Here is a 53,107-nt window from a genome sequence, read left to right as displayed (position 1 = left end):
GACCACCGCGCTCGCCGAATGCGAAGCCGCCATCGCCCGCATCGAAGCGGGCGATGCCGAGATCAACGCCGTCGTCGTCCGGGATTTCGACCGTGCGCGCGAGGCCGCCCGTGCGATCGACGCCGGGCCGAAGGACAGCCGCCCGCTGCTCGGCGTGCCCATGACGGTCAAAGAAAGCTTCGATGTCGCGGGTCTCGTCACTTGCTGGGGTTTCGCCGAACATGCCGATTTCATCGCCACCGAAGACGCCGTCCAGGTCACGCGCCTCAAACGCGCAGGCGCAGTCATCCTCGGCAAGACCAACATCCCGGTCGCGCTCGCCGATCTCCAGACCAACAACCCGGTCTATGGCCGTACCCGCAATCCGCACGATCCGTCGCGCGTCTCCGGCGGTTCCTCGGGCGGCGCGGCGGCGGCGCTGGCGGCCGGTTTCGTGCCCGTGGAAATCGGCTCCGACATTGGCGGCTCGATCCGCTTGCCCGCCGCATTCTGCGGCGTCTGGGGTCACAAGCCGACCTACAACGCGCTCTCCTCTTTCGGCCATAACTTCCCGAGAACACAGAGTTGTGGTGTCGCGCTCAACGTCGTCGGCCCGCTCGCGCGCGATCCCGATGATCTGGAAACGCTGTTCGGCGTCATGGGCGGCGACGCGCTGGTGCGGCCTGCGCCACGCGGCCCTGGCGACTGGAAGATCCTGCTGCTGCCCCAACACCCGCTCGCCCGCTCGCAAGCCGCGATCCAAGGCGCGATCACCACGCTCGGCGCCGCCTTCGCCGCCGCGGGCGCGCAGGTCGACGACAGCAGCGCGCTGCTACCCGATCTCGTCGCGCAGCATGGTGCCTATATCCACATGCTGCTGGTGGCGATGGCCCGCGGCGCTCCGTTGGAGGGCGGCACACCGCTCGCGCTGCCCGACTGGTTCACGCTGATCGACGCGCAAGCCAAATGCCGTCGCGACTGGGCACGGTTGTTCGCCAGCTATGACGCGGTCATCGCCCCGATCTGGGGCACCACCGCCTACCGCCACGACGATACCCCGCTCGCAACGCGGATGATCGACATCGATGGCACGCAGACGCCGATGGCGCTGCAAATGGCCTATCCCGGCCTCGCCACCTTCCCGATGCTGCCCGCGACCAGCGTGCCGATCGGCACCGACCCGGACGGACTGCCGATCGGGGTGCAGGTGATCGCCGATTATAACCGCGATTTCACCGCGATCGCCATCGCGCGCACGGCGCATGACTTGATGAGGAGCTGATCCGATGACCGACACGCTCGACACCTTCCGCCACGAAACCCGTGCCTGGCTGGAGGCGCACTGCCCGCCCGAAATGCGCCAACCCGTCCGCTCCGAAAAGGACGCCTGCTGGGGCGGTCGCAACCCGGATTTCCAGCCGGGCCAGAAGGAATGGATGGACGCCATGGCGTCGCGCGGCTGGACCGTGCCCGATTGGCCCACGGCCTATGGCGGCGGTGGCCTGTCGCCCGCCGAAACCAAGATCCTGCGCGAAGAAATGGCGGCAATAAAGGCGCGCAATCCGCTCAATTCCTTCGGCATTTCCATGCTCGGACCGGCACTGCTGAAATATGGCACCGAAGAGCAGAAGCTGGACTATCTGCCCAAGATCGCGCGCGGTGAAATCCGCTGGTGCCAGGGCTATAGCGAGCCCAATGCCGGTTCAGACCTCGCCAGCCTCGCCACCTCCGCCGAGGATGCCGGCGACCATTATATCGTCAGCGGCCAGAAGGTGTGGACCTCTTATGCCGACAAGGCCGACTGGATCTTCTGCCTCGTCCGCACCTCGAAGGAATCGAAGCAGGGCGGCATCAGCTTTCTGCTGTTCGACATGGCAAGCGAAGGTGTGTCCACCCGCCCGATCCTGCTGATCTCGGGCTATTCGCCGTTTTGCGAAACCTTCTTCGACAACGTGAAGGTGCCCAAATCGCAGCGCGTGCATGAGGAGAATAAGGGCTGGGACGTCGCCAAATATCTGCTCGGCCACGAACGCGAGATGATCTCCGGCATGGGGCTGGCAAGTACCGGCGGCAACCCATTGATTGAAGGCGCGATTGCGACCATCGGCCTCGACCATGACGGGCGCTTGGCCGACCCGCTGCTGCGCGCCGCAATCGCCGCATTCGAGGTGCGTTCACAAGCCTTTGGCGCGATGTCCGAACGCTTTATCGACGAGTTGAAAGCAGGGCGTGCCCACCCCGCCCAGCCGTCGATGATGAAATATTACGGCACCGAACTGAACAAGACCCGCCACGAACTGCAGATGGCGGCGGGCGGCTCCGATGCGCTCGAATGGGAAAGCGCGGCGTCGGGCGGTGGCCGCGAGGCGCGCGCCTGGCTTCGCACCAAGGCCAATTCGATCGAGGGCGGGACAAGCGAGGTCCAGCTCAACATTATCGCCAAGCGGATTTTGGAATTGCCCGCGTAATATCGAGCGAACCGTCACCCCGGCCTTGTGCCGGGGTCCACTTCTCCCACCAGCGGCTCGGCCCGAGGCGCGGTGGACCCCGGCACAAGGCCGGGGTGACGCATTGTTAGGACTGATACATGCCACTCTATCTGAGCGATGACCAAACGGCCCTGCAGGACACAATCCGCGATTTCGTCGCCGAGCAAGCGCCGGTCAGCCACATGCGCGCGCTCCGCGACGCCAACGACGCCACCGGCTTCAGCCGCGCGCTGTGGAAGAGCTTCGCCGAAATGGGCTTTACCGGCCTGTTGATCGAGGAAGCCGCAGGCGGCCTGGGCCTCGGCCATGTCGAAGCGGGTGTCGTGCTCGAAGAAATCGGCCGCAACCTTTCGCCCTCGCCCTTCCTCACCACCGCAGTGGCAGCCGTCGCAGCCCTCAAAGGCACAGCCCATGCCGATCGCTGGTTTCCCGGCATCCTCGCGGGCGATACCGTCGCCGCGCTCGCGATCGATGAAGCCGCCAAGCATCGCGATACGATCGCGCTGAAGGCCGAGCGCTCGGGCAATGGCTTCAAGCTGTCGGGCAAGAAGCAGTTCGTCACCCACGGCCATGTCGCGGACCTGCTGATCGTCGCCGCGCGCACCGCGGGCAATGCCGAAGATGCCGATGGCGTCACGCTCTTCGCCATCCCCAAGGGTGCCGCCGGGCTGACCGCAGCGCCAGAACGGCTCGCCGATGCCAGCCTTGCCGCGCGGCTTGAGTTCGACGGGGTCGAGGTCGATGCCGATGCGGTGATTGGCGAGGTCGATCATGGCCGTTCCCCGCTCGACCGCTTGCTCCGCGCCGGGCGCACCGGGGCGGCGGCCGAATTGCTCGGCGTGGGCGGCGGCGCAATGGATATGACGGTGGACTATCTCAAGCAACGCAAGCAATTCGGCACGCTGATCGGCAGCTTTCAGGCGCTGCAACACCGCGCCGCGCATCTCTATTCCGAAATGGAGGTGGCGCGCGCCGCCGTGCTCAAGGCGCAGCAACTGCTCGATGCCGGGTCGGAGGCAGCCGATAGCGCAGTCTCGGTCGCGAAGGCGATGACCGCAATGGCAACCACTTTGTCGGTGCAGGAAGGCGTGCAGATGCATGGCGGCATCGGCATGACCGATGCCTATGACATCGGCTTCTACATGAAGCGCGCGCGCGTGCTGGCCGAGATGTTCGGCGACGCCAATTTTCACGCGGACAAGGTCGCGCGGGCGGCGGGGTATTAACCCTTCACCCTCTCCCGCTTGCGGGAGAGGGTGGCCGAGCGTAGCGAAGGTCGGGAGAGGGCAGTCACGCGAACGGCCGATGTTTTAGGACAGCCCCTCTCCCCGCCCTCTCCCCGGAGGGGAGAGGGAGAAGAAGGAACGCATGACCGACCCCACCCCAGCCCAGCTCGCGCAGAACCTCGTCGATCTCCTGAATATCGAGGAAATCGATACCGATCTGTATCGCGGCATCCGCGGGCAAGACGGCTTCGGCCGGGTATTCGGCGGCCAGGTGATCGCCCAGGCGCTGCAAGCCGCGCAGCGCTCGACCGAGGCCCCGCGCGCCGCGCATTCGCTCCACGCCTATTTCATGCGCCCGGGTGCCGAAGATCATCCGATTCTCTACCGCGTCGTGCGCGATTTCGACGGTAAGAGCTTCTCGACCCGGCGCGTAATCGCAACGCAGCGCGGCGTGCCGATCCTCAATCTGGCATGCTCGCTGCAAATCCCCGAGGGCGGCCTGATGCACCAGGATCCGATGCCGGAGGTGCCTCCGCCCGAAGGCCTGACCAACGATCGCGATTTGCGCCTGGCGATGATCGATCGCATCCCGGAACGGTTCCGCGCCAACTTCCTGCGCCCGCGCATGGTCGAGATCCGGCCGGTGTCGCCGCGCAGCTGGCTCGATCCGGTCAAGCAAGCCCCCTTCCAAAACAGCTGGTTCCGCGTCGTCGCCCCCATCCCGGACGATCCCGCGCTGCACCGCGCCGTGCTGGCCTATGCGTCGGACATGTCGTTGCTCGGCACGGCGACCTTGCCGCATGGCGTCAATTGGCTGACGCACAAGCTGCAAAGCGCCAGTCTCGACCATGCGCTATGGCTGCATGAGGATTTTCGCGCCGACGACTGGTTGCTCTATGCCTGCGACAGCCCATGGGCCGGGCACGCCCGCGGCTTCAACCGCGGCAAAATCTTCACCCGCGAGGGGCGCCTGGTCGCCAGCGTCACGCAGGAAGGGCTGATCCGCCTACGCGAATGAATGGGCTGCCGTTCGCCCTGAGCTTGTCGAAGGGCTCTCCCCTGCGCTAGGGCGGTGCCTGGGTGAGGAGGGCTTCGACAAGCTCAGCCCGAACGGGGTTTTCGAGCGACGTTCTTCCTAAAAAAGAATGGGTTACACCGCCGTCTTGCCATAGTCCTGCCGGGTCACGGGATGGCTGCTCGACAGCCCCCCATCGACCGCAATCGCCTGCCCGTTGACATAGCTCGCCGCGTCCGATGCCAGGAACGCCGCAACCTCGGCCAGTTCCTCGGGCTGCGCGCCACGCCGCAACGGGTTCAGGCGGCCAAGCCGGTCCATCTTGCCCGCATCGCGTGCGTAATCGAAGGTCGGCTTTGTCATGCCGGTTTCGGTGAGGCCGGGACAGATCGCGTTGACGCGGACATTCGAGCCCGCAAGCTGCTGCGCGGACACCATCGCCAGATTGATCACCCCGGCCTTGGAGGCGGAATAGGCCGGCGAGCCAGCCCCCGAGCGGATGCCGGCGACGCTCGCGGTCAGCACGATCGCCCCGCCGCCGCGCTCGGCGATCTTCGGTGCAGCGTGCTTGATCGCCAGGAACGGCCCGATCAGGTTGACGCGCAGCACCTCGGTGATCAGCGCGACATCGGTATCGAAGATGTTCGCCATCCCACCGGAAATCCCGGCATTGGCGAACATGACGTCAAGACCGCCATAATATTCGCACGCCACGGTCACCGCGCGGACCACATCATCCTCGCTCCCTGCGTCGATCCGGATCGCATGCGCGGTGCCGCCCGCGCGATCGATCAGATCCGCGGTTTCCTCGACCGTTTCGGCCTGGTCGGCCACGATCACCGATCCGCCCTCGCGGGCGAACAGCAAGGCTGTCGCCCGCCCGATGCCCGATCCTGCGCCGGTGACGATGATCGATTTGCCCGTAAAACGCGCCATAGCTGCTTCTCCTAGATCGTCACGCCGCCATCGAGCACGATCGTCTGGCCGGTCATGAAGCTGCTCGCTGGCGCGGCGAGGAACACGACGGCTCCGGCGATTTCCTCGGGCTCGCCGATCCGGCGCAGCGGCACGGTCTTGTTGGCGGCCTCGATCCGCTCGGGATCTTCCCACAGCGCGCGCGCGAAATCGGTCTTGATCAGGCCGGGCGCGATGCAATTGACCCGCACATTGTCGGGCCCGAACTCATGCGCCAGGTTGCGCGCCAATTGCATGTCGGCGGCCTTGGAAATGCAATAAGCGCCGATCAGCGTCGAGCCGCGCAAGCCCCCGATCGAGGAGATGATGATGATGCTCCCGGACTTGCGGGCGCGCATTTCGGGCGCGACCATCGCGATCAACCAGTGGTTGGAGACGATATTGTTGTCGAGGATCTTGCGGAACTGCTCGTCGGCAATGCCGTCCTGCGGGCCGTAATAAGGGTTGGAGGCGGCGTTGCACACCAGCACGTCGATCTGCCCGAAGGCAGCGCGCGTCGCATCGACCAGATGCTGCAGCCCGGCCTTGTCGGAAATGTTCGCCGCAACCGCGATCGAGCTGCCTTCGCCATAGCGCGCGTTGATCTCGGCGGCGACGGCATCGCACGCCTCTTGCTTGCGGCTGGAGATCACCACCTTGGCGCCATGCTCCGCCAGTTCGAACGCGCTCGCTTTGCCAATCCCGCGCGAGGAGCCGGTGATGATGGCGACCATATTGGTCAGATCGAATTGGCTCATGCTGTTCCTCTCCCCTCACCCGTACACACGCGTGAACCGTGCGGCTTATGCGCCCGCCTTCTTTGCGAAATCCCACGCCGCCGCCGCCAGCGGCCCAACCCGCTCCGCCGTCCGCGCCGCTTGCGCGCTGGAGGCAGTGCCATCGACGATGCGTTTCTTGATCCCCTGGACGATGCCGGTCAGGCGGAACAGGCTATAGGCGAAATACCAATTGAGGTTGGGCAGCCCATCGCGCCCGGTCGCCGCGCAATAGCGCGCGACCACCTCGTCCACGGTCGGGATGCCGGTGTCGGGCCCGTCCAGTCCCTTCACGCCAGAGCGCCCCTCGGGCTCGGTCACCCAATTCATCAGGAAATAGGCGATGTCGGCCAGCGGATCGCCCAGCGTCGACAATTCCCAGTCGAGCACCGCCGCAACGCGCGGCGCATCGGGTGCAAAGATCATATTGTCGATGCGGAAATCGCCATGGACGATCGACGTGCGCGTCTGCTCGGGCAGGGTCGCGGGGAGCCAAGCGATCAGCGCCTCGACCGCTGGCATATGTTCGGTTTCGGACGCGCGATATTGCTTGGTCCAGCGCGCGACCTGGCGCTCGAAATAATTGCCGGGGCGACCATAATCGCCAAGTCCTGCAGCGACATAGTCGGTGTTGTGCAGAGCCGCCAGCGTATCGACCATCGCATCGTAATGCGCGCGCCGCTCGACCGGGGTCATGCCCGGCAGCGCGCCGTCCCACAGGCTGCGCCCCTCGACCAGTTCCATCACATAGAACATCGATCCGATAACGCTCGGATCCTCGCACAACCCGAACGGTGTCGGCACCGGGAAACCCGTCGGATGGAGCCCCGCGATCAGCCGATATTCGCGGTCCACGGCATGCGCGGAGGGCAATAGCTTGCCGAACGGCTGGCGCCGCAGGACATAGCTTTTCCCAGACACATCAACGCAGTATGTCGGGTTTGATTGACCACCTTTGAACTTCGACAGCCTGACCGGACCATCGATTTCGGGCATATGCCCCTTCATCCACGCCGCCACCGCGCCCGCATCGATCGTGTCGTCCGCAGGCACCGGGATCGTGCCAACCATCGTGAGATCCGCGCTATCGACCATCACGCAAACTCGATGACCGAGCGTACCGTGTCCCCGGTGCGCAACTTCGCCAGCGCCTGATTGACATCACCGAGCACGATCCGCTCGGCCACCATGGTGTCGAGATCCAGCTTGCCGTCGAGGTACAGTTGCACCAGCCGCGGCATATCGATCGGGAAACGGGTCGACCCCAGCAGCGACCCTTGCAATTTCTTGCCCGTCAGGAAGGTCGGCCCGGCGATCTTCACTTCGCCGCCCGGCGCGATCATGCCGAGGATCGTCGCGGTGCCGCCGCGCCGCAGGATCGTCCAGGCGAGTTCGGCAGTGTTGGGCCGCCCGACCGCCTCGATCGCATAATCCACCCCGCCCCCGGTCATCCCGGCGACCCTCTTCGCCAGATCAGGATCGTTCGAATCGAGCGTGTGCGTAGCACCCAGCTTCTCCGCCAGAGCGCGCTTATCGGCCACGGGGTCGATCGCGATGACCTGCCCCGCGCCCGCAATTTTGGCGGCGTTGATGGCGGCAAGGCCGATCCCGCCACAGCCGATCACCGCCACGCTTTCGCCAGGCCGCACCCGACTGTCATTGAAGATCGCCCCCGCCCCGGTAATCACCGCGCAACCGAGCAAGGCCGCGCGATCCAGCGGCATCTCCTTGCTGATCGCGACACAGGCATTTTCATGCACCAGCATCATCTCGGCAAAGGCCGAGAGATTTAGGAACGGTGCCAAAGGCGTGCCGTCCTGCAGGCTCAACCGTGGCGGTGCGCCCTTCGCGCGTCGGGTCGAAGGGTCGATGCACAACGACGGTCGCCCGCTGACGCAAAATTCGCAGGCACCGCAGAAGACGGTGAAGAAGGTGATGACATGATCGCCGACCTTCAGATGCGCAACGTCGGAGCCAACCGCCTCGACGATCCCGGCCGCTTCATGCCCCGGCACCGTCGGCATCGGGTGCGGAAACGCCCCGTCGACGAAATGCAGGTCGGACCGACAGACGCCGCAGGCAACGGTGCGGATCAGCACTTCGCGTGGGCCCGGATCGGAGACGGCAATGTCCTCGATCACCAAGTCCGCCTTGGGCGTGTAAAGGACGGCGGCTTTCACCGGGAAACCGCCAGATCGCCGCTCGATGGCCGATCCGCCTTGAATTCAGCGTATTTGCCGAACTCGTTGCGCGCGATCGCGCGGTTGTGGACTTCATCCGGGCCATCCGCGAAGCGCAGCGTGCGCATCGCGGCCCAATCGTGCGCCAAGTGGAAATCGCTGGAAACACCGGCACCGCCATGCGCCTGAATGGCGTCGTCGAGGATCTGCAGCGCCATATTGGGGGCCTGCACCTTGATCATCGCGATTTCGAGCTGGGCGGATTTGTTGCCCGCTTTGTCCATCATGTCGGCAGCCTTCAGGCAGAGCAGCCGCGTCATCTCAATGTCGATGCGCGCGCGCGCGATGCGTTCCTCCCACACGCTATGGTCGGCGATCCGCTTGCCGAAGGCGACGCGCGACAACAGGCGCTTGGCCATCGCCTCGATCGCGGTTTCCGCCGTCCCGATCGTGCGCATGCAATGGTGAATGCGCCCGGGCCCGAGCCGCCCCTGCGCAATCTCGAAGCCGCGCCCCTCGCCCAGCAGCACGTTCTCCACCGGCACGCGCACATCTTTCAACACCACTTCGCCATGGCCATGCGGCGCGTGGTCATAGCCGTAGACCGACAGCATCCGCTTGATCGTCACGCCCGGCGCATCCATCGGGACCAGCACCTGGCTCTGCTGGCTGTGGCGCGATGCGTCGGGGTTGGTCTTGCCCATGGTGATGGCGATCTTGCAGCGCGGATCGCCCACGCCGGACGACCACCATTTGGTGCCGTTGATGACATATTCGTCGCCATCGCGCACGATCGAGGTCTCGATATTGGTCGCGTCCGAAGAGGCAACCGCCGGCTCGGTCATCAGGAACGCAGAGCGGATCTCGCCGTTCATCAGCGGCCGCAACCACCGCTCCTTTTGTTCGCGCGTGCCGTAGCGATGCAGCACCTCCATATTGCCGGTATCGGGGGCCGAGCAGTTGAAACATTCGCTCGCCCAGCCGACCTTGCCCATCTCCTCGGCGCATAACGCATATTCGAGATTGGTCAGTTGGGTGCCTTCGAACACGAAGCTGTCATCGACATGGCTTTGCCCCGAATGCGGTGGCATGAAGAAATTCCACAGGCCCGCCGCCTTGGCCTTTTCCTTCATCTCTTCGATCACGGGAATGACCTTCCAGCGCTCGCCCGCGTCGTGTTGCGCGTCAAATTCGGCTTGGCGCGGGCGGATTTGCTGGTCGATGAACCCCTTCACGCGGTCCCGAAAATAGGTTTCGCGTTCGCTGAAGCTGAAGTCCATCTGCGCTCTCCGATCTTGCTATCGGATCGTTGGTTAGACCGTACCGCGTATTCGGTAAAGCGTCTTTGGCGCTCAAAATGCGGGGAATGCCGCAGCCAACAAAAATGACTGTTTCTTCTAAAAGATGATGTTACAGTTTCCGGCATGGAGGCCCCCGACACGATTCCGCCCGAGGAAGACACCAGCACCAAGCGCTTTCGCGCCAAGCGCGACGCGATTCTGGCGGCCGCGGCCGAAGCGATCAACGAACAGAGCGCGAAGGGCATGACCTTCGCCGATGTCGCGCGCCGCGTCGGCCTCAATACCACCAGCGTCACCTATTATTTCAAGCGCAAGGAAGATCTGGCGGCGGCGTGTTTCGAGCATACACTCGACCGCCTGCTGGGCATGCTTGAGGAGTCGCTCGCCGAGCCGACGCCCCGCGCCCGAGTCGCGAAATATCTGTCGCTCAATATGGCGCGGCTGGCCCGGATTCAGCGGGGCGAGGAGACATCCTTCGCGATTCTGTCGGATCTGCGCGCGATGGAGGAGCCCGTGCTCGGTCGGCTGATGGCGGGCTGGCGCGAAGTGTTCCGCAAGACCCGCAGCCTGTGGGGCCCGACTACCAATCGCGCGCAGACCGATCTGCACGGCGGGCGGGCGCATGTGCTGCTGGAAAACACCTTCTGGCTGCCGGTGTGGCTCAACCGCTATGACCTGGATCAATATCCGCGCGTCGAGGAGCGTCTGATGGACGTGTTCGCGCACGGCATTGCCGGCCCGAACGAACGATGGTCGCCCGAATTGATCGACCTAGCCCATGACGAGCCAGAGCCAGGCCGCGAGGCCTTCCTGCTCGCGGCGACGCGGCTGATCAATCAGCTGGGTTATCGCGGTGCCTCGGTCCAGAAAATCGCGTCCGAACTGAACGTGACCAAGGGCAGTTTCTATCACCATCTCGATGCCAAGGACGATCTGGTACTGGCCTGCTATAAGCGCAGCCTCGACACCGTCGCCGATGCGCAGCGCCTCGCCGATGAGCGCGGCGGCAGCCATTGGGATCGCCTTTCCGGCACGATCGCAACCTTGCTCGACGTCCAGTTCTCCGAACGTGGCCCCTTGCTTCGCACCACCGCGCTCTCCGGCCTGCCCTCGCAGGCGCGACTTGCGATGGTCGATCGTTCGAACCGGATCGCGCGCCGCTTCGCCGGCACGATGAGCGATGGCATTGCGGAGGGTTCGATCCGTCCGGTCGACCCGCTGATCGCCGCGCAAGCGCTGATGGCGATGCAGAACGCCGCCTTCGATATGCGCAAATGGGCACACACGATGTCCCGCGAGCGCGCGATCGGCTATTATGCCTCGACGCTGGCGTTCGGCTTGTTCGACGACCGGATTTTGGACACGTAAGTTCCTTCTACCCTTCCCCGGCACACGCCGGGGCCCAGTTGAAATGGCGGAGGTAGCGGCATTGCCCTCGCTCCCGGTCGTTTCGATACCGGGCCCCGGCCCTCGCCGGGGAAGCACTCAGATTGATCAATGCTGGAGCATCACATGGCCGAAATGGCGCGTTTTGATTGGGCCGACCCCTTCTTCCTCGACGACCAGCTTGAGGACGATGAACGCATGATCCGCGACTCCGCGCGCGCTTATGCGCAGGACAAGCTCGCACCCCGCATCATCGACGCTTTTCAGCACGAAATCACCGATCCCGACATCTTCCGCGAGATGGGCGCGCTTGGCCTGCTCGGGCCGACGGTGCCCGAGGAATATGGCGGTGTGGGTGCCTCCTATGTCGCTTACGGTCTCGTCGCGCGCGAGGTCGAACGCGTCGATTCGGGCTACCGCTCGATGATGTCGGTCCAGTCGAGCCTCGTCATGTACCCGATCCTCGCCTACGGATCGGAAGAACAGAAGCGCACATATCTACCCAAGCTCGCCACCGGCGAGTGGATCGGCTGCTTTGGCCTGACCGAGCCCGATGCAGGCTCCGACCCCGGCAGCATGACGACGCGCGCGAAGAAGGTCGATGGCGGTTATCTGCTGTCGGGCGCGAAAACGTGGATCTCCAATTCGCCCATCGCCGACGTGTTCGTCATCTGGGCCAAGTCGGAAGCGCATGGCGATGGCATTCGCGGCTTCATCGTCGAAAAGGGTGCCAAGGGCCTCGCCACGCCGAAGATCGAGGGCAAATTGTCGCTCCGCGCCTCGATCACCGGCATGATCCTGATGGACGAAATCGAACTCAGCGACGATGCTTTGCTGCCCAATGTGCAGGGTCTTAAGGGCCCGTTCGGCTGCCTCAACCGCGCGCGTTATGGCATAAGTTGGGGCGCACTGGGTGCGGCAGAATTCTGCTTCCACGCCGCCCGCCAATATGGGCTCGATCGAAACCAGTTCGGCACCCCGCTCGCCGGGCGTCAGTTGTACCAGAAGAAGCTGGCCGACATGGAGACCGAAATCGCGCTCGGCTTGCAGGCTTCCCTGCGCGTTGGTCGCCTGATGGATGCGGGCAAGTTTGCGCCGGAAATGATCTCGATCGTAAAGCGCAACAATGTCGGCAAGGCGCTCGATATCGCCCGCAACGCCCGCGACATGCACGGCGGCAATGGCATTTCCGGCGAATATCAAGTGATGCGCCACCTGATGAACCTGGAAACGGTCAACACCTATGAGGGCGCACACGACGTCCACGCGCTGATCCTTGGCCGCGCGATCACCGGGATCGCCGCGTTCTAAGGTCATACAGGAGAGACTCTATGGCATCCCCGCCCCTCGCCGGACTTCGCATCCTCGAAATGGCGGGGATCGGGCCGGGGCCGTTCTGCGGGATGATGCTCGCCGATCATGGCGCGGAGGTGATCCGCGTCGAGCGCCCTGGTGCCAGTGGTCTGACCGAGGCTGCACGCGACCCATTGTTACGCTCGCGCCGGACGATCACGCTCGATCTGAAGAAGCCCGAGGCGATCGCCGCCGTCCGGCGCATCGCCGCAACCTGCGACGGACTGATCGAGGGCTTTCGGCCGGGTGTGATGGAGCGGCTTGGCCTAGGGCCGGAGGCGCTGCTCGCCGATAATCCCAAACTCGTTTATGGCCGCATGACCGGCTGGGGCCAGACCGGACCGCTAGCCAACGAGCCGGGCCACGACATCGACTACATCGCGATTTCGGGCACGCTGCACGCGCTGGGCGAAGCCGGGCGTAAGCCAGTCGCGCCGATGAATTTGGTCGGCGATTTCGGCGGAGGCGGGATGATGCTGGCCTTCGGCATGCTCGCCGCCATCCTGAGCGCGCAAGCGACGGGCCTGGGACAAGTCGTCGATTGCGCGATGACCGAGGGCTCGGCCGTGTTGACCAGCATGATCTGGGGGTTCCGCGCCATGGGCCGCTGGAGCGGAGAGCGCGGCACCAACCTGCTCGATGGCGGCGCGCATTTCTACGACACCTATGAAACCGCCGATGGCAAATGGATCGCGGTCGGGGCGATCGAACCGCAATTTTACGCGGCGTTGCGCCGGGTTATGGGACTGGACGGGGCCGAGTGGGATGCGCAATTCGCGCCCGCCCTGTGGCCGAAATTGAAGGCAGACCTCGCCGAACGCTTCAAACACCGCACCCGCGATGCCTGGATCGCCGCGTTCGCGGGGCACGAAGCCTGTATCGCCCCGGTGCTCGGCTTCGACGAGGCGGTGGCGCATCCGCACAACGTCGCGCGCGGCGCGTTTGTCACTACCGACGGCGTGACTCAGCCCGCTCCAGCGCCGCGTTATTCGGTCAGCGCGACAGTGCCCCCGCGCATGGCGGGCGCACCCGACGGGGCCGCGATCCTGGCCGAGGCAGGCTTCACCCCAGCCGAGATCGCAGCGCTGCGCTTTTGAACTCAGGCGTCGGCATATTGGGGTGCGGGCCGCGCGGCGTAAACGCCGAACGCGCAGATCACCACATAGCACGCCACCGGAATAAGCAGCGCAAGCGTCAGGCTTCCGCTCGCGTCCGCCAACGTTCCGGTCGCCAGGGGCAGCACGGCACCCCCGAAGATCGCAACGTTGATGATTCCCGATCCATCTGCCGCACGTGCGCCGAGCCCTTCACAGGCAAGACTGAAGATCGTCGGGAACATGATGGCGTTCATCAGCCCGACCGCCAGCAGGCTGTACCCCGCGACCGCCCCCGTTGTGTAGCTCGAGATCAGGATGAGCGCGACCGCACCGACGGCGACGCCCGCCAGGACCTTGCCCGGGTTAACGACACGCAACACCGCAGACCCGACAAACCGGCCGATCATCGCCCCGCCCCAGTAAAACGGGATCATCTTGCCAGCGCTGGTGATGTCGAGGTTCATGACGCCAGGCTGTTTGAGGTAGTTCACGATCAGCGAGCCGATCGACACTTCCGCACCGACATAAAGGAAGATACAAAGCGCGCCGAGCGCGAAGCGCGGACGTTGCATCAGGTCGTTACCGTACAACCAGATTACCGGTGCCAGCAAGATGAGGACCAACCCGATCCAAGCCTGCACCTCCACGGCGACGACCGCACCGAGCGCGGCCAGAGCCAGGCCCGCGCCGTAGCGCGTGGCACCGACAAGGGGCTTGTCTTTCGCAGCATGGGCATCGTGCGGCAGCCGATTGCGAAACAGCCAGACTGCGGCCGCGACGACAGCCAGCGCAACCGCCAGACCGAGATAGCCACGAACGATCGCGCCGCTTTCCGCCGTGCGATACGCATCCAGCGCCGCGCCGGTCAGGTCCGACGCCGAAATCTTGGAAAGGCTCCCCAAAATGATGATGGCGCCTGCATACGGAAAGATCGTCGTGCCGAGCGAATTGAACGCCTGGGCGAAGGTCAGACGGCTGGATGCGGTTTCGGCTTTGCCGAGCAGGCTGATCAGCGGATTGGCCACGATCTGGACCAGCACCACGCCCGCCGCCAGGATGAAGAGGGCGAACAGGAAAAGCGCATACGTCGCTGTGCTAGACGCCGGAATGAACAGCAGGCAGCCAACCAACATCGTCACCAGCCCGGCGACCGCGCCGCGCATATAGCCGATCCGCTTGACCAGCGCCGCCCCCGGAATGCCGATCAAAAGATAAGCGGTGAAGAAGCAGAACTGAACGAGCATCGCCTGCGTGTAGGTGAGCGTGAACAACTCCTTCAGCTTGGGGATGATGACATCGTTCAAGCTGGTGATGCCGCCGAAGATGAAGAACAAGGCGAACACGAACACCTGCAGATCGGGCGCATTCACGCCCTTGTTGGCGATGTTGTCGGCATCCTGCGGTGTGTTGGCGGCGTTGATGTGCATGCGATCCTCTCCCGGCCGCTAACGCGCCGTTTCCTGCTCGCCGCCCCCATGCCCGGACCAAGCCGGGTCTGGCAATCCCCCGGGCTCTGGCAATCCGGTAAATCTCATGCGATACCGACCCTAGAAAAAAAAGACCCGGATTAGGAGAGTCCGCCATGGCCACCGCAATCCTTCGTACCGCGAAGATGTCCGAAGCCGAATGGGCGACGCGACAGGAACTCGCCGCCTGCTATCGCGTGTTCGCGATGCTCGGCTGGTCGGAAATGATCTACAACCACATCACGCTGAAAGTGCCCGAGGAAGAGGGTGCCTTCCTGATCAACCCATTCGGCCTGCATTTCAGCGAGGTCACCGCCTCCAGCCTGGTCAAGATCGATATTGACGGCAACAAGCTCGACGACAGCCCCTATCCGGTCAATCGCGCTGGCTTTGTGCAGCACGCGCTGTTCCATCGCCATTTGCCCGATGCGCATTGCATCATGCACACCCACACCACGGCGGGCATGGCAGTGAGCTCGCTTGAGGGGGGCTTGCGCGCCACCAACTTCTACGCCTGCAATTTTGCCGGGCAAATCGCCTATCACGATTTCGAAGGCGTGACGGTCCGCGACGAGGAAGGCTCCCGCCTGCTTGAACATCTCGGCGACAAGCGCGTCATGCTGCTCAAGAACCACGGGATCCTCGTCATGGGCCGGACCCTGCCCGAGGCGTTCATCAAACATTGGTCGCTGCAGCGCGCCTGCGAAATTCAGATCGCGACGATGTCGATGGGCACGCCGATCGAGGTGTCGCCAGAGGTGATCGCAGTGCATCAGCGCGATTTGCACATGGCGCAGGTACCAGGCGGGCCTGGCAAGGCCGATTTCGACGCGATGGTGCGCCTGGTCGACAAGATCGATACCGGCTGGCGCGCCTGAGGCGTCAGCCGAAGCGATAGCCCGAGACCGCCCAGCCGAGCACATGATCGGCATAATCGCGCACGGCCGGGCCATCGCCGCCCGCGCCGAGCGCGACCATCAGCGGCAGCAGATGCTCGGCCTCTGGATGCGCAAAGCGGGCGTGGGGCAGCGCCTCCCACGCCGCTACTTTGGCCGCCCGCGAGGCTGGATCGGGATCGGTCACCGCCGCCGTAAGAGCAGCATCCCATGCGTCCGCGACCGCCGTCACTTGCGGGCCGCGCGCACGCAAATTGTGGAAGCTCATGCCAGAGCCGACGATCAGCACGCCTTCGTCGCGCAGCGGTGCCAGCGCACGGCCGATCGCAATGTGAACGGCAGGGTCCAGATCGGCGCGCAGCGAAAGCTGCACCAGCGGGATATCCGCATCCGGCACCGCCACCATCATCGGGATGAACACACCGTGATCCCAGCCGCGCGTCGAATCTTCCTTTGTCGCAAACCCAGCGTCCTCAAGCAGCGCCACCGCGCGCCGCGCCACGGCGGGGCTGCCGTGCGATGGCCAGTCGAGCCGATATGTATGCTCTGGAAAGCCGTAATAATCGAACAGCATGGGATGCCCGTCGCCGCCATTGACGGTCAGTTCCGGCTCTTCCCAATGCCCCGATACCATCAGGATGGCGCGCGGTCGCTCGGGTAGCGATGCGATCACCCCGGCCAGATAGGCCTGCATCGGCCGCCACATCGGGTCGGGTGGTCCGCCCGCCGGATCCATGAAGAAACAGGGGCCGCCGCCATGCGGGATGAACAGGGTGGGAAGCGTCATGAGGGTTATATCGCCCGCCCCTCCCCGCCCGACAATCGCAGGACGGGAAACGACCCGTTTCGTACCGACACATCTTGGCCTATCGTACCGACATGACCCGCTTCACCGTCAACAATCAGCCCGTTCAATATAAGATGGACCCGAACACGCCGTTATTATGGGCGCTGCGCGATGCCTCCAACCTTACCGGCACGAAATATGGCTGTGGCAATGGCGAGTGCGGGGCGTGCACCGTCGACATCGATGGCGAAGCCGTGCGAGCGTGCCAACGCACGATCGGCGCGATCGAGGGGAGTTTTGTCACCACGATCGAGGGCCTGTCGCGCGATCGCACGCATCCGGCGCAAATGGCGTTCCTCGCCAAGAACGTGCCGCAATGCGGCTTTTGCATTCCGGGCATGATCATGGCGACGGCGGCGCTGCTCAAGAAAAACCGCAACCCAAGCGAGGATGACATCCGCGCCAGCATCACCAACCTGTGCCGCTGCGGCATCTATCCGCGCCTGGTCGAAACGGTGCTGCTGGCGGCAAGCGTGCAGCGCGGCGACGAGACGATCGACGCCCCGCCATCCCCCGGCATTTCCCCAACCGACGCGGCGCGCGAAGTTCCGGCGCTGATCCCGCGAAGTAAATAATACCTTTCGCAAAGCTGTCAGCCCAATTCAGCGACGGCTCATCGACACTGGACCATATAGGGTTCAACGACCGGACATGGCGTCTGGACGAAGAGAAGGATGTTTTGATGCGCAAGTCTTTGCTCGCCGCAATCATGGCGGCCTCGGCGCTGATCCCGGCGGCGGCGATGGCGCAGGAAGGTGCCGACCGGCCGCATCGCGGCGAGGGTCAGGGCCAACGCGAAGGTCGCCCGCAACGCCCGGCGATGATCGGAGACGAAGGTCGCCCGCAATGGCGGCGTCCGGAGGGCCAGCCGGCCGGGCAAGCGCCGGTTGCCCGTCCGCCTGCACCCCAGCCGCAAGCGCAACCGCAACCGCAAGCACAACCGCAACCGTCTCAGCCCCCACGGTGGGATGGCCGCGGCGATCGGGGTGGACGTCCCGATGGCCAATTTGGTCGACCCGGTTTCCGTCCGGGCTTTGGCAATGATCGCGGCGACCGGCCTCAGGGCCAGCCGCCACGGCAACCCGATCGCCCGCCGTTTGACGGTCGCCCTGGCTTCAATGGGGGACCAAATGGTGGTCGACCGGCCTTTGACGGACCGCAGCCTGGCCGCGACCCACGCGACGGTGGCGGCTTGCAACCCGGGCGGTGGGACCATCGCGGCAATGATGGTCGCGGCGGCGATTGGCGCGGTGACCGGCACGATGGCGGTCCTGGCTACAATAACGGCTGGAACAACAACGGTAATCGCGGCTGGAATCGCGACTGGCGGCGGGACAACCGGTATAATTACAACTATTACCGGATCCAGAACCGCAACATTTACCACCTGCCCCGTTATTACGCTCCCCCGGGCTGGGGCTATGGCTATCGCCGTTTCTCGATCGGCTTTACGTTAAACTCGTTCCTGTACGACCAGGATTATTGGATCGACGACGCCGATTATTATCGGCTGCCGCCGGCCTACGGGCCCTATCGCTGGGTGCGCTATTATAATGACGCGCTGCTCGTCGATATCCGCACCGGCTATGTCGTCGATACGGTGTACGACATTTTCTGGTAACCACACGATCAGGGGCCGCAAACCAGGGTTTGCGGCCCCTCTTTTTTCGAGTTGTTTTTTCGAGCGCGCACGGCAAAGTCCCGCGCCATGGCTCTGTTTGCAAAGAAACCCGGCGGCCCCTCGCCTGTGCGCCGCCTGGTCGGCGAATCCGTTTCCCGTCGGCTCGATGCCAATCCGGCCGTGAAGCGCGCCAAGGTCGACGAAGCGCAGATTTTCTATCACCCCGATTTCCTCGATGCCGCGACCTGTGACCGGCTGGTGGCGCTAATCGACGCCAATCGCCGCCGCTCGACCGTCTTGGCCGAGGAATCGGTGCAGGATTTTCGCACCAGCGACAGTTGCGACATGGATCGCTGGTCGCCCGACGTCCGCCCGACCGATGAGGCGATTGCCGATCTGCTTGGCATCGATCCCGTCCACGGCGAAACGATGCAAGGGCAGCGTTATGCGGTCGGCCAGCATTTCCGCGCACATTTCGACTATTTCAACGAAGCCCAGGCCTATTGGCCCAAGATGGTGGAAACCGGCGGCCAGCGCACCTGGACGGCGATGATCTACCTCAACGATGTCGAGGAAGGGGGCGCGACATGGTTCCCCACCATCGGCATCCGCGTCGCCCCGAAAAAGGGCTTGCTGCTCACCTGGAACAACATGAAGCCCGATGGCGACCGCAACACCGCCACGCTGCACGAAGGCATGCCGGTGGTTCAGGGGACCAAATACATCGTCACCAAATGGTTTCGCGAGGGCAATTGGATCAAGGCGTGATCGATCCGCTTATTCGCTGATCCGCACGCTCCTGTGCCCCCCGTCTGCCAGGATCTGCGCCTCGGTAAAGGGCAAATGGTGGAACCGCTTCGCCGAAAATTCGCGGGTCTGGTCGCCGAAATGGGGCGATGCCGGATCGGTCGACTGCGAATAGCTGAGCAGCGCGTCCGCCACCGGCCCTACCGTGTCGAAGGTGACAATCTGAACGTAGCTTGACCCATGCTTCGGCACGATCCCGCCCGGAACGGGGTCCGATTGCTGGACGTTGAGCACGCCCAATTGCCCGGACGCGCCGTGGATCGGGATATGGTCCTGCCCGCGCACCGCGAACTGGACGTCGCCCCAGCGCGCGTCGAGCGCGATGCCCTGCTTTGCCAGCGTAGCCGCCGCCGCCTTCAGCGCGGCGAGCAGTTTCGCCCCTTTCGCCCCGCTCGTCACGAAATCGCGCGGCGTGTGGACGGGATCAGCCTTGTCGAACGGCACCGCCCACAGCCCCGGCAGGGACCGCACGCCCTCCCAGAAGGTCGCGAACAGATACGCGCCGCGGCTATCGAGATTGAAGCGCCGGTCCCACCCGCCCAGCGCCGCGCACGCCGCCGCCACATCCTCCTGCCCGCGACACAAAGCCAGCAGCGGGTCCACCGCGAGTTCAGCCGCCAGACTCTTATTGGCAAAGGCCATCGCTTCGGCGGCGGCGGGATCAACCTTGGTGCCCGGCAATCCATCGCTGCCGCTCAGCCGCCGATCGATCTCGATCAGGCCTGAACGCGTCCGCAGCGTCCGCTCGCTCTCGGTCGTGCCGAGGATGGGCGAGCGGATCAAGGCAGGCACCTTGGGGTTGCTCAGCCAATAACTGTCGTTGCTGTTGGCGACATAGTCCTGGCGTTCCAGCACTGCCTGGTCGCGCGCGGGCATTAGCCCGGCGACCGGCGTGCCCGTAGCGCGATCCCAATCGCAGGCCGAGCGACTGCCATCCAGCAAAATGAGCTTGCCCTTCAGCACTGCCGATAGCGGCATCCCGCACGCGCGCACTTTGTCTGCCGATACGTTGGGCACGGCCGTCACATCGGCATGGAGGGCATTTCCGGCGCGGTCGGCGGCGATGGTGTTGACCCACGGAATGCCCAGCGTCCGCTCGACCGCCGCGCGCACCTCGCCCACGCTGCGCGCTTGCCCGATCGCCACCCACGTTTCCAGCGCGCGCTGGTTGTTGTGGTTGGCATCGCGCAGCGCATACGCCTGCGTCTTGGTCCAGCCGAACCCGGCCAGCGGATTGTAGACAATCGGCCCGTAACGCGTCGCATAGGTGGTGCGTTCTACCGGCGGAGCGCCATCCGGCATGGGCACCGAGATCACCTGTCGCCGCATCGCCTCGCTCTTGCCATCGACCAGATATTTGGTCGGGTCAGCGGGATCGAGCTTGAGCTGGAACACCGTGAAATGCTGCGCCGCCGTAACCGTATGCGTCCAGGCGACATCCTTGTTGAAGCCAAGCGTGACCACCGGCGCGCCGGCGATCCCTACCCCCATCGCATCATACTGGCCGGGCAAGGTCAGGTGCATTTCATAGAAGCGCGACGGCCCGTTCCACGGAAAATGCGGGTTTCCGACAACAAGGCCGCGACCGTTGGCGGTGACGTCCTTGCCGAAGGCCCAGCCGTTGCTGCCAAAACCAATGTCGCGTTGCCGCAGCGGGTCTTCACCGGGAACCAGCGCAGCCTGCGCCGCGCCGGGCGGCACCGCGTGGACAACCAGTGGTGCCAACGCCAGCGAGCTCGCCAGCAACATCTGCTTTTCGTTCAGCCGCAGCATGTCATCAAGCGTGATCGGGCGCACCCAGCCCTTGCCCCGGCAGGCGCTCGGCACACCCGCTGGACCGATGTCGCGCAACAGCTTGTTATATCCGGCAACATAGCCGCGCACGAGCGCACGCGTGGTGGGATTGCCGCGCGCCATGCCCGCCCGGAGCGTCGGCACATCGATCACCGAACGGAAGAAGACATCCGACGACAGATTGTCGATCTTGTCGAAGCCGAGCACTGCGCTCTCCTTCGGCCCGAACCAGCGGGATCGCTCGCCCGCGACAGTGGCGAACTCCTCGGCGAGCATGCACAGATTGTCCTGCGCATAAGCATAAGCGACGCCGTAGCCGAGGCCACCCCAGGTGGTCGCGCGGATATGCGGAATGCCGAAGGTCGTGCGGGTAATCGTCGCGGCGTAATGCGCCGGGGCCGGGGCCGCCGAGACGGGCGTCGTCGCCAACAGCGCCACTCCCAATGCCGTGCTCGCCAGATACCGCATCGTCCGTCCTCCCCCTATTTTCAGATAGTCGTCGCACAGCGCGTTCGCCCGGTCCAGCGGCCCGATGATTTGCGCGAAGGCGACATCGGCGTAGGAGGGCGGCAATGAACACCGTCCTCAACATCACCCGTTCGATTCTTGGCCAGCCGTGGCGCTGGCGCATGCTGGAGACCGACGCACGCGACCCCGGCTTCGCGCCCGACGATCTCGTCACGCAATTGCTGCTGGCGCGCGGCTGCCCGCGCGAGGCGCTGGCGGCGCACAAGGCCCCCAGCATCCGCGCCTTCATGCCCGATCCGTCGATCTTCCGCGACATGGACCGCGCCGCCCACCGCCTTGCCGACGCGGTGCAAGCAGGCGAGCAGGTCGCGGTGTTCGGCGATTATGACGTCGATGGTGCCACCTCGGCGGCGCTGATGATCCTGCTGTTGCGCGAGCTCGGCCTGGAGGCGCGGCCTTATATCCCGGATCGGTTGATGGAGGGCTATGGCCCGTCCGGCCCGGCGCTGGTGCGCCTGAAGGACGAGGGCGCGAGCCTCATCATCACCGTTGATTGCGGCGCGCAGGCGTTCGAAGCGCTGGAGATGGCGCGCGTCGCGGGTGTCGACGTGGTGGTGGTCGATCATCACAAATGCGCGAGCGCCCTGCCCCATGCGCTTGCCTTGGTGAACCCCAATCGGCTCGACGAGACCGAGGGGTCGGCGCATGGCCATCTCGCTGCGGTCGGCGTCGCCTTTCTGCTCGGTGCCGCGCTGATCCGCACACTGCGCACGCGCGGTTTTTTCACCGATCGTCCTGAGCCGAAATTGCTCGATCTGCTCGATCTGGTGGCCCTCGGCACCGTCGCCGATGTCGCCTCGCTCAAAGGCCTCAACCGCGCCTTCGTCGCACAAGGGCTGAAGGTGATGGCCAAGCGCGGCAATATCGGGATCGACGCGCTGCTCACCGCCTCGCGGCTCACCCGCGCGCCGACCAGCACCGACCTTGGCTTCGCGCTCGGGCCGCGCATCAATGCCGGCGGGCGCGTCGGCAAGTCCGATCTCGGCGTCCGCTTGCTCACCACGCGCGACCCCGGCGAAGCCGAGCGAATTGCGACCGAGCTGGACCAGCTCAACGAAGAACGTCGCGCGATAGAGGGCATCGTGCAGGAAGCCGCCGAAACGCTCGCCGCGCACAAGAGCAACCGCGCGGTGATCGTCGTTGCCGGGCATGGCTGGCACCCCGGCGTGATCGGCATCGTGGCTGGACGCCTGAAGGAGAAGTTCGGCCGCCCTGCGCTCGTCATCGCGCTTGACGATGCGGGCGTCGGCAAGGGCTCGGGGCGGTCGATCCCCGGCGTCGATCTGGGGGCCGCCGTGCTCGCGGCGAAAGAGGCCGATTTGCTGGTGGCAGGCGGCGGCCATGCGATGGCCGCGGGCCTGACGATTGCCGAGGACCGCATCGACGCCTTTGGCGACTTTCTGAGCGAGCGCCTCGACGCCGCCGTCACCCGCGCGATGGGCGACCGCGCCTTGCTGCTCGACGCCGTGCTGAGCGCGCGCGGCGTGACGCCCGATCTGGTGACGACGATGGAGGCCGGCGGCCCCTATGGCATGGGCTGGCCGCAACCGCGCGTGGTTGCAGGGCCGGTCCGCATCCTCAAAGCCGATGTGGTCGGCAACGGCCATGTCCGCGCGATCGTCAGCGGCGATTGCCCGGGCGGCGGCGGCGGCACGCTGAAGGCGGTCGCCTTCCGCCAGGCCGAGACCGCGCTTGGCCAGGCCTTGCTGGGGGCCGCCCCGCACCGCCGCCTGTGGCTGGCGGGCCGCGCACGGATCGACGATTGGGGCACCCGCCCCGCCGCCGAACTGCACATTGATGACGCCGCCTGGGCCGATTGATTTCAACAAATGCGACACAATGGGTTGACCAACCCGTCCGCTTTGCCTAACCGGCCCTTCGCTCCCGAGCATTCGGGCACGGCCCCTTCGTCTAGCGGTTAGGACGCGGCCCTTTCACGGCTGAAGCACGGGTTCGATTCCCGTAGGGGTCACCAGATACGCCAAAACTGGCGGAACCGGCGGTTTTCCTGTCATTAAGGTCTCGGCGAGTACACCAAACGGGTACACCGGAGATAGGGAATGACGAGGATCAAGGGACTGTGGGAAGATCCGCGCAGCGGTATCTTTTATCTCCGCCGCAAGGTGCCGGAGGCGCTGCGTCCGCTGTTCAACTGCGGCGAACTCTACAAGGTGACGCTCCGAACGTCGGACCGGCGCGAGGCCGAGAAACGACTGGCGATCGAGAACGGCGAGTTCGAGAAAAAGATCGCCGCGTTTCGGGAGACGCTCAAGAATCAGGGCAGCGGTGCACTGACGGCCGATGAAGCACAGGCATTGGTCGAGCGCCACCTCACGCGGCGGTCTGGTACAGGCTTTGCGTCAGGCGGTCTCGACGTGGCATTCATTTTGCGCGAGCTCGACGACGCGGTCGCCGATATGGCCGGTGAACGGCTGCCGACCGCACAGTCGATGACCGCTGACGATTGGATCGCGTACCGCAAGCGTGTGGCGGGCAGCGACACCGACGACGAGCTGTCGGACGAGACGATCGCGCGGCTGGAGGCGGAAATCGCAATCAGCCATCGGGCCGTTGGCGATCGCTGGTTCGACTATCAGCGCCGCACGCCGCGTCGGCGATGGCGTCCCCTGCTCGCCGAGCAAGTGACGGCGCTCAAGCGACAGATCAGCCTCGCCGAAGGCAACGTGCCCGGCATCGACGAACCGCTTGCCGACGCGATCGCCGCAGCGTTGGCGTCGCCTGAAGTGCGTGATCAAACTCCGCGCGCAGAATCGTTGCGGCGCCGACCGAACGCTTCGCGCGCTCGACCCGACATGAAACTTCGCGACCTGGCGGTCGAGTGGAAGGCGAAGCGCAAGCCCACGCTCAAGATGCAAGCGGCCGCCGACAAGGCGGTCGCCGACTTTACCAGCTATCTTGGCGACATTGGGATCGGCGAGATCACGGCCGACGATTGTTTCGAATATCGCGACGCGGTCGCGCTGATGCCCAAGAGCATGCCACGGGCGCACCGCAAGCTGGCATTCGTCGATCAGCATGCGCTCTACGCGCGGCGTGGCGATCTCGATCGCGTCATGCCGGCGTCGATCAAGAAGTATCTGGGTGCGATCCAGGCGCTGCTCGGGTTCGCGTTCCAGGAACGCTATATCCCAGCCAACGTGGCCGCCGGCATCAAGGTCGAGGGCTATTCTAAGAAGGGCGACCGGCGCCCCTTCACCAAGGACGAGTTGGCCAAGCTGTTCAAAGACCCGCTGTTCACGCAGCCGTGGTCGGTTGCCCACAGCAAATCAGCAGTCTCCGACATCACCCTTCGTTGGCTGTTTCTGCTCGGTCTGATGACCGGCGGTCGCATCGAAGAGCTGGGACAGGTCCTGCTGACGGACGTGAAAACCGAGCTGCGCGTCCATTATATCGACGTCACCGACTATGTTGATCCCGATGTTGAGACTGAGCAGAACCGCGTAAAGACGGAAGGGTCGCGCCGGGTCCTGCCGCTCCATTCCAAGCTCATCGAACTCGGCTTCATGGATTATGTCGAGCGGCAGCGTGCGACCGGCGGATTACGACTGTTCCCCGATCTCAGGGCCGACAAGCTCGGGGTCAAGACCAAGGAAGCGAGCCGCCGCGCCGCCCGCGTAATCGATCAGGCGGTCAGCAAGGATCCGCGGATCGTGTTCTACAGCTTCCGGCATACGTTCAAGGATCTGTGCCGCGACGCTGACATTCCCAAGGACGTACACGACCAATTGACCGGCCATGCGCCGGCCGACGTGGGTGGCGGCTACGGGTTCGGGCGCGCGGTTGCCAACCTTCACCATCACATCAAGCGGCTCAAACTCGGGTTCATCGATTGGACTGCAATTGAGAGCGCCGCGCGCACTTGAGGAAGTACTTGTAATCAGTCTTTTAGTACGAGACACGAATGACGCGGATGTTTTTCCGCTGAGTCGAGACGCCTGTCGATCCAGCAGCGCCTGGTTTGGCCGAGTCGATGATAACCGCGCCTGACGCGACGCGTTTACGTTTGCCGAGATCGACATCGGCAAACGCCCTTTCAAATAGCTGAGTGAGGGTCATCGGCCATGCGCCGTAGGCTCGCGATACTCTGCGATCCGTAGTCTGCGGGGTCGTCGTTGCCGTGTCGGCAGGTGGCCTCGCCATGAAGAGGTAAGCAATGATGGACGATTATGTACAAGTGCCGTTTGGCGACGATCTCGCCCCCGGGGGATTCGATCTGGTCGAGTTCGCCGACAACCCGGAGCCGAGGTGCGCTTGCGTGTTGCTGCTGGACATCTCTGGTTCGATGGACGGCGAGCCCATCGCGGCGCTGAACGCGGGCATGCTGCAGTTCGCGAACGACGTTCGCGAGGACAGCCTCGCGGCCAAGCGCCTCGAAATCGCCGTCGTGACGTTTGGCGGCACCGTCGAGGTCGTCGCCGAGTTCGGGTCGGCTAAAGACTTCTACCCGCAGCCGCTCAAGGCCAAGGGCAGCACGCCGATGGGTCAGGCGATCAACACCGCGATCGATCTGGTGGCGGCGCGCCAGCAGCAGTATCGCAGCGCCGGTATCACGCCGTACCGGCCGTGGATCTTTATGATCACCGACGGCGCGCCGACCGACAGCTGGGATCGTGCCGCGCGCCGCGTCGAGGAGGGGGAGCGGCGCAAGAGCTTCTCGTTCTTCGCGGTCGGCGTGGCTGGCGCGGATACGGCCACGCTCGCCAATATCTCGGTCAGCGCGCCGGTGATGCTGCGCGGGCTCGCCTTCGGCACCATGTTCCGGTGGCTGTCGAGCTCGCTCTCGGCGGTGTCTCGCTCGACCACCGGCCAGGCGGTGACGCTGACCAACCCGGCTGGCCCCGCCGGCTGGGCGTCGATCGTCTAAGCACGTGTCCGACTGGACCTGGGCAGCCGCGTCACGACGCGGCACCGCCCACGCACAGGCAGGTGAGCGCCGTCAGGATGCATGCCGCGTCCTGACGGCGCCGCCCGGATTCCTGATCGCCGCCGCGTGTGACGGCGCTGGTAGCGCGGTGCTCGGCGGATACGGCGCCGCAATCACAGCGCGCGTCATGACCAGCCGGGCCAAGGACTGGATGTCGAACGCGGGCGTCATTCCGAACCCGGCGATGATCGAGCTCTGGGTCGCCGAGGTCAGGCTGATGATAATTGTGGCGGCTGATCGCCGTAGTTGCTCGCCAGCCAATTTCGCGACAACACTGGTGCTGGCGATCAGCGATGGGGCGAACACGATTACGGCGCACATCGGCGACGGAGCCATCACTGCCAGAGCTATCGACGACGCGGCACTCATCGAGCTGAGCTGGCCCAGTAACGGTGAATATGCTTCGACCACCTATTTCATCACCGACACCAATCCGCGCCTGCGCATCGGCGTTGCCGGCGACCTTCACATCGATCGCCTCGCGTTGCTGACCGACGGGCTCGAGCAGCTGGCGCTGGATTTCGTCAATCGTACCGCCCACCCGCCCTTCTTCGGCGGGCTGTTCAAAACGGTCACGGCAGGTGAGATCAGCGATCATAACCAGTCGCTGTCAAGCAGGCTAGCAGCATTCCTCGACTCTGACAGCGTGAATGCCCGCACCGACGACGACAAGACCCTTATCCTGGCAGCATTCGGATAACAGCCGGATGACGACGCCGATCGTACTGTGCGGCAGCGTCCCCTTTCCCATTGCGGGCCGCATCGGGCGTGGCGGCGAAGGCGAGATCTACGCGGCCGCCGATGGTTCGGGACGCGCAGTCAAAGTCTACATGGCGCCCGATGCCGCGCGCGAGGCCAAGGTCCGCGATATCATCGCCCGCGGTCTCGGTGCAACGTGCTCGAACGTGACGTTCCCGCTAGAGATCGTCCGCACCGCCGACGGACATTTTGCCGGTTTTACGATGCGGCGGGTGATCAGTCATCAGCCGATCCACGAACTGATCACCACCGCGTCTCGCCGCGAGCATTTCCCGAAAGCCGATTACAGATTTTTGGTGCACGTCGCGCTCAACGTTGCGCGAATCGTGGCAAACGTGCACGCAGCGGGCGTCGTGATCGGCGACATCAATAGCGCCGGCTTTCTCGTCGCGCAGAACGGTACCGTCGTGCTGATCGACGCCGACAGCTTTCAGATCGGTAAGCACCGCTGCCGCGTCGGCATGCCCGACTTCACGCCGCCCGAACTCCAGGGCATGCCATTCGGCGCGATGGATCGCACAGCCGATCACGACGCGTTCGGCCTTGCCGTTATCCTGTTCCAGCTTCTTGCCCTGGGTCGCCATCCCTACGCTGGTGTAGTGCGCGGCCGGCCGGTTCCGCTCGAGCAAGCGATCGTCCAGGGCCGGTTCGCCTATTCGCTGCTGCGGACCGTTGGTGCGACGCCACCCCCTGGCGCACTCAGGCTGGATGATCTGCCACGCTCGATTCGGCTCCTTTTCGAGGGGGCATTTGCCGGTCGCAGGCGCTCGAGACCCAGCGCCGCCGCATGGATCAACGCGCTTGGTGGCCTCGCGACGAGCCTGACGCCCTGCCCGCGCATCTCGAATCACTACGTGCCACAAGAATATGCGTCGTGCCCGTGGTGCCGTATCGAGCGTGAGACCGGGCGGCCAATTTTTCCGGGTGGGGTGACGACGACCAACCCTGGTCGACCGGTGCAGTCATCAAAGGTAGGCGACGCTGTCGCCGAGGCGATCAAATATGCCAAGCGTCACGCCGGCGAAGCAGTGATGCCTATATGGTCGCGACAGGACATGCCGCCGAGCAAAGGGGCTAGAAAGGCGCTGGCCGCGGTGGCGGGCAGAACCGATCTACTGCTGTCGGGAGTCACGCAAAAGTTCATCGAGCGCAACGATTCCGCGCAACTGGCGGCAACCCGAGCGCTGGACGAGTGGCGCTCGCGGCTCGGCATTTGGGATATCGCCAAGCTGATTGACCAGGTGCGCAGATATGGCGCTCAGATTGGTCGTATCCGCACTGCCAGATCAGCGGTCGTCGCACGGACGGCCGCACGGATGACGGGCCGGATGGCGACAGACATCATGGCGCGCGAAACGATCCATCAGGCAAAGGTCCCCAGTATCGGTTCGGCTCTTCGCACCCACCTCGCCACCCATGGGATTACGAGCGCGGCGGATGTATCCCGCCCTGCCCTCACCGCTATCGGCGGCATTGGCGAAGCACGAATCGTATCACTGCTGTTCTGGCGCGAAGAAATCGCGGTGCGGGCGGAGCAGGCCGCACGTTCGGCAGACCGAGATAAAGTGTTTGCCAGCGCTGAAGCGGCGGTCGGGCAGCATGAGCGGCAACTCGAACTTCGAGCGCAGGCCCTGCTTACCGACCTTGAGACCAAGGTTGCGCGTGTTCGAAAATCAGTGTGGCTCCTCGACCGGGACGTTGAAGCGGCCCTGGCGGCGCGCGATCAGGCCGCGGCCGACATGACGCAACTCGGGATCGCCGGCCACGTCCGGCGGAACATCTTCATCGGCACATTGCCCGCGCCGAGGCCCGCGAAAGTCAAAAAAAGGAAGGCTGGAAAGAAGCGAGCGGCCAGGACGTGTCCGCGTTGCGGGTCGTCGATGGTTAAGCGCTGGGGACCGGCCGTCAACGGAAAGCCCGTGCCGTTCCTGGGCTGCAGCGCCTACCCCAATTGCCATGGCACGAGCACCATCCGGAGGAAGGGCACGCCATGAGCGGCGATGCAGGCCCCGACTCGCCCTCGCCCGGTGACACTCGGCGGATGCAATTGGCACGCAGCAAGGCGCGGCGCGAGATTGGAGTAGCCGAGAAGCGCTATGCCGACCGTGCGCGCGAAATTTTCCGGCAGGAGATCGGCGCGACGGTTCGGTCGGTATCTCCGTTTCTGATCGCACTGCTGGCGAGCGATGGCCTCGAGTTCGACGATGTGATCGAAACGATCGAGCCAGGTTATGGGTGGCCACGTCGACCCCGGCTGTCGTCGCGATGTAACAGGTCGTCGTGGGGGAAGCATATTCTTCGCCATATCGTCGCAGGTTTGCGACCAGCGTGGCCAGACACGCAGTTGATGCACGGGACCAGCGTCGACCTGTCGAATTACGGGTCCGCCAAAATACGTATCGATGCCCATTCGATCGAGGTCCGCGTCCGTCTGAAGACGGTCACATTTGATACCTGCTTCGGGTTGCTGCGGATCGAGCTGGGCCGTCCAATCCCAGAAACGATGGCGATTGGCTTTATCGGTCGGCTGGTGGAGGAAGTCGTGGACCACGCCTCGGTTCGAGGATCGGGCTGGCGTGTGGCGGCGGTCGACCAGACCAGTGGCGGCTCCGTGTTGATCGTCGAAACCGGGTCGACCGCATACCGGCTACCGTGGGCGCGATGACACCCTTGGCAGCATGTTGGTTGGGTCAGCGAGCCGAACTGTCCCAACGTCCCGCGCTTGCCATCGTCGATGGAAACAAGCTTCTGAGTTCGGTCTGTTGGAGCGCAACCCGCAGGCTCGCGCGTATCAGGCGTCGCTGCGCGCGGGTGGGCTTGCGATCATAGTCGAGATCGCAGGGCCGACCTGCGAGCATCGCACGGGTCAAACGCTGTGCCTTCCTAGCTAGCATGACGGCGATGAACGTGGCGGTCACGGCGACAAGCATGGGCGGGAGCCATCGTGCGAGGCCATAAATCAGACCGATCGAGAGCGCAGCGACAATCATCTTTTTTCCTTTCAATACCGAGTTCTGCCCTCACTGCCGTTTCAACCTTCACTTCGTGGTCGCGCGATCAGAACGGTATGGCCTCCCCGATCTCGCCCGATGCTAAATCGATGTCGTGAAACACGTCGTGCAACCGCAGGACAAGGGTTCCTTCGGAACGACGCTCGACCCAGCGAACCCTGGCGGCGCATGGCATCGACATGTCGATGATCTCGTCCAGCCGGCGACCTACGAGGCCATCTGCAATCGCATTGGGCAGGGGAAGATTCCGGAGCGTCACCTCCTCGTCACGAAACTGGACCTGTTCGTGCGCTATCTGCCAAGCCTTGATCGTCCCGTCCGACCAATAGAGACGCGACACGAGTTGCCGGCCCCGCGAGATCGGCAAGACGACATCGGTCGCCAACCGCTGCGAGAGGCGCCGCAGGACGGCGATGCTCCCACCGGGCGCGGCCACCAGGATGGTGGCTGCCAACCCTTCGACACAGAGCGCGCCGCCTTGCTTCAGCCGCTTTGCTTTCGCGACATGCGCGCGCACCGCTTCTTGCATCGCCGCTTGCGCCTGCACCTTGCCAGGCACGAGCCGGTGTTCGACACCCGGACGCAGCGCCGCGTCAAAGGTTTGCAGGCCGATATAGAGGGTGAGTTTTTCGGGTATCGTCTCGCCCGTAAAGTCCACCACCTCGAATGGCCTCGACCAGAAGTCGACGAGGGTCAGGCCGGCAGCATCCGTCCCGGCAAGTGCCACCTCGGTTTCGAACGTCGTTTTCGCCGATCTCGCCCGCCGCGCAAGCGACGAGCGCTGGCTCCAGAAGATTTCCATCGCATAAGCCATCAACTTGACGATCAGGTCGAAGGCGTCGTGCGGCAGCTGGTTGATCGGCCGCTCGATCGGCACATTGAGCGACACCCCGCCAGCTGCAGCGCACGGCGCGAAGTGGAGCGAGTACGCGTCAACCGAGCCCTCCTCGATGATGACCACGGGCGTGCCCAGCCCGCGACACGCTTGCCCTTCCGTCTCATGCTTCAGTTCGGCCAAAAACCTGTCGAGGTTCGGGCCGACTTGCGATGCCGGCGCTTCATGCTCGCGGTGCATGCCGCCCCAGACATCCACCATGACGTAATGCTGGTCGCCGACCGTCACGAGGCCGTGATCGATCCAGCGGGCCTTGGTGCCGAACGGAAGCACAACGACCTTGGTTACCCCTCCGCGCAACAGATCTGCTACTGCCGTCATCCCCGCCACCAATGCCGCGTCGGGTATCCGTGTCGCGGCTTCCGGGGTCACCTCAGCCTGCACTGCATCAGCTGCAATCAGACTCGCGGCGGCGTCGGCCAGCGACTGGCCGTTACCAGCATCGGTCACGGGGTCGATCCGCCGCAGCCGACGACGAAACTCGGCTTCCAGCGAACTGAGTGGCTTGGGATTGGTCATGGTAATTCTCCTGGACTAAGGTTTCACGTCCAGGATCGAGCCCGAACTACCAGCTTATAGGGGCGACCGGCTCCAGGTCGTACCGGTTTGTGCCTTGTGTGGACTTTCGCACGCGCCAACGAAGGCTGGCCAAGCCGCCCCTGGGCTTTAGGCTAGGCCGCGAGAGTGTAGCTACGCGGAGCAATGCCGCTGTACGCCCACCATTTTTCGGCGAGCGCTTTGCGCGCTTTTTCGCTGCGCAACCAGTTCTGCCGCACGCGACCAAGATCGGGCCGCGCGGCGTCGAACGCGCGCATGGTGATCAGCAGATGGCAGTGCGGCAGGACTTCCAGGCGCTCGCCATCGGCTTCACGCTGATGGATCGCCCAGTCGGTCACCATGCCTTGCGCGACGAGGTGATCTTCGCAGAAACCTTCGATCATGTTGCGCCAACCGGCGACACTCTCACCGATCGGCAGCGATCCGACCGCATGGGCGCAAACCGGCTCGTCCGGGCGGATGACGGCGGCGTGCGCGTCGGCCTGATCCCACAATCCGATGCCATCCAACGCAGGATGATTGGCGCGCGCAGGCGCGCAACGACCGCTTGCCACCAAGTCGTCGCGGATTGACCAGTCCGGCGTCGGCCCGACCAAATCCACCCCGTACTGACGATTGATGTATAGGTATGAGGCGCGCGCAGTACGATGCGCGCGCAACAGTTCCGGTGTGTACCGTCCGCTATGCTGTTGGACGGCGTAGCGGATATTGAACGGACGATCATGGTAAAGGCTGAACATAGACTTCTCCTTGGGGGGTGATGCCGCACAGGACGGCGATCCACGCGGGTGACCCCGCGGGATTTCGTGAATTTGCTGAGAACTGTGGATTGGCGTCAGCCGCGGTGGCGTTGATACCAAGTAATGTCGCGCACGGTCGGATTACGACACCCGGCATGCTCAGCGAGCCAGAGGCGCTCATCCTCGGCCGCATTGCTGGTAACCTCTTTCCACCAGCGGCGGATTTTCTGGTCCCACTTATAACCACGGACTTTCAGTCGGTCTTTCACCTCGAACGGTGCGTGATCGGCAATGATGCGGACGGTTGGGCGTTGCGCTGAGAGGATCATTTCGCTGCACGCGGTTCGCCCCGACGGCAGCATCGCCGTCAGCAGCGCAACCAAGGCCGCGACATCGGCGTCCGCACGATGTCGACCGTTGAAAAATCCGGCGACTTCACCGAGCAGGGCACCAAGTTGACGGCCTTCATAACCCAACCCTCGCCAATCCACGTCGGTGAGCGAGCAACACCAGGCCTGTCCGGCGAGGCTGGAATAGCGTTGCTCGATCCAGGCCGCGTCGAATCTCGCATTGTGCGCGACGATCAGATCGGCGCTCGACAGCAACTCGATTATCCTGGCATCGTCGATGCGTTGGCCGGCCAGGTCGTGGTCGCTTAGCCCGGTCAGCTTGACGATCTCGGGTGGCAGCGGATGGCCGGGATCTTCCAGCCAATCGTTGAGCGGACCGATCGCAACGATCCGCCCGCGGCCATCGAACGTGACGCGGCAGATGGCGAGTTCGATGATGGTGCCGGTTGCAGGGTCGAGCGACGTGGTCTCGGTATCGATGATCGCGGCGGTACGAAGCCGTCCTTCGGGCGCCGGGAGCGGCAGCAGATCGAGCGGCGGTAGCGACCGCAGCACGCGATAATCGGGATGAGCCTCGAGCAACGCGGCGGCGCTCTCGGTGTCGGGCGACAGCCATTGCGGCATGATGTCGTCTCCTTGAAACGACAAGACCCCGCCGAAGCGGGGTCTTGTCGATGTTCATGATGGTGGCGGCAGCGATCAAACGTAGGACTGGCCGTCCTCGAACGTCACCCACTTGGCCTCGGTGTCGCCGGCGTCGCGTTTGGCGCGGTACTCGCGATAGAAACTCGCAAACGACGCTGCGCGGTGGAACGGTCGAGACGCCAGGAACGGCTTCAACCCGGGATGATCAGCTTCCAGTTCCATCAGCCGCTCGCGCAGCGGCAATAGCGTCTCGAAGAACGCGTCGGGCTCGGCGCTTTGAAAGGATGCGAAATGCGCCCACAGCACCAACCGCGACACGGCAGCGGTCAGCGCGACATCCTCGACGGCTACGGGTGCGTTACGATTCCACCATCGGCCGACGTCCATATCAGGCACGAGGTTGGCGGGGATACCAAGCCGGCGGCACAATGCCGATTCGTCATGCCGCTCGCCGAGCATGGCAGCAGGATCGATGGCCCCCTGCCCTTTCGCCAGCGCGCCGAGCCTGGGCTCGGCGAAAAAGCGCCGCGATGCTGCCTCGGTGGTCAGCACGTCACGATCGCTGTCGGCGATGATCGTGGGCGCTCCACCAACCAGAGCATCATCAATCAGCACCGGGAGCGGCCATTCGAGGTCGCGAGCGTCCGACACGGATTTGACGATCGCGTCGCGATGGCCGTCACCACGCCTGGTAATGGTGATGATCGCCGCCGCGACCGGCTTGCGCGCCAGCGATGTATTCGGCGGCATGTCGTCGACCGGCACACACGCCAGCCCGACCGCTTGGATGATTGGCGGTACTAATGGTGATTGCATCACAGACCTCCTTGCAAGGAGGACCAGGAAGCCAAGAGCTGAATATCAACTCTTTTCCTCTACTTCCCAATCCTCACTGCAATTTCAGTCTGCCCTGCTGTTCCAAGCGCCCTTCGATGGTCGCGGCCATCACTGCGACCGGCCGCCCTTTTCCACGATCTACTCGAAGGAAACCTTCGAGTATTGGTGCAGTGGGCCGCAGCCCTTTTCCACGCCGCGGCGACAATGAAGACGTTGGCCGCGACACAAGCGGTCCGTTTTTGCGGTCTAATTCAAGAGGGAATGGCAACCTAAGTCACTGTATCGAAACGGTACAATCGTTAACCAGCCTTCGGTCTTGCCGATCGCTGTGCGATAATCGAAAGAAACGAGGCACCAGGCGTCGTTTGACGGCGCACGGCCCAATCCCGATCCACGCGGAGCGTCGCGCAGGGTGAGGCGGTCGTCGAGATTCATCGATGCGTGTCGCTAGGCGCCCGGTATGCGCGATCGAGACGAGAGGAGCACCGTCTCGAGTTCCACCATGTGAATTGGTGGGATTGTCTTGAACGGCCGCCGGGAGCCGTTCGCTGACAGGAATGTCTCCTCATGATTTCGTTAGCAAAACTGCCCGTCGGCACGTTCGACGTCTATCGCCATGTCCCCGTCGTTCGCGCTGCATCGACGCGACCTGATACTGTCCCGCCGGCGGAGACGCTCGTCCAAGTCCAACCCAATGTCGGCAAGAGTGGCGGTAAACGCGGCCAGCGAAAGTCGAAGACCGATTATCGGGCGCGGGACGTCCTGCTCGATCAATACTATACCCGCCCTGGCGTCGCGAAACACTTCTACGGGACCTTCAGACAGCATTTTGATCCAGCTCGATACCTGATGATCGAGCCGTCCGCCGGCACGGGGTCGTTCTACAAACTATTGCCCCCCGGTAGCCTCGCCTATGATATCGACCCGAAATACCCCGGTATCATCAAGGCCGACTTCCTGACGGTCCACATCAAAAGCAGCCGGCCGCGTGCCATCATCGGCAACCCGCCGTTTGGCAAGAACGCCAGCATGGCGGTCAAGTTCTTCAATCACGCGGCACGGCAGGCTGATGTCATTGCGCTGATCGTGCCGCGGTCGTTCCGAAAGGCGTCGATCGAAAATCGCCTCGATCGGTATTTTCACCTGGTTCGCGAAGAAGTAGTGCCGGACAACGCATTCCTGTTTCGCGGCAAACCGTATAACGTACCGGCGATCTTTCAGATCTGGGAACGCCGTTCCGAACCGCGGCAGCTGAGGCCCGTCGAAACCCGGCACCCGGACTTCGAGTTCACCACGCCGGAGCGCGCCGATTTTGTGATCCAGCGAGTGGGCGCGCGAGCCGGCCGAGTTCATCGCGATTTCTCGCGGAGCCCGAACTCGCACTATTTCATCAAGGCCGTCGCGCCCGGGGTCGAAGCGATCATGAGAAAGCTCGACTTTGCCAGCGTCGCCGGAAACGTCGCCGGCAATCCGAGCTTGTCGCGGTCGGAAATTGTGGCGCTTTACCGTCAGCAGATGCCGTGAAGTAGCTCACCACCCGCCACCCTGGCGAACGATGCGGCCGGCATTCGAGTGGATGTCGGCCGCCTTCGCGCCCAAAGCCTCGGATTCTTCGATGAGTTTGATCGCCGGCCCAATCGGCAAGCTGTCGAAACAGCAAACATAGGTACGTTGCCGACAACCTCGAAACCTGCTCGTACCTCAGGGATGTCCGACTCCGAGCAAATTATCGCCGACGTCGTCAGGCGCGCCCCCGACTGGATGCGGCGTGACCTATTGTCCGACGATCATGTCGTAAAGGCCGCAGCAGAAGAAGCCCTGAGCGCGATGATTGCGAATGCTCTGGCGGACAAGCGCACCTAGATCGACGGCGGTTTTTGGGCCGCTTCCTGCTAGTCCGGTTTCAGTCAGCGAAGCGGCAAATCCGACATTGGGCGTGCAACGCCAGACTCCCTAACTGCAAATAAAACCGACAATAGGCGCCCCTGTGAGCCTCGTGAAAGCAGACCACTTCACAGGCCTACCCGTCCAGATCCCCCCAGTCATCATCTGCCTCATCTTCATCGTAATTGTAGAACATGTAGCGGCCGTAGCGGGGTGAGTAGTTCCGATGCTGCAACTTATGATGCCCGTTCGAGATCGCGATCACCGTGGCCGCAATGACCGCGTCGCCATCTTCGCGTTGAATGTCCTTCACCTGCACGAGGCTGGCCACGGATTGGCGGCCGGCGAGCCAAGTCGACCACGCGGACATAGAGGTCGCCTCCCATCGATCGAAGGAGTATCTCAACTCAACATTGTTGGCGCGGCGGGAACCCTGCATCGCCTCGCCTTGGCCCTTCTTGCGATCCGTCAGCCCCTTGAACGTGTGCGCCCCTTGGACGAGCAGAAAGTCGCCCGCCGCCAGCAGCGCATGCACATTGGATCGATCGAGAAGGTCCGAGAAGTTGACTACGCGGATTCGCTTGAGCACCTCTTCCAATACACCGCGGACGTAATGGTAGAGGGTCTGCCCTTCCGCTCCATCGTACATGTAGGATATGCGCGAATTTCGAGGCAGAATATGCCCAGCGGCGTCGATCAGTCGCAACCGACGCGCGCCGTTGAATCCGTCAATTTCTTTGAACCGAAGCTGGAGTTGCTTCGCGAGTTCAAACAGCCTCAAATGATTGAAATATAGCCAGGCATCATAGTCTAACCTCGACGCTTGGAGGATCGCCGAAAGATCGGAGTGTCTGCACACTTCTTCCCACTCTGCCTTGAACGAGCGGAGGGCGTCAGCATCGAGGTTCCTGGATAAAGTGCTCCGGATATGGGCTTTCTCGTGATGCTCTAGGCAGAGGACGGCTAGATTTGGGGCGCTGTGATCGCGGCTTGTTTCCCATGGGATGATATGGTGCAGGATGATGCCACGTTCGGAATTCCGGCAGACGCAGCATGTGAAGCGGTTCGCGAAAAGCACCTGCATGAGCGTCGGGATGGGGATGGCTGGCCTGGCACCCTTCACAATCTGAGAGATGATGACCTCGCCCAACCCCAGTGCTGTTAAGTCCGCCTCCGTGGAGGCCCTGAGCTTGCTGACCGTCCACCCGTCAGCGACGAGTTGTTGAGCGCGGACGGTGTCCACTCCCCGACTGACCAAGGCTGCCTGCGTTCGGTTCATGTCGGCGCCCCTAATAGCCGTACTTGCTCTTGCGATCGCGAAACGCCTTTTCGCCGCCTTCCATGGTGGCGGTGATCGTCGAGCAGACATCCGCCCTATCGATGGCGCCGCCGCAGTGAATTTGCCGCTTGCCGCTGTCCGACAGGCCCATGCTCACGACCAGCTCGGACGAGCCATTTACGACGATGTTGGCATTGTGGCTCGCAAAGATGATCTGGCGGCGCTGTTTGGCGTCGTGCAGCTTCTCCGTGACGGCAGAAATCACCTTGTTGTCCAGATCGCCTTCCGGTTGATCCACGATCAGCGGACCGCCCGGTTGCTCCAATAGCATGAGCAACAATGCGGCAGCGCGCTGTCCCTCCGACGCCTGCTCGAACGAGATCTTCCGGTCATCGTCGCAATAGGATAGCGCGATGTCGGGTTGCGGTGTCGCGGTTGCAATGGCCTCGACACGTGGAACATCCATGAGATCGAGACACATCGCGAGCGTCTTCTCCGTGCCGCCGATGGTTCGGGACAGCGTTGAATAGGAGGGTTGCTCGCCGGCGATGTTCGAACCGACATATTTGTACCGCAGGGCAGCGAGACATTCCGTCCGCAAGGCATCGAGGAATCCCCAGGGCGAAGCCGCCGTAATCTGTTCGGTGACTTGGGTCTGGCGGCTTTCCGCCTGTGAGCCGGACTTCGCGCTGAGCTGGTCAACGGCCTCTCGAATATCGGACCAGCCGCCGTCGACATGAAGATCGGCACTGATGCGCCCGCCCGAGAGCGTTTCGATCTGGTGAGCCCAGTCTGCCGTTTTCTCGCCGCGCGCGGTCACGGCGGCTTTGAGGGCGTTCATGGCACGCGACAGCGCACCAAACTTCTCGTCTGGCGAGGTCATCGCGACCTGTACGGTGCCGATCTTCTCCACCAGCGCCTTTAATTCGTTCTGGAGATTGTCGATCTGGGTGGTGACGGACCGATGCTCGATCAGCTTCTCCATCACATTATCACGGCTCGACTTTGAGGTGGCTATGGTCGTTGCTAGCTTCTCGTGCGCGCCGTCCATCTCGGTGCGAATGGCGCCCAGCCCTTTGCCCAGCGCTTCGACACCGGCCTGAAACTCGGCGTTGAAGCGCGTGTATAAATCCCGAAACTCGGCCGCTTCGGGCAGATCGGATGCGAGATCGACGGGCTGCCGAGACGTGCGCCACAGCTCGGTCAGCTCATCCATGACGGCCGCGACCTGCGCCGAAGCTTGGGAACGGCGGCCGTCATATTCGGCCAGGCTATCGTAACGTCCGACGATCTTCTTATCGTCATCTGACTGCGCCGGGAGAGTTTTTCTAAGCGCCGCAATGCGCTGTTCGAGCGCGCCTTTGGCGGTCGTCAGCTTGTGCAGTTCCTGTTGTGTGGACCATGCCTCGACGAGGGACTGGAGGGCGCCACGTACCGCAAGCTTTGCAGCTTCGAGATCTGCCAAAAGGCGGTCGTCTTCAAGCTTGAACTCGGGTTCGACGAATTGCAAAAGATCTGAAAGCTGCGCGCGCTTCCCCGCCTGCTTGCCGATTTCGGAAAGCTCGCCCTGACTATAGACGACCGCGGGAAACAGAGAGCGCAGCTCCTTGGTCGATAGCTCTTGGATCGAGCCGTCAGGGTAAGTGACCTGTGGTTGGTAGCTATTCCCGCCAGTCCGCGTGATCTTGAATTGAGCACCGTCCTGAAGAACGTCCAGCTCGACGCCCGCACCCGCGCTGACGATGGTGTCCTTGATGAGCGCGGCGTTGCGGTCGCTGCCGCTATATTCGGTCTTCTTCAGGTCGAAGCAGCTTCGACCCAGACCGAATGCGACATATTCGAGATAGCTGCTCTTTCCGCTGCCACGGCCACCAATGAAGGCGTTCTGTTCAGGGCTGAACAGCAGGCTCGCGTCGGTAAGGATTGTGGAGCCGGTGAGGCGGATCGCGGAGACGCTGAGGTTCGATACGGATGGACGACCGACCGAAATGCGCGATTGATAGCCTAGGAAGGCTTGGCGAATAGCTTCGGCAGTAGGCGCGGCGAGCTTGATCCAACAATTGTTCGTGCCAACGTTGGCTAGATCGGCCGAGCGCGCATCGGAGGTCGGCAAGGGATATATGTAGCGATCGCCCCACATGGGATCGGTGCCCGAGAGCCGGGTCCGGTTCGATTGTTGTAGGGTGTCGACCGTCTGGCCGTTGTCGAGATATCCCCCGACATAGGGCATCGTTTTGAAGTCCGCGTGAGCCCCGTCGCGCAGGACGGTGTGCCGGCCGCCTTGCGATACGTTCGGCAGCACGATGTAGCGGCCGACCAGCTTCTGGACCGTGTCCAATTCGCTGGCGATTTCGGGGTAGGAGCAGGTGAGCTGCGTGACGCGCGGCGCTTTGATCGCCTTGTCGTCGAGATCCGCAACAACGATGCCCAGCTTCCCCAACGCCTCCCGTCGCCAATCCTCCGATAGATCGGCGTCGAACAGGATGAGACATTGGACGCCGCCCCGGGCGGTGAGTTCCATTCCGGGGAACAGCCACAGATCGAATGAAGGGTCGCCTGCCTTGCGGCGCGCTATCGCCTCTTGGACATAAGGCACCATAACCATTTCGTGATGATCGGTGAGCCCAATGGCCTCCAGGCCTCGCGCGACGCAGCCATCGACGAATGAATCTGCCCAAATCTGGCGTTCACGGTCGACATCAACCGCGGTTGCTGGCTGACCATTCAAGTCCTCGCCGAGGCCTATGGGTCGCGCGCCCGACCAGTTCGGGTCTCGCGGCGAGTGCAACTGAAAATCACATTTACGCCAATACGCAAAACTCATATAAGCCCCCTGCGCGCTAGCCAATGCTGCGAGTTGGCTATCCCCGAGCTGTTCATGGCAAAGTTGAATGCAGAACGATGCAACAGCTTTAGGCGTACGCCTTATGATAACACAGTCATTTCTGGCGTATGGGGCCCAACCTCCGGTGAGCGACAGGGGGTTAATTGCCTTTGCTCGCTCACAGATCGTGAGTTCTTCAAAAAGCGCACCTAACCGGTCCCGGCCGAATGACAGAAACACCGCGGCAGTTAGGCCTTTGGGGGACCTGATTTCTGCCAATCGCCGCGCGCCGACGCCACTCCCCGCGAATGGCGGCTCTCAGTGCGCCGACAGCCTCCGCGTCAATAAGCCTGAATATCGCTTGGTCGGATTCAGACCGAGGTAACCGTCAATTGTTCGCCCTCCACGTTGACCCTGAGCCCCAGTTGGGCCGCGAGCGTCTGCAGCGCGTTCAACAGGGAATCGCGCGATGAGGCGTCGACGAGCTCAGGGTAAAGGCCCATTAGGCTCTCACAGGCCGCGGTGGTACCCTGGCGGGCGATCGCCCTTAACGCCGACGAGCGCGCATTATGCGTTCGGGACCGCGCGATCTCCTCGAGCTCGGTGAGGGAGAGAGGTTCGCGCCGGTCCTGTAGTAGTTCGACGGCATTGCCAATGACATGATCCTGGAAATGGATGTCGCGCGGCCCGGTCTGCGGCGCGGCGATCGCCGCAGCTAGGCGAGGACGCACGTCGGCTAACGCGTGGTCCTGCCCCAGCCGGACGAGGTCGAGCGTCATGCGTAGCGCGTCGCTCGGCTCGTAGTCGCCTTCGCCTGTCCATTCCGCAAGGAGGGGCAGAAAAAGGGGCGTGCCCGGATGGATCTCGGTCATCCGGATAGAGCCGGATGAGAACGAGTTCATCTCTAGCTTGCCCGAGAGCCCGGTCTGGAGGCTCGACGAGATTGAACGGCGTTCATCGGCGTCCCAGTTCCGACTCTCAAGGGCCGTCTTGGCGCGTTCAGCCGCCTCGATCGTTGGGAAGTGGCCGAGGAGCGAGCACGTCGCGGCTACGATCTCTCTTTCCAGGTGGCCGAAACCGCTCAGCAGTTCGTCGAATGCCTCAGCGCATTCGAAAGACATCGCGAAGACGAGGGCGTGCTTGCGAACCACGCCGGTGAGGTTCGCGTCGGCGAGCAACTCGCGGATGAGCAACGCCCTGCGGGGTGGTTCGCACCTCGATATCACCTTCCCGATGAACTCGGGACCGCTGCTCGTCTCGAACTCCCGCGCCCAGCGCACCATGACGGAAACTGGAACCTTGGCGCTGACCGCCGCCCGCGCGGACACGCTGGCCGCGCTCCACCCAGGTGCGGCCAGGGCATCGTGGGCGATCGTCTCGGCGCAGTCGAACCTCTTGCTCGGGTCGGCGAGCGAGAGGGCGGCGGCGCGGATCGTGGTCGGCAGCGTCTCGTCCTCGACTGCCTGCCTGATGTCGGCCTGGTCGACGTTGGCGCCGCTCAGATGGTCGATCAGCGCGGCGACGCCCCTAACGCCGCTGTCATCGTCCGCCCACACCTCAGCCGCAGCGACGTACAGCCGGAATGCTCGCTGGCCAACGCGGTCGACCTCCGGTTGGAACTCGCTGAGGTTGAGTAAGCTGCCGACATTCTCCGAGACCAGCTCGTGCAGAATCTCGAGCGAGAGGTCGTCGTCGGCCAGTTGGCAGAGGACTCGCCCGCTGCCGTAGTGGAGCAGCCGCCGCTCGAACAGCCGTGCGCGGAGTTCGGGTATCAGCGGCTTCGTGAACCCGTCCGCGAGGAGGTTTCCGATCGCCCGCGCGCGCCAGAAGCTGTTGGAATCCCAACGCGCAAGGAGCCGCAGGGTGATCGCCCGCCGCTGCGCGGCGCTCACCCGCATCCCGTTGGCCGTGCAGCGGCCGAGCAGGCGCGTGTGGGTGTCGAACGCGTCGTCAGGTTCGGCGAGAAGGTCGTCGACGATTTTGGTTGGGTCGTCGTGACGCTCCAGCGCGAACTGGATCGCCTGTGCCCACGGGCGCTTGGCGAGCGAAGCCAGCCTCCTCGGAATGTCGTCGGCGCGCTGTTCGACCAAGTGGCAGCCTGCGAGGTATTCCTGGACGATCGGGAACGGGAACTCGAAGCGCGATGGTTCCGGCTGGCGCAGGACGCCGCACTTCAACAAGTCAGCGATCACGACGCGACTGCTGGCCGGCGGCGGCAGCATACGTTCCAGGAGCCGCTGATACAGCCCGATCTCGTCCTTCTCGAGCGCCTCGAATGCGGCGCGTTGCGCAACGTCTCGCATTACGCCTGGGTCGGTGGTGATGCCATCGCTGGGCTTGAACCGCGCAGGGTCCCACAGCAGCGACAGGTAGTTTTCGATGACGTCGGTGCGGTCCTTCGGCAGGTCGCCCGTGCGCCCGTCGGTCGCGAGCAGCATGGTGAGGAAGAGCGGGATGCGTGAGAGCCGCCGCATCTCTGGCTGCGACTCGAACAGCATGTGCAGCCGCTGGTAGATCTCGTCGTCGCCTGGGCAATAGGCCGCCACAAATTGGCGGACCGCGTTGTCGCTGAGGGGCGACAGCTCGACCAGCTTCGCCTCGGTCGGGGCGGAGAGCGCAGCTGCGTCGCGCACGGTGAGCACCCAGTGGACCGCCGGGTGGATCGCCGAGAAGCGGCGCAGCCGATCGAGGATCACCGAACGACGGTCGGTGCCCACCTCGTCCAGGCCATCGAGCAGCAGCACGACGAGGCCCGACTCGGCCGCTTGGCGCCAGTCGATCGAGACGCCGTAGCTCGCGTTCACTTTCGTCTGGATGTGCTCGAGGATCTCAAGGTCGGAGTGCGAGAGATCGGGCGCGGTGACGAGGACGGGCAGGAGGTCTAGCAATAGCGCCTTCGCCGTTAGCGCCAGTAGCAGCGTGCTCTTCCCGAAGCCCGGGCCGGCCACGACCACGACCTTGTCCAGTTCCGCCGAGGGGAAGGTGGAGAGGTCGATGCCGTCGGGCTCGACGGCGGCTCGCCAGCTGCTCCACTCGTCGTCGAAATCCGGTCTCCTGCCCGAATCCGGCTTCTTGGCGGTAGGCCATACGAACCCTTCCGCTATCGAGCGAACGATGCTCGTGCCGGGGACCTCGATCCGCAACGTAGCGGCGACGGCGGTCCGGTAGATCTCCGATCCCCAGGATTCGGGATCGCTGATGTCGATACGGTGCTGTTCGCGCAGATGCGCCCGGACACCGGCCGGCTCGAACAGCGCTCGTGTCCGCGCGCCGCCGCCGGCGTGGTCGCGCAGGTGGCCATGCAACGCGACTGGGTCGGCAACGGCGGGCATCCAGAGCGGCGGAAGGTCACGTTCGACCATGTCCTCCGTGAAGAGCTCGACGTCGATGAGCTTGAAGAGGTCGAATGCTACCGCGTCGTCGCAACCGAGCGTCGCCTCAACCGCGTCAACCAGGGCCTCCTGTTCCTTATTGAGCCTGCTTCTCCATTCCGTCGCGTCCGAACCGTTTGTCCGTTCGGCGCAGGATCGCAGGTTGGCCGCGAGCGAGCCGGCGTCGGCGAGAACGACCCCGAGGCGATCGATCGCGCCGAGAGACTGACGCTGTCGCTCCATCGCCTGCCACAGCCCGTCCCACGCAGCGTCCCCCTGGCGTAGGGTCAGCTTCGCCTGGATGAAGCGCGTCGCGCCATCGGCGTAGCGCACGACGATGTCGTCGACGTGTTCGGGTGCCTCGACGCGCACCGAGAGGACGCGGTCACCGATCGGACGGGCGCGGGTATCGAGCATCCGTCCCATGTGGAGCGCGGCCACCGAGTTCTGGTACCGGATGCCGGATTGGGTGCTCGTGCCGCCTGCCTCTGCCATTGCTCCGAGGTTGCCCCCGCCGTCGCCTAAGTCAACAAGCCGCCTCGGTGGCGTGACTGCCCGCACGCACTACATAGCGCCGATGTCCACGATCCCAGAACCCGTCCGCGTCGTTGGCGCGAAAGCCGATGAGCTTCGTCGCCTCCACGACCTTGCGCTCGAGGAAACGATCGACGCCATCCGCGCCAAGCTGGCGGAGGGTAAGAAGCCAGAGGGTGCGAAATGGCCGAAGGTGTCGATGCGCGACAACGGGATGCCGTCGATCTCCGAGGCGCCGCTCTTTGAACGGAACGGGGCGCTGAAGTTCAGCAGCGTTCTGGAGCCGCCATGGAATGACGACGAGGCACGTGCGAAGGGCAAGTTCCCGGAAGACCTCTGTTCCCCCACATGCGCGAGCTGGTCCGCTTCGTCCTGGACGATCCCGAAGTGAGCCGGTGCTACATGGAGAAGGTCCACCCGGACTTTACGACCATCTTGGTGACGATGGGGGTGGAGCACGCGGCCAACACCTTCATGCTGCGCCACGGCGACGTCGCGTCCGACGCGAAGACGCGCTCGTCGGTGCTACAGCCGCTGCTAAATGGGCTGACCGACGACTGGCTCAAGACGCCGGTCGTGATCCCCATCGCCCTAGTGCGGTTCGACTTTGACCGCGTTCGGCTTGCCAAGAATGCGTTGCTGATCCGGATGTCCGACGGACTCCATCGCGCGCGCTGGGAGGGCAAGGCGCACGCCGCCAACGGGCACGACGCCGTTCTGGCGTCGGCGACTCATGCCCTCGTCCTCACCGAATGGGGCGTCGCGAATCACGCGAAACTGTCGCTCGGCGAGATCCTGTCGGCCCCGTCCAACGATATCGCGGCCGTCGTCGACTCCTTCTTCGCGGCGCTCCGGCTCCGCCTCGATATCGATACGGGCTACGCGCAAGAGATTCGGTTAGCCCGGGGCTGGCGCAGTCACGACCGGCTCGGCGATCCCGAGGTCTACGCCGTCGGTGCGCGACGCTACCCGCCGCATTTCGACAACTATGGTTGGATGAACCAGGACCTTCCGCTCGTCAGCAAGGACGACATGAAAGCGGTGGCACGGACATGGGCCGGCCTGCTCGCCATCGAGGACAGTCGCTTCGCCCTCGCGCTACGCAGGTTCAACGCTGCCTCGACCCGGGATGAACTGGCGGACGTGATCCTCGACGCGACGATCGCGCTGGAGATCCTGCTGGGGGACAGCGATGGGCAGTCGATATCCTGGAAGCTGCGCATGCGCGCTGCGGCGTTGATCGGCCTCGATGCCGACCGGTCGAGGATGGAGGAGGTGCGCACGGCGATCAACGACACCTACGGGTTCCGTTCGGCGATCGTCCACGGTGGGAGGCGCAAGTCCAAGGACCTAGACGAGTACGCTGCCGCCAAGCGGGCGGTCGACGTGCTTCGGACCGTGATCAATTCGATCATCGCACATCCGGCCTATCTCGATCCGCTCAAGATTGACACCGATCTGCTACTCACCTCTCGGGTCGCAGGCGCGGCCGAACCGGCGGACGAGACCGAAGAAGACCCCGAAGCAGGATCAGAGGTCTAGGATCGAGGTCATCAGCTCGGTGCCGTAGGTCTCGCCGAGCTTGGCCTGCCGCGCGAGGTTCACGAACGGCTTCTCGGCGACGATGACGTCCGCGATCGGCAGCACGGTCGTGAACGCCATCACGTCGCGCAGGTCGTTCTCGGCGATCGGCCGTGCTTGGTCCTCGAGCCGCACGACCAGTTCTCGCTCGACGTGGAACACAGGCACATCGACCGTGAAGCTCCGCACCAGCGATGATCCAATGTCGCTGACGGTGCTCCAGTCCAAGCCGAGCTTGCGAGCGGTCGCGAAGATGAAGTCGAGCTCGTCGATGATCAGGCGTGCGCCGTACGCCCGCCTCCTGAGCGCCAGCGGCTCGCCGGCGGCGATGGCGCGGCGAGACTAAATACCTGAGATGAGCTCGACCGAACTCGCCGTGTTGCGGCGCACGGCTTCCTGCCGGATGGCCTCGTCCTGAAAGGCGAGGTAGTCAAACAGCGCGCGAGCCGGATCCTTGCGGATCGCGTCGAGCACGCGCTGCGAGATCTCGAAACCGTAGGTCTCGGGAGTGTAGTCGCCGGCCGCCTCGAACCACAGGTCTGAGAGGAACCAGCGCTCGGCGGGCGCCGGATGAGCAATCGAGTTCTTGGCGGCGATGTAGGCGGTCAGCGTCTCGGTCAGGACGCGACGGCGGCCGCGGAACACGCGGCCGGCGCTGATGAGGGACTGGGCGCGGGCCATCGTGGCGCGCCGGACGGGGTCGTTGATCTTCGCCGTCTCGTAGATGTTGGCGAAGCTGAGTGGCACGATGATCTCGTTCGAGCGCACCCGATCCACGACCTTGGTCAGGGTGGCGTGCTCGCGCGGGAACTCAGTCTTGTCCCAAGACCCCCGTGCCAGCGCAACCCACGCGTTCTGGTCGAGGTAGACAATCCGGCTCATCTTGTTTTGATTGCCCCCTGTAAGCGACCAGTCCTTATTTTGAGCACTTCCAGAGCACGAGTAGGAGGATGAACACGGCAACCAGCCAGCCGCCCCAAGAGCTGTCATTGCCACCGCGCTGCTTGGTGGCGGGCGTCCATTCCTCAAGCTGAACGCCCATCGCATCGCCGTCGACCAATAGCTCGAGCTCGTGTTTCCCGATCTTGAGCGTTTGCGACATGCGGCTGGTGAGCTTCGTGGTATCCGCCCTGATGTGTTGAAGCATGACGGGCAGTTGAATTCGGGCGCCCTCGCTCAGTAGCGAACGCTCGCGATCGCGCAGGAAATTGAGCAACTGCTGTTTCACTTCGACATCACCGGCGGCGAGCCAGTTGAAGCGGCGCTCGAGCTGTTCGGGAATCTTGTAGTGCGAAATGACTCCATCAAAGTGCCGTTGCACTGCTTCGACAACAGCGCCGATATCGGCGTTGATCCCAATCCTAAGCCTCTTCTTCGACCGCGGGCCGAAATGCTCCCACAGGCTCTCGGTCAGCTTGTACTTCTCGGTAAGAGGCATTCGCGGCGGCAATAGGCCGAACAATCGCTCCGCGACGAGACCACTCATGTGGACCTTGCCTGATCGCCATTTGTCGATCGTGTTCGAAGCATATTCTTTCGCGGACGAACCATATCGACGGCCATATTCGTCGAGGAGCGACGCCATCGCACGCGGTGGAAGCTTGAAGAAGTATTCCTTAACGTCCTTGTCGGTGCCACCGAGCTCGGCGCTGAGCCGCTTCGCCGCCTCTATGTGCTCTAGCGCGCGCTCCATCCCGACCGAGCGCTGGCGATCATATGAAGAGCGTTGCGACGAACCGCCACGATAGCGTCCAGATCGGTACCCGCGCGCCATCAGCTACGGCGCAGAAAGCGGGACAACCACCCGAAAACCCCACTTCGCCGGTCCGTGGAAAATTTCAACACGACAGAATAAGCCTTGCCCTCCAGTTTACGCGTAACGTCGATCCGGCTCCCTTGGGCCTTTAGCTTCCTGCCGGTTTCGACAAGCGGACCCAAGATTTCCTCGAATCCGTGCGAGAGCAAATCGATCGTTTGAGGATCGAGCTTGGCCTGTTCGGCTTTTGCGCGGAGTGCCGTAGCCTCACGCTGAACATCGGCTCGCTCGTCAAGTCGGACAGTCGCCCGGAACACTGTTAGCGCGCGAACGCTGCTGCAATCAGCACCAAAGCAATGATGCCGGCGATGATATAGATCGGTGTCCAGTTCGTCTCGCCGGTCTGCGATCGCGACAATTTGCCCGTCCGGGCATTGTCCGTGTTCCCCATAATGACTTCGGTGCGGCCAACTGCACTGGTTTGGGTATGACTAACCGTGACCGCATTGCCGTCGTCAGCAACCTGCCGAGTCGTCTCGGTGAGCGTCGCGAGTGTCGACTTTAGCGCACCGACATCGACGTGAAGTTCCTGCGCCCTCTTCGATATATCGAGCATTCCACGTGTGTAGTCGGTGAGCAGCGCTGCGCGCTGATCCTCGGGCAACCAAGAAAGGTCCAGATTCGTGCTGGGACTGAGGGGCACCGTCGTCGGCACCAGAGGTTTGGGTGCAATGTCGTCGTCAGCCATCTTCATTTCCCCCTTGCGCCCGGCTGGCCAGACTATCTTCGCTCGGCGCGCCAGACATCCGGCCGCTCAAATCTGCCTTGCCATAAGCCCCGACGCTCAGCCTTTGCTGCAGCTTCTTCCGTAACATAGTCCTGCGAATAGCGCGTGAAAGCAACCGCCCAGCCGTTCGCCACCATTTCGCGCCCAAGATCTCTCCCGCTGACAGAGCAGACAGCGACGGCGCGGCCATAACGATCTCTCGAGCGCTCCACGCAGGTCGGTCGGGATGTGCCAATCAACTGTTCTAGCGCGCGTGTTGCATCGTCGCCGCAAGCGCTGTCTATTCCTTCGACCTCACAAGTTTGTGCTTTTTCGGGAGCGTCAATCCCAAACAACCGAACGTGATCTTCTCCGATCGCGATCGTGTCGCCGTCTATCACCCGGACCGGGGCACCCGCGTCGCCGACCATCGTCGACCCGCTGAATTCAGCTCCCGACGCGGAGGCGCGCTCAGGTTGGGCTGCCGCAACACCACTTGGATGGTGTTCGCGCCACTTCCGACCAATCGTCAAGGTAGCGACGACTACGGCCAGCACCAGCAAAACCAGAATTCCTGTTGATCGCAACGGTTACGCCCCTTCGCGGTGATCGCGGCCGCCCCTTAGATCGCCTCGACGTCACGAACCTATCGACACGCGACCCCAGCAACAATCGCCATGAATTTCGGAGCTCAGGAGCACGGGAACGTTGGAGTACTCTGTTGTTATGCCAGCTGGCGAGCATCGACGACAGCCTTGGGAAACCCTATGTTGGATCAAAATGGCCGACTACCCGCGACGAAAGGAACAATGGCGGGTTTCGGGATCGTCGTCGGCCGCGTCGAACGTCCAATATTGGGGCGCAAAACTGACGCTGGCGCCTAGGAGGAAAGTCGGTCGATTTCACCCAAGACAAAGCGAGGATCGAAGATCTCTCACAAGTTTTCACCGTGGCGCGGATTACACCGTCGCATTCATGTCCGGGCACGCCTGCCTTTAAAGGCTGGCTCTAAGGGGCGCGATGAGATGGATGGCTCATCAGCAGTAAACTTACCCGATCATCAAACGAACGACCGCTTTCAGGATCGCAGTCCTCCATCGCGAATGACCGAGATTGGGGCGCAGAGCTGACAAAGAGCGGGGCACACTCATTAGGTTGCCACAGCAATTTCTGATACCATATATTCGAGATGACAGACGAAGCTGGTCCCAGAAATCGCGGCCGTCCTGCAACTGGTTGGACCCAGATCGGGGTCAAGGTGAGCGCACCTTTGCTGGCCCGCATCGATACGTGGCGCGCAGCGCAGTCCGATGTGCCCAATCGCCCGGAGGCCATTCGCCGGTTGATCGACGAAGCCATGTCGCTATGCAGTCCGCCGCCTGCGACCACCGCACCGGCCCAGCCGCCGTTGGCCGATGGCGATCGCGTTCAAAGCGACAAGTTCGGCAAAGGGACGGTGCTTGGCTCGCTCCGCCCTGCTGCGACATCACCGCTCTTTGCCGGCGCCGGATCGGATCAAGCTGGATGGATCGCCAGCGTCCAATGGGACGGTGGCGGCTGGGGCGTCACCCAGATCACAGCGGCAGCCTTGGAGCGATTATAACGACGTCCATCAACGCCCGTAGGACGATGGCCAGGCGCGCCCTCGCCTCCGCCGGCCCGCGCCCGGACGCTGCCTAGCAATGCCCTTGATCGGCATGCTCGATGCTGCCCAGATGCTGGCATCCTCAGCGTCGGACAGTTGAGACCGACGGATGGCGAGGCTGCCATCCTGCGCGAGTGCGGCGTCCGCCAACAGACGGCAGATTGACGGGTCATCGTTCGATCTGATCGTGGCCAGCGCCGTGCGGAACAGGCGGTTGCGTGTGATCGGCAGGGCCGGTGTTGATCGAGTGCCGTTCTCGATCTCTTCGAACATCGCTTGCAGGCGACCGTCACGATTGTGCCGGACGCGATCGGCCAGGATCTGGCCGACCGAGAGCCCGATGGCCGGATCGCGGGGCGGCTCAGGATCGGGGACAAAGTGTGGGACCGCCCCGGTCGCAAGAAGGTCGAGCCGGGTAATTTCCTGATACCGCCAGATCGCCGCCAGCCGCGCATGAATCGCCGGCTCCGTCAGCCGTGCGGCGGCTTGTCCCAGCGCGTCTGCCAGCGGACCGTCCGTGACGTACCGGCGGCTCGGCGGTGCAGCGAGTATGTGTTCGAACCCAGCGATGTCCGTGCCGAACGCATCCATGCCGGCAACCCGCCAATGTTTCGCGATATCGGCCGGGATCACCGCCGGGAGCTTCGGCCGCCACAACCATTCGTCGACCGGGGCAGCGGCCAGCGGCGCTGGCGCCGGCTCGACAGCTGGCTGGAACGGCACCGCTACGGCGTTATCGACAATCGAAGCATCGAGTTCGGAGGGCAGCAAAGCAATGCGGCCGTCTGCGATGTGGTCGCCAATGTCTTCATTATCCCGCCCGGCCCATCGCCTATTGCGCGCGACCAGCGTCTCGCGATGCGCGTTGGCGCGTTCCTGCCGCTCGCGCTCCTCACGTTCGATGATCGGCGCACCGCGCCACCGTTCGATTGTTGCACGCAACCATGGCGAGCCGCTGATTGCGCGTTCGTCGAACAGCGCCTCGTGACCGTGTTTGTGCAGAAACGATCGCACCTGCGCCAGCGCCTTGCGCTGCGCGGCATGCTGAGCGGCCAGACGCTTCTGGACGTCCGCAGCGTCAAGATCGATGCCCAGCACCAGCCCGTCCGGATCGTCGCGACGCTCGACCAAATAGTGACCGTCGCGCTCCGTCACCAGGATCGGCGTGTTGGCGATGTCATCGACCGCCCGGTGCGCGGCGCGGCGCGCCTCGGCTGCATCTCGGGACCGCTGCCGCTCGACCGTCATCGTATCGCGAGCAGCACGCTCAAGCCGCGCCGCTTCGCGACGGCGCTCATTTACGCCGGCACGTTCGGACGCAAGTTCGTGGTCGAGCATTGCGAGATAGGCCCGTGCCTCGAGCCCCCGCCCTTCCCATCTCGCCCGGTCGCGATCGCGCTTGGCGGCGTCGGCGTACGCCGGGGCATATCGCGCCGTTCGTTTGGCCCGGCTCACCGACATGCTAATCAGGAGACCGATTTCTTCGGCTTCATGGCGCAGCACGGACGCCCGTCGTTGCATCGCCTTGGCAGCGTCGCTGGCATCAGCTTTGTCGATCGCTTCGAACCGCGCCTCATGACGGCGACGCGCGCGATCGAACAGCCGGCGCCAATTCTCGATGTCGTTCTCGATGCCGTGCGCCGTCGCGACCCCCGCGCGCTCCAACACGACGGCTCGACCATATAGCTTCTTGTTCGGGGTGACGCCGTCGATCCCCATCTCGCGGAGCTTGCCAGGATGCAGGCGCTGATCGGCTTCGAGCCGCGCAAGCTCGACGTTCGCAAGGTCAGCGAACACGCCGCGCAACCGCTCGTGAAAACCCTGGCGTGATATCGCATCGACCTTGTGCTCGGCGAAGGTCAGCCCGCCGCCTTCGCCCACCATGACGCGCCTAGTGCCGGCCAGGAAATGACAGTGGAGGTTACGCCGGTCGTTAAGCCGATCCGGCAAGTGATCGAATATCGCGACGGGCAAGATGCTGCCGTCGCCCGGGTCATCTCCCGCGTTGCGCTGACCGTCGAACCAGGCAGCGAGGCCCATCCGGATGTTGCGGCGCGCGTCGGGATCACCGATCAGCGCTACAGGATATTCGATCTCGCCTGACACGTGCGTGAGAACGCCCCGCCCCTCGGACGTCCTGGAAAGGCGAAGATCGTCGTCAGTATCTGCGACCCAGCCGGGCAATCGTTCTAGCCAGGCCTGGGCCAGCGGCGCGGTATCGTCGATCCATTCCTGGCCGAGCCGCTGCTTGAGCTTGGACAGTTTTTTCCCAACAGCGACACGGCGCTGCTCCTTTTCGATCACCTTGCGCAACCCATCCGGGCAAGCGGGCAAGGATGCCGCATGGTCGAACAGATCGGGCGCGCGTTCATAGAATATCGCGACCCGCGGCGGTCCCGGCTTGTGATTGATCCTGAGCGATCGTTCGTGCCCCTCGATCGCATCCCATTGCGATGCCCGCCGATCGGAGTCGGGCAACAGGTTCGTGTAGTGATCGGGCACCGCCTCCGGCTCGCCGCCATGGCCGACGGCGTATGCGTCGTAGATCGCGGGCGCGCTCTGCTCTTGTTCAACCCCAGGCTGGTCAGCGTCGATGGCGACGGCAATTGCGATCTTCGAAGCAGCATAGCGGTCGAACGATTTTGCCGCGCGCTGCGCGGGCTTGTTCACCCCCAGATGAAAACTGCGCAAACCTTGCGCAGAAACCTGGCGCGACGATGGTGGAGATCCCGGGATATTGAACCGGGCTTCCTGCTGCCAAGCCGCCTGCCCCTGCCCACCCCCGCGCATCGACAGATCCTTCGCGACGCGGTGTTTCAGTACGCCCAGGATATCCATTTCCCACGGACGCCATTCACCCGGCGTGTCGCGCATGACCCGCTGACAATATCTTTCGAAGAACAAGGCTGTGGGCATGGCCATGCATGGCGCCTTTCAACAAAGCTGCATGTAGCCCGCGGCAGGCGCCCGGACGGCCACCAAGCCGGACGAACTCCTCTACCCTTCAAGTCT

General features: G+C 63.7%; 45 protein-coding genes and 1 tRNA gene. 23 read left to right on the top strand and 23 right to left on the bottom strand.

All coding sequences use genetic code 11. The features are described from left to right. The 4 genes from ON00_RS00970 to ON00_RS00955 form a co-directional block, all read left to right on the top strand. Positions 1-1,261 (top strand): amidase family protein (locus tag ON00_RS00970; RefSeq protein ID WP_010402553.1); only part of this gene is annotated, 1,261 nt, incomplete at its 5' end. A 4-nt stretch (positions 1,262-1,265) separates the two neighbouring features. Further along, on the top strand, positions 1,266-2,447 hold the full coding sequence (locus tag ON00_RS00965; protein WP_010402551.1) for an acyl-CoA dehydrogenase family protein: 1,182 nt from the start codon (positions 1,266-1,268) through the stop codon (positions 2,445-2,447). A gap of 119 nt (positions 2,448-2,566) precedes the next feature. Then, positions 2,567-3,694, top strand: a complete 1,128-nt coding sequence (locus ON00_RS00960; protein ID WP_010402550.1) for an acyl-CoA dehydrogenase family protein — start codon at positions 2,567-2,569, stop codon at positions 3,692-3,694. A gap of 142 nt (positions 3,695-3,836) precedes the next feature. Further along, complete coding sequence (locus tag ON00_RS00955) at positions 3,837-4,712, top strand: acyl-CoA thioesterase (RefSeq protein ID WP_010402548.1); 876 nt, start codon at positions 3,837-3,839, stop codon at positions 4,710-4,712. Positions 4,713-4,844: 132 nt separating this feature from the next. Here ON00_RS00955 and ON00_RS00950 read toward each other — a convergent pair whose 3' ends face one another. From ON00_RS00950 to ON00_RS00930, 5 genes are read right to left on the bottom strand one after another with little or no spacing between them, the layout of a single operon-like run. Beyond that, positions 4,845-5,645, bottom strand: coding sequence for an SDR family NAD(P)-dependent oxidoreductase (locus ON00_RS00950; protein ID WP_010402547.1), 801 nt, complete (start codon positions 5,643-5,645; stop codon positions 4,845-4,847). An 11-nt stretch (positions 5,646-5,656) separates the two neighbouring features. Further along, complete coding sequence (locus tag ON00_RS00945) at positions 5,657-6,421, bottom strand: SDR family NAD(P)-dependent oxidoreductase (RefSeq protein WP_010402545.1); 765 nt, start codon at positions 6,419-6,421, stop codon at positions 5,657-5,659. 45 nt (positions 6,422-6,466) lie between these two features. Beyond that, positions 6,467-7,534, bottom strand: a complete 1,068-nt coding sequence (locus ON00_RS00940) for a phosphotransferase family protein (RefSeq protein WP_010402543.1) — start codon at positions 7,532-7,534, stop codon at positions 6,467-6,469. Next, on the bottom strand, positions 7,534-8,619 hold the full coding sequence (locus ON00_RS00935) for a Zn-dependent alcohol dehydrogenase (protein ID WP_010402541.1): 1,086 nt from the start codon (positions 8,617-8,619) through the stop codon (positions 7,534-7,536). The genes ON00_RS00940 and ON00_RS00935 overlap by 1 nt, the downstream gene beginning before the upstream one ends. After that, the gene (locus tag ON00_RS00930; RefSeq protein WP_010402540.1) at positions 8,616-9,899 is read right to left on the bottom strand and encodes an acyl-CoA dehydrogenase family protein; all 1,284 of its coding nucleotides are present in this window, start codon (positions 9,897-9,899) and stop codon (positions 8,616-8,618) included. Before ON00_RS00930 ends, ON00_RS00935 begins: the two co-directional genes overlap by 4 nt. Positions 9,900-10,043: 144 nt before the next feature. Between ON00_RS00930 and ON00_RS00925 the strand changes: the two genes are divergently transcribed. The 3 genes from ON00_RS00925 (at position 10,044) to ON00_RS00915 (ending at position 13,756) form a co-directional block, all read left to right on the top strand. Continuing rightward, on the top strand, positions 10,044-11,288 hold the full coding sequence (locus ON00_RS00925; RefSeq protein ID WP_010402537.1) for a TetR/AcrR family transcriptional regulator: 1,245 nt from the start codon (positions 10,044-10,046) through the stop codon (positions 11,286-11,288). Positions 11,289-11,432: 144 nt separating this feature from the next. Next, the gene (locus ON00_RS00920) at positions 11,433-12,617 is read left to right on the top strand and encodes an acyl-CoA dehydrogenase (RefSeq protein WP_010402535.1); all 1,185 of its coding nucleotides are present in this window, start codon (positions 11,433-11,435) and stop codon (positions 12,615-12,617) included. 20 nt (positions 12,618-12,637) lie between these two features. After that, a complete protein-coding gene (locus ON00_RS00915; RefSeq protein WP_010402533.1) occupies positions 12,638-13,756 on the top strand; it encodes a CaiB/BaiF CoA transferase family protein in 1,119 nt (372 codons plus the stop codon). Between the two features lie 2 nt (positions 13,757-13,758). On the opposite strand, the gene ON00_RS00910 is transcribed toward ON00_RS00915, so the two are convergent. Then, positions 13,759-15,183, bottom strand: coding sequence for a sugar MFS transporter (locus ON00_RS00910; RefSeq protein WP_010402531.1), 1,425 nt, complete (start codon positions 15,181-15,183; stop codon positions 13,759-13,761). 155 nt (positions 15,184-15,338) lie between these two features. Between ON00_RS00910 and ON00_RS00905 the strand changes: the two genes are divergently transcribed. Then, positions 15,339-16,100, top strand: a complete 762-nt coding sequence (locus ON00_RS00905; RefSeq protein ID WP_010402529.1) for a class II aldolase/adducin family protein — start codon at positions 15,339-15,341, stop codon at positions 16,098-16,100. A gap of 4 nt (positions 16,101-16,104) precedes the next feature. On the opposite strand, the gene ON00_RS00900 is transcribed toward ON00_RS00905, so the two are convergent. Further along, a complete protein-coding gene (locus ON00_RS00900; protein WP_010402528.1) occupies positions 16,105-16,905 on the bottom strand; it encodes a DODA-type extradiol aromatic ring-opening family dioxygenase in 801 nt (266 codons plus the stop codon). A gap of 92 nt (positions 16,906-16,997) precedes the next feature. Here ON00_RS00900 and ON00_RS00895 point away from each other — a divergent pair, with 92 nt between their 5' ends. From ON00_RS00895 to ON00_RS00885, 3 genes are all read left to right on the top strand, one after another. After that, on the top strand, positions 16,998-17,540 hold the full coding sequence (locus tag ON00_RS00895; protein WP_029622312.1) for a (2Fe-2S)-binding protein: 543 nt from the start codon (positions 16,998-17,000) through the stop codon (positions 17,538-17,540). A 107-nt stretch (positions 17,541-17,647) separates the two neighbouring features. Then, complete coding sequence (locus ON00_RS00890; RefSeq protein WP_010402525.1) at positions 17,648-18,586, top strand: RcnB family protein; 939 nt, start codon at positions 17,648-17,650, stop codon at positions 18,584-18,586. 87 nt (positions 18,587-18,673) lie between these two features. After that, positions 18,674-19,354, top strand: a complete 681-nt coding sequence (locus ON00_RS00885) for a prolyl hydroxylase family protein (RefSeq protein WP_010402524.1) — start codon at positions 18,674-18,676, stop codon at positions 19,352-19,354. A 9-nt stretch (positions 19,355-19,363) separates the two neighbouring features. Here the strand turns inward: ON00_RS00885 and ON00_RS00880 are convergent, their stop codons facing one another. Next, entirely contained in the window at positions 19,364-21,760 is a 2,397-nt protein-coding gene (locus ON00_RS00880; protein ID WP_010402523.1) for a penicillin acylase family protein, read from the bottom strand. On the opposite strand from ON00_RS00880, the gene recJ reads away from it, so the two are divergent. From recJ to ON00_RS00865, 3 genes are all read left to right on the top strand, one after another. Further along, on the top strand, positions 21,760-23,535 hold the full coding sequence (gene recJ, locus ON00_RS00875) for a single-stranded-DNA-specific exonuclease RecJ (RefSeq protein WP_010402521.1): 1,776 nt from the start codon (positions 21,760-21,762) through the stop codon (positions 23,533-23,535). The genes ON00_RS00880 and recJ overlap by 1 nt on opposite strands. A gap of 80 nt (positions 23,536-23,615) precedes the next feature. Further along, a tRNA-Glu gene (locus ON00_RS00870) sits at positions 23,616-23,690 on the top strand. Between the two features lie 85 nt (positions 23,691-23,775). Beyond that, on the top strand, positions 23,776-25,599 hold the full coding sequence (locus ON00_RS00865) for a site-specific integrase (protein ID WP_010402520.1): 1,824 nt from the start codon (positions 23,776-23,778) through the stop codon (positions 25,597-25,599). Positions 25,600-25,621: 22 nt separating this feature from the next. On the opposite strand, the gene ON00_RS20445 is transcribed toward ON00_RS00865, so the two are convergent. Beyond that, positions 25,622-25,792: a hypothetical protein gene (locus tag ON00_RS20445; protein WP_154651251.1), complete on the bottom strand. Its 171-nt coding sequence runs from the start codon at positions 25,790-25,792 to the stop codon at positions 25,622-25,624. A 118-nt stretch (positions 25,793-25,910) separates the two neighbouring features. Between ON00_RS20445 and ON00_RS00860 the strand changes: the two genes are divergently transcribed. From ON00_RS00860 to ON00_RS00845, 4 genes are read left to right on the top strand one after another with little or no spacing between them, the layout of a single operon-like run. Next, a complete protein-coding gene (locus ON00_RS00860) occupies positions 25,911-26,600 on the top strand; it encodes a vWA domain-containing protein (RefSeq protein WP_245535512.1) in 690 nt (229 codons plus the stop codon). A 4-nt stretch (positions 26,601-26,604) separates the two neighbouring features. Continuing rightward, positions 26,605-27,360: a PP2C family serine/threonine-protein phosphatase gene (locus tag ON00_RS00855; RefSeq protein WP_010402517.1), complete on the top strand. Its 756-nt coding sequence runs from the start codon at positions 26,605-26,607 to the stop codon at positions 27,358-27,360. Between the two features lie 7 nt (positions 27,361-27,367). Beyond that, positions 27,368-29,413, top strand: a complete 2,046-nt coding sequence (locus ON00_RS19750) for a topoisomerase DNA-binding C4 zinc finger domain-containing protein (protein ID WP_010402514.1) — start codon at positions 27,368-27,370, stop codon at positions 29,411-29,413. A gap of 53 nt (positions 29,414-29,466) precedes the next feature. After that, a complete protein-coding gene (locus ON00_RS00845) occupies positions 29,467-30,084 on the top strand; it encodes a hypothetical protein (protein WP_211207096.1) in 618 nt (205 codons plus the stop codon). 25 nt (positions 30,085-30,109) lie between these two features. On the opposite strand, the gene ON00_RS00840 is transcribed toward ON00_RS00845, so the two are convergent. From ON00_RS00840 to ON00_RS00820, 5 genes are all read right to left on the bottom strand, one after another. Then, positions 30,110-30,409 carry a hypothetical protein gene (locus ON00_RS00840; RefSeq protein WP_010402512.1) on the bottom strand — a complete coding sequence of 100 codons (300 nt, stop codon included), beginning with the start codon at positions 30,407-30,409 and terminating at the stop codon, positions 30,110-30,112. A gap of 67 nt (positions 30,410-30,476) precedes the next feature. Further along, the gene (locus tag ON00_RS00835; protein ID WP_010402511.1) at positions 30,477-31,844 is read right to left on the bottom strand and encodes a hypothetical protein; all 1,368 of its coding nucleotides are present in this window, start codon (positions 31,842-31,844) and stop codon (positions 30,477-30,479) included. A 152-nt stretch (positions 31,845-31,996) separates the two neighbouring features. Further along, positions 31,997-32,479: a MobA/MobL family protein gene (locus ON00_RS00830; RefSeq protein WP_245535511.1), complete on the bottom strand. Its 483-nt coding sequence runs from the start codon at positions 32,477-32,479 to the stop codon at positions 31,997-31,999. 239 nt (positions 32,480-32,718) lie between these two features. Next, complete coding sequence (locus ON00_RS00825; RefSeq protein WP_010402507.1) at positions 32,719-33,597, bottom strand: 3'-5' exonuclease; 879 nt, start codon at positions 33,595-33,597, stop codon at positions 32,719-32,721. Positions 33,598-33,672: 75 nt separating this feature from the next. Next, the gene (locus ON00_RS00820) at positions 33,673-34,383 is read right to left on the bottom strand and encodes a hypothetical protein (protein WP_154651250.1); all 711 of its coding nucleotides are present in this window, start codon (positions 34,381-34,383) and stop codon (positions 33,673-33,675) included. 639 nt (positions 34,384-35,022) lie between these two features. Between ON00_RS00820 and ON00_RS00815 the strand changes: the two genes are divergently transcribed. Together ON00_RS00815 and ON00_RS21010 are read left to right on the top strand one after the other, a co-directional pair. Beyond that, a complete protein-coding gene (locus ON00_RS00815) occupies positions 35,023-35,979 on the top strand; it encodes an SAM-dependent methyltransferase (RefSeq protein WP_010402503.1) in 957 nt (318 codons plus the stop codon). Positions 35,980-36,162: 183 nt separating this feature from the next. Continuing rightward, positions 36,163-36,318: a hypothetical protein gene (locus ON00_RS21010; RefSeq protein ID WP_010402500.1), complete on the top strand. Its 156-nt coding sequence runs from the start codon at positions 36,163-36,165 to the stop codon at positions 36,316-36,318. A 157-nt stretch (positions 36,319-36,475) separates the two neighbouring features. Here ON00_RS21010 and ON00_RS00810 read toward each other — a convergent pair whose 3' ends face one another. From ON00_RS00810 to ON00_RS00800, 3 genes are all read right to left on the bottom strand, one after another. Beyond that, positions 36,476-37,618 carry an HNH endonuclease signature motif containing protein gene (locus tag ON00_RS00810; RefSeq protein ID WP_010402498.1) on the bottom strand — a complete coding sequence of 381 codons (1,143 nt, stop codon included), beginning with the start codon at positions 37,616-37,618 and terminating at the stop codon, positions 36,476-36,478. A gap of 10 nt (positions 37,619-37,628) precedes the next feature. After that, entirely contained in the window at positions 37,629-40,442 is a 2,814-nt protein-coding gene (locus ON00_RS00805) for a TrlF family AAA-like ATPase (protein ID WP_211207095.1), read from the bottom strand. A gap of 371 nt (positions 40,443-40,813) precedes the next feature. Continuing rightward, positions 40,814-44,308, bottom strand: coding sequence for an NACHT domain-containing protein (locus ON00_RS00800; protein ID WP_010402493.1), 3,495 nt, complete (start codon positions 44,306-44,308; stop codon positions 40,814-40,816). Positions 44,309-44,360: 52 nt separating this feature from the next. Here ON00_RS00800 and ON00_RS00795 point away from each other — a divergent pair, with 52 nt between their 5' ends. Both ON00_RS00795 and ON00_RS00790 read left to right on the top strand, forming a co-directional pair. After that, positions 44,361-44,738: a hypothetical protein gene (locus ON00_RS00795; protein ID WP_211207094.1), complete on the top strand. Its 378-nt coding sequence runs from the start codon at positions 44,361-44,363 to the stop codon at positions 44,736-44,738. Continuing rightward, positions 44,696-45,889 (top strand): HEPN domain-containing protein, encoded by a 1,194-nt coding sequence (locus ON00_RS00790; protein WP_010402490.1) that lies wholly within the window; start codon positions 44,696-44,698, stop codon positions 45,887-45,889. The genes ON00_RS00795 and ON00_RS00790 overlap by 43 nt, the downstream gene beginning before the upstream one ends. On the opposite strand, the gene ON00_RS00785 is transcribed toward ON00_RS00790, so the two are convergent. From ON00_RS00785 to ON00_RS20025, 5 genes are all read right to left on the bottom strand, one after another. Next, a complete protein-coding gene (locus ON00_RS00785) occupies positions 45,878-46,156 on the bottom strand; it encodes a hypothetical protein (protein ID WP_154651249.1) in 279 nt (92 codons plus the stop codon). The genes ON00_RS00790 and ON00_RS00785 overlap by 12 nt on opposite strands. Positions 46,157-46,270: 114 nt before the next feature. Next, on the bottom strand, positions 46,271-46,810 hold the full coding sequence (locus ON00_RS00780; RefSeq protein ID WP_010402488.1) for a hypothetical protein: 540 nt from the start codon (positions 46,808-46,810) through the stop codon (positions 46,271-46,273). A 34-nt stretch (positions 46,811-46,844) separates the two neighbouring features. Beyond that, complete coding sequence (locus tag ON00_RS00775) at positions 46,845-47,621, bottom strand: hypothetical protein (RefSeq protein ID WP_010402487.1); 777 nt, start codon at positions 47,619-47,621, stop codon at positions 46,845-46,847. Positions 47,622-48,003: 382 nt separating this feature from the next. Further along, positions 48,004-48,432, bottom strand: coding sequence for a hypothetical protein (locus ON00_RS00765; RefSeq protein WP_154651248.1), 429 nt, complete (start codon positions 48,430-48,432; stop codon positions 48,004-48,006). Positions 48,433-48,464: 32 nt separating this feature from the next. Beyond that, a complete protein-coding gene (locus tag ON00_RS20025; protein WP_245535611.1) occupies positions 48,465-49,007 on the bottom strand; it encodes a thermonuclease family protein in 543 nt (180 codons plus the stop codon). 701 nt (positions 49,008-49,708) lie between these two features. Between ON00_RS20025 and ON00_RS00760 the strand changes: the two genes are divergently transcribed. Continuing rightward, positions 49,709-50,053 carry a hypothetical protein gene (locus tag ON00_RS00760; protein ID WP_154651246.1) on the top strand — a complete coding sequence of 115 codons (345 nt, stop codon included), beginning with the start codon at positions 49,709-49,711 and terminating at the stop codon, positions 50,051-50,053. Between the two features lie 9 nt (positions 50,054-50,062). On the opposite strand, the gene ON00_RS19745 is transcribed toward ON00_RS00760, so the two are convergent. Then, complete coding sequence (locus ON00_RS19745; protein ID WP_050810886.1) at positions 50,063-52,969, bottom strand: hypothetical protein; 2,907 nt, start codon at positions 52,967-52,969, stop codon at positions 50,063-50,065. Positions 52,970-53,107 lie beyond the last annotated feature (138 nt).

Origin of the sequence: Sphingomonas echinoides ATCC 14820, assembly GCF_000241465.1 — a bacterium.
Lineage (GTDB): Bacteria > Pseudomonadota > Alphaproteobacteria > Sphingomonadales > Sphingomonadaceae > Sphingomonas > Sphingomonas echinoides.
Note: the sequence above shows the minus strand (reverse complement) of the source record. Positions and strands in the feature narration are given on the sequence as shown.

Excerpts from the sequence above, each read along its gene's own strand:
- ON00_RS00865 (WP_010402520.1), top strand. The coding sequence starts at position 23,776 with ATGACGAGGATCAAGGGACTGTGGGAAGATCCGCGCAGCGGTATCTTT.
- ON00_RS00940 (WP_010402543.1), bottom strand. The coding sequence starts at position 7,534 with ATGGTCGATAGCGCGGATCTCACGATGGTTGGCACGATCCCGGTGCCT.
- ON00_RS00800 (WP_010402493.1), bottom strand. The coding sequence starts at position 44,308 with ATGGCAGAGGCAGGCGGCACGAGCACCCAATCCGGCATCCGGTACCAG.
- ON00_RS00930 (WP_010402540.1), bottom strand. The coding sequence starts at position 9,899 with ATGGACTTCAGCTTCAGCGAACGCGAAACCTATTTTCGGGACCGCGTG.
- ON00_RS00835 (WP_010402511.1), bottom strand. The coding sequence starts at position 31,844 with ATGACCAATCCCAAGCCACTCAGTTCGCTGGAAGCCGAGTTTCGTCGT.
- ON00_RS00900 (WP_010402528.1), bottom strand. The coding sequence starts at position 16,905 with ATGACGCTTCCCACCCTGTTCATCCCGCATGGCGGCGGCCCCTGTTTC.
- ON00_RS00950 (WP_010402547.1), bottom strand. The coding sequence starts at position 5,645 with ATGGCGCGTTTTACGGGCAAATCGATCATCGTCACCGGCGCAGGATCG.
- ON00_RS19745 (WP_050810886.1), bottom strand. The coding sequence starts at position 52,969 with ATGCGCGACACGCCGGGTGAATGGCGTCCGTGGGAAATGGATATCCTG.
- ON00_RS21010 (WP_010402500.1), top strand. The coding sequence starts at position 36,163 with ATGTCCGACTCCGAGCAAATTATCGCCGACGTCGTCAGGCGCGCCCCC.
- ON00_RS00915 (WP_010402533.1), top strand. The coding sequence starts at position 12,638 with ATGGCATCCCCGCCCCTCGCCGGACTTCGCATCCTCGAAATGGCGGGG.
- ON00_RS00890 (WP_010402525.1), top strand. The coding sequence starts at position 17,648 with ATGCGCAAGTCTTTGCTCGCCGCAATCATGGCGGCCTCGGCGCTGATC.
- ON00_RS00810 (WP_010402498.1), bottom strand. The coding sequence starts at position 37,618 with ATGAACCGAACGCAGGCAGCCTTGGTCAGTCGGGGAGTGGACACCGTC.
- ON00_RS00925 (WP_010402537.1), top strand. The coding sequence starts at position 10,044 with ATGGAGGCCCCCGACACGATTCCGCCCGAGGAAGACACCAGCACCAAG.
- ON00_RS20445 (WP_154651251.1), bottom strand. The coding sequence starts at position 25,792 with ATGACCCTCACTCAGCTATTTGAAAGGGCGTTTGCCGATGTCGATCTC.
- ON00_RS00780 (WP_010402488.1), bottom strand. The coding sequence starts at position 46,810 with ATGAGCCGGATTGTCTACCTCGACCAGAACGCGTGGGTTGCGCTGGCA.
- ON00_RS19750 (WP_010402514.1), top strand. The coding sequence starts at position 27,368 with ATGACGACGCCGATCGTACTGTGCGGCAGCGTCCCCTTTCCCATTGCG.
- ON00_RS00945 (WP_010402545.1), bottom strand. The coding sequence starts at position 6,421 with ATGAGCCAATTCGATCTGACCAATATGGTCGCCATCATCACCGGCTCC.
- ON00_RS00905 (WP_010402529.1), top strand. The coding sequence starts at position 15,339 with ATGGCCACCGCAATCCTTCGTACCGCGAAGATGTCCGAAGCCGAATGG.
- ON00_RS00910 (WP_010402531.1), bottom strand. The coding sequence starts at position 15,183 with ATGCACATCAACGCCGCCAACACACCGCAGGATGCCGACAACATCGCC.
- ON00_RS00955 (WP_010402548.1), top strand. The coding sequence starts at position 3,837 with ATGACCGACCCCACCCCAGCCCAGCTCGCGCAGAACCTCGTCGATCTC.
- ON00_RS00920 (WP_010402535.1), top strand. The coding sequence starts at position 11,433 with ATGGCCGAAATGGCGCGTTTTGATTGGGCCGACCCCTTCTTCCTCGAC.
- recJ (WP_010402521.1), top strand. The coding sequence starts at position 21,760 with ATGAACACCGTCCTCAACATCACCCGTTCGATTCTTGGCCAGCCGTGG.
- ON00_RS00840 (WP_010402512.1), bottom strand. The coding sequence starts at position 30,409 with ATGATTGTCGCTGCGCTCTCGATCGGTCTGATTTATGGCCTCGCACGA.
- ON00_RS00775 (WP_010402487.1), bottom strand. The coding sequence starts at position 47,621 with ATGGAGCGCGCGCTAGAGCACATAGAGGCGGCGAAGCGGCTCAGCGCC.
- ON00_RS00765 (WP_154651248.1), bottom strand. The coding sequence starts at position 48,432 with ATGGCTGACGACGACATTGCACCCAAACCTCTGGTGCCGACGACGGTG.
- ON00_RS00815 (WP_010402503.1), top strand. The coding sequence starts at position 35,023 with ATGATTTCGTTAGCAAAACTGCCCGTCGGCACGTTCGACGTCTATCGC.
- ON00_RS00960 (WP_010402550.1), top strand. The coding sequence starts at position 2,567 with ATGCCACTCTATCTGAGCGATGACCAAACGGCCCTGCAGGACACAATC.
- ON00_RS00790 (WP_010402490.1), top strand. The coding sequence starts at position 44,696 with ATGCGCGAGCTGGTCCGCTTCGTCCTGGACGATCCCGAAGTGAGCCGG.
- ON00_RS00885 (WP_010402524.1), top strand. The coding sequence starts at position 18,674 with ATGGCTCTGTTTGCAAAGAAACCCGGCGGCCCCTCGCCTGTGCGCCGC.
- ON00_RS00895 (WP_029622312.1), top strand. The coding sequence starts at position 16,998 with ATGACCCGCTTCACCGTCAACAATCAGCCCGTTCAATATAAGATGGAC.
- ON00_RS00825 (WP_010402507.1), bottom strand. The coding sequence starts at position 33,597 with ATGCCGCAATGGCTGTCGCCCGACACCGAGAGCGCCGCCGCGTTGCTC.
- ON00_RS00805 (WP_211207095.1), bottom strand. The coding sequence starts at position 40,442 with ATGAGTTTTGCGTATTGGCGTAAATGTGATTTTCAGTTGCACTCGCCG.
- ON00_RS00965 (WP_010402551.1), top strand. The coding sequence starts at position 1,266 with ATGACCGACACGCTCGACACCTTCCGCCACGAAACCCGTGCCTGGCTG.